At 72.9% G+C, this 56,148-nt stretch carries 52 protein-coding genes and 1 pseudogene (1 of these 53 only partly in view); 11 read left to right on the top strand and 42 right to left on the bottom strand.

Annotated features, from left to right (window positions below; all coding sequences use genetic code 11):
* Positions 1-570, bottom strand: the 5' portion of a protein-coding gene (locus ABT123_RS28005) for a DUF4097 family beta strand repeat-containing protein (RefSeq protein WP_351319618.1). It extends 99 nt beyond the left edge of the window; only the first 570 of its 669 coding nucleotides appear in the window; the start codon lies at positions 568-570; its stop codon lies off the left edge, out of view.
* A gap of 225 nt (positions 571-795) precedes the next feature.
* Here ABT123_RS28005 and ABT123_RS36785 point away from each other — a divergent pair, with 225 nt between their 5' ends.
* Complete coding sequence (locus ABT123_RS36785) at positions 796-1,494, top strand: helix-turn-helix domain-containing protein (RefSeq protein WP_502971075.1); 699 nt, start codon at positions 796-798, stop codon at positions 1,492-1,494.
* A 1-nt stretch (position 1,495) separates the two neighbouring features.
* Here the strand turns inward: ABT123_RS36785 and ABT123_RS27990 are convergent, their stop codons facing one another.
* Positions 1,496-1,630 carry a hypothetical protein gene (locus ABT123_RS27990; RefSeq protein WP_351319616.1) on the bottom strand — a complete coding sequence of 45 codons (135 nt, stop codon included), beginning with the start codon at positions 1,628-1,630 and terminating at the stop codon, positions 1,496-1,498.
* 164 nt (positions 1,631-1,794) lie between these two features.
* Here ABT123_RS27990 and ABT123_RS27985 point away from each other — a divergent pair, with 164 nt between their 5' ends.
* Positions 1,795-3,078 (top strand): helix-turn-helix domain-containing protein, encoded by a 1,284-nt coding sequence (locus ABT123_RS27985; protein ID WP_351319614.1) that lies wholly within the window; start codon positions 1,795-1,797, stop codon positions 3,076-3,078.
* A gap of 11 nt (positions 3,079-3,089) precedes the next feature.
* On the opposite strand, the gene ABT123_RS27980 is transcribed toward ABT123_RS27985, so the two are convergent.
* The 5 genes from ABT123_RS27980 to ABT123_RS27960 all read right to left on the bottom strand — a co-directional run bounded on the left by ABT123_RS27980 (position 3,090) and on the right by ABT123_RS27960 (position 9,867).
* Complete coding sequence (locus ABT123_RS27980) at positions 3,090-3,491, bottom strand: DUF6009 family protein (RefSeq protein WP_351319612.1); 402 nt, start codon at positions 3,489-3,491, stop codon at positions 3,090-3,092.
* On the bottom strand, positions 3,488-4,999 hold the full coding sequence (locus ABT123_RS27975; RefSeq protein ID WP_351319610.1) for a DNA primase family protein: 1,512 nt from the start codon (positions 4,997-4,999) through the stop codon (positions 3,488-3,490). Before ABT123_RS27975 ends, ABT123_RS27980 begins: the two co-directional genes overlap by 4 nt.
* Complete coding sequence (locus tag ABT123_RS27970) at positions 4,996-6,075, bottom strand: bifunctional DNA primase/polymerase (protein WP_351319608.1); 1,080 nt, start codon at positions 6,073-6,075, stop codon at positions 4,996-4,998. Before ABT123_RS27970 ends, ABT123_RS27975 begins: the two co-directional genes overlap by 4 nt.
* Before the next feature lie 577 nt (positions 6,076-6,652).
* Positions 6,653-8,800 carry a condensation domain-containing protein gene (locus tag ABT123_RS27965; RefSeq protein ID WP_351319706.1) on the bottom strand — a complete coding sequence of 716 codons (2,148 nt, stop codon included), beginning with the start codon at positions 8,798-8,800 and terminating at the stop codon, positions 6,653-6,655.
* A gap of 110 nt (positions 8,801-8,910) precedes the next feature.
* Positions 8,911-9,867 carry an aromatase/cyclase gene (locus tag ABT123_RS27960; RefSeq protein WP_351319606.1) on the bottom strand — a complete coding sequence of 319 codons (957 nt, stop codon included), beginning with the start codon at positions 9,865-9,867 and terminating at the stop codon, positions 8,911-8,913.
* 362 nt (positions 9,868-10,229) lie between these two features.
* Here ABT123_RS27960 and ABT123_RS27955 point away from each other — a divergent pair, with 362 nt between their 5' ends.
* Complete coding sequence (locus tag ABT123_RS27955) at positions 10,230-11,165, top strand: AfsR/SARP family transcriptional regulator (protein ID WP_351319604.1); 936 nt, start codon at positions 10,230-10,232, stop codon at positions 11,163-11,165.
* A gap of 19 nt (positions 11,166-11,184) precedes the next feature.
* Here the strand turns inward: ABT123_RS27955 and ABT123_RS27950 are convergent, their stop codons facing one another.
* The 6 genes from ABT123_RS27950 to ABT123_RS27925 all read right to left on the bottom strand — a co-directional run bounded on the left by ABT123_RS27950 (position 11,185) and on the right by ABT123_RS27925 (position 16,394).
* Positions 11,185-11,781, bottom strand: a complete 597-nt coding sequence (locus ABT123_RS27950) for a dihydrofolate reductase family protein (RefSeq protein WP_351319602.1) — start codon at positions 11,779-11,781, stop codon at positions 11,185-11,187.
* Between the two features lie 123 nt (positions 11,782-11,904).
* Positions 11,905-12,486 carry an acyl carrier protein gene (locus ABT123_RS27945; protein WP_351319600.1) on the bottom strand — a complete coding sequence of 194 codons (582 nt, stop codon included), beginning with the start codon at positions 12,484-12,486 and terminating at the stop codon, positions 11,905-11,907.
* A 56-nt stretch (positions 12,487-12,542) separates the two neighbouring features.
* Complete coding sequence (locus ABT123_RS27940; RefSeq protein ID WP_351319598.1) at positions 12,543-13,190, bottom strand: ScbR family autoregulator-binding transcription factor; 648 nt, start codon at positions 13,188-13,190, stop codon at positions 12,543-12,545.
* Between the two features lie 52 nt (positions 13,191-13,242).
* Positions 13,243-14,070, bottom strand: a complete 828-nt coding sequence (locus ABT123_RS27935; RefSeq protein WP_351319596.1) for an AfsR/SARP family transcriptional regulator — start codon at positions 14,068-14,070, stop codon at positions 13,243-13,245.
* 251 nt (positions 14,071-14,321) lie between these two features.
* On the bottom strand, positions 14,322-14,984 hold the full coding sequence (locus ABT123_RS27930; protein ID WP_351319594.1) for a ScbR family autoregulator-binding transcription factor: 663 nt from the start codon (positions 14,982-14,984) through the stop codon (positions 14,322-14,324).
* A 165-nt stretch (positions 14,985-15,149) separates the two neighbouring features.
* Entirely contained in the window at positions 15,150-16,394 is a 1,245-nt protein-coding gene (locus ABT123_RS27925; protein WP_351319592.1) for a cytochrome P450 family protein, read from the bottom strand.
* Between the two features lie 455 nt (positions 16,395-16,849).
* Between ABT123_RS27925 and ABT123_RS27920 the strand changes: the two genes are divergently transcribed.
* The 4 genes from ABT123_RS27920 to ABT123_RS27905 all read left to right on the top strand — a co-directional run bounded on the left by ABT123_RS27920 (position 16,850) and on the right by ABT123_RS27905 (position 19,459).
* Entirely contained in the window at positions 16,850-17,833 is a 984-nt protein-coding gene (locus tag ABT123_RS27920) for a ScbA/BarX family gamma-butyrolactone biosynthesis protein (protein ID WP_351319590.1), read from the top strand.
* Positions 17,834-17,895: 62 nt separating this feature from the next.
* Positions 17,896-18,651: an SDR family NAD(P)-dependent oxidoreductase gene (locus tag ABT123_RS27915; RefSeq protein ID WP_351319704.1), complete on the top strand. Its 756-nt coding sequence runs from the start codon at positions 17,896-17,898 to the stop codon at positions 18,649-18,651.
* Between the two features lie 76 nt (positions 18,652-18,727).
* The gene (locus ABT123_RS27910; RefSeq protein ID WP_502971074.1) at positions 18,728-18,886 is read left to right on the top strand and encodes a hypothetical protein; all 159 of its coding nucleotides are present in this window, start codon (positions 18,728-18,730) and stop codon (positions 18,884-18,886) included.
* Between the two features lie 114 nt (positions 18,887-19,000).
* Positions 19,001-19,459 carry a carboxymuconolactone decarboxylase family protein gene (locus tag ABT123_RS27905; protein ID WP_351319588.1) on the top strand — a complete coding sequence of 153 codons (459 nt, stop codon included), beginning with the start codon at positions 19,001-19,003 and terminating at the stop codon, positions 19,457-19,459.
* Between the two features lie 54 nt (positions 19,460-19,513).
* Here the strand turns inward: ABT123_RS27905 and ABT123_RS27900 are convergent, their stop codons facing one another.
* The 15 genes from ABT123_RS27900 to ABT123_RS27830 form a co-directional block, all read right to left on the bottom strand.
* Positions 19,514-20,941, bottom strand: a complete 1,428-nt coding sequence (locus ABT123_RS27900; protein WP_351319586.1) for a nitrosuccinate lyase — start codon at positions 20,939-20,941, stop codon at positions 19,514-19,516.
* Positions 20,938-22,896 carry an FAD/NAD(P)-binding protein gene (locus ABT123_RS27895; RefSeq protein ID WP_351319584.1) on the bottom strand — a complete coding sequence of 653 codons (1,959 nt, stop codon included), beginning with the start codon at positions 22,894-22,896 and terminating at the stop codon, positions 20,938-20,940. Before ABT123_RS27895 ends, ABT123_RS27900 begins: the two co-directional genes overlap by 4 nt.
* 202 nt (positions 22,897-23,098) lie before the next feature.
* Positions 23,099-24,985: an FAD-dependent monooxygenase gene (locus ABT123_RS27890; protein WP_351319582.1), complete on the bottom strand. Its 1,887-nt coding sequence runs from the start codon at positions 24,983-24,985 to the stop codon at positions 23,099-23,101.
* 121 nt (positions 24,986-25,106) lie between these two features.
* On the bottom strand, positions 25,107-25,745 hold the full coding sequence (locus ABT123_RS27885) for a hemerythrin domain-containing protein (protein WP_351319580.1): 639 nt from the start codon (positions 25,743-25,745) through the stop codon (positions 25,107-25,109).
* A 196-nt stretch (positions 25,746-25,941) separates the two neighbouring features.
* The gene (locus tag ABT123_RS27880; RefSeq protein ID WP_351319578.1) at positions 25,942-27,471 is read right to left on the bottom strand and encodes an FAD-dependent monooxygenase; all 1,530 of its coding nucleotides are present in this window, start codon (positions 27,469-27,471) and stop codon (positions 25,942-25,944) included.
* A gap of 36 nt (positions 27,472-27,507) precedes the next feature.
* Entirely contained in the window at positions 27,508-28,425 is a 918-nt protein-coding gene (locus ABT123_RS27875; RefSeq protein ID WP_351319576.1) for an alpha/beta fold hydrolase, read from the bottom strand.
* A 30-nt stretch (positions 28,426-28,455) separates the two neighbouring features.
* On the bottom strand, positions 28,456-29,292 hold the full coding sequence (locus ABT123_RS27870; RefSeq protein ID WP_351319574.1) for an NmrA family NAD(P)-binding protein: 837 nt from the start codon (positions 29,290-29,292) through the stop codon (positions 28,456-28,458).
* Between the two features lie 721 nt (positions 29,293-30,013).
* Positions 30,014-31,492, bottom strand: a complete 1,479-nt coding sequence (locus ABT123_RS27865) for an FAD-dependent monooxygenase (RefSeq protein ID WP_351319572.1) — start codon at positions 31,490-31,492, stop codon at positions 30,014-30,016.
* Positions 31,493-31,541: 49 nt separating this feature from the next.
* Entirely contained in the window at positions 31,542-33,002 is a 1,461-nt protein-coding gene (locus ABT123_RS27860; protein ID WP_351319570.1) for an alkaline phosphatase family protein, read from the bottom strand.
* Complete coding sequence (gene eboE / locus ABT123_RS27855) at positions 32,999-34,198, bottom strand: metabolite traffic protein EboE (protein ID WP_351319568.1); 1,200 nt, start codon at positions 34,196-34,198, stop codon at positions 32,999-33,001. The genes ABT123_RS27860 and eboE overlap by 4 nt, the downstream gene beginning before the upstream one ends.
* 4 nt (positions 34,199-34,202) lie before the next feature.
* A complete protein-coding gene (locus tag ABT123_RS27850; protein ID WP_351319566.1) occupies positions 34,203-35,060 on the bottom strand; it encodes a TatD family hydrolase in 858 nt (285 codons plus the stop codon).
* On the bottom strand, positions 35,060-35,614 hold the full coding sequence (locus tag ABT123_RS27845) for an EboA domain-containing protein (RefSeq protein WP_502971077.1): 555 nt from the start codon (positions 35,612-35,614) through the stop codon (positions 35,060-35,062). The genes ABT123_RS27850 and ABT123_RS27845 overlap by 1 nt, the downstream gene beginning before the upstream one ends.
* A gap of 11 nt (positions 35,615-35,625) precedes the next feature.
* On the bottom strand, positions 35,626-36,468 hold the full coding sequence (locus ABT123_RS27840; protein ID WP_351319562.1) for a sugar phosphate isomerase/epimerase family protein: 843 nt from the start codon (positions 36,466-36,468) through the stop codon (positions 35,626-35,628).
* Positions 36,465-37,952 carry an SCO3242 family prenyltransferase gene (locus ABT123_RS27835; protein WP_351319560.1) on the bottom strand — a complete coding sequence of 496 codons (1,488 nt, stop codon included), beginning with the start codon at positions 37,950-37,952 and terminating at the stop codon, positions 36,465-36,467. Before ABT123_RS27835 ends, ABT123_RS27840 begins: the two co-directional genes overlap by 4 nt.
* On the bottom strand, positions 37,949-39,085 hold the full coding sequence (locus ABT123_RS27830) for an inositol-3-phosphate synthase (RefSeq protein ID WP_351319558.1): 1,137 nt from the start codon (positions 39,083-39,085) through the stop codon (positions 37,949-37,951). The genes ABT123_RS27835 and ABT123_RS27830 overlap by 4 nt, the downstream gene beginning before the upstream one ends.
* 239 nt (positions 39,086-39,324) lie before the next feature.
* Between ABT123_RS27830 and ABT123_RS27825 the strand changes: the two genes are divergently transcribed.
* From ABT123_RS27825 to ABT123_RS27815, 3 genes are all read left to right on the top strand, one after another.
* Positions 39,325-40,410: a methyltransferase gene (locus tag ABT123_RS27825; protein WP_351319556.1), complete on the top strand. Its 1,086-nt coding sequence runs from the start codon at positions 39,325-39,327 to the stop codon at positions 40,408-40,410.
* A gap of 319 nt (positions 40,411-40,729) precedes the next feature.
* Complete coding sequence (locus ABT123_RS27820; protein WP_351319554.1) at positions 40,730-41,332, top strand: RNA polymerase sigma factor; 603 nt, start codon at positions 40,730-40,732, stop codon at positions 41,330-41,332.
* Entirely contained in the window at positions 41,304-41,663 is a 360-nt protein-coding gene (locus tag ABT123_RS27815) for a hypothetical protein (protein ID WP_351319552.1), read from the top strand. The genes ABT123_RS27820 and ABT123_RS27815 overlap by 29 nt, the downstream gene beginning before the upstream one ends.
* Here ABT123_RS27815 and ABT123_RS27810 read toward each other — a convergent pair.
* The 12 genes from ABT123_RS27810 to ABT123_RS27755 form a co-directional block, all read right to left on the bottom strand.
* A complete protein-coding gene (locus ABT123_RS27810; RefSeq protein ID WP_351319702.1) occupies positions 41,584-42,912 on the bottom strand; it encodes an MFS transporter in 1,329 nt (442 codons plus the stop codon). The two genes, ABT123_RS27815 and ABT123_RS27810, sit on opposite strands and share 80 nt — an antisense overlap.
* 28 nt (positions 42,913-42,940) lie before the next feature.
* A complete protein-coding gene (locus ABT123_RS27805; protein ID WP_351319550.1) occupies positions 42,941-43,990 on the bottom strand; it encodes an alpha/beta hydrolase in 1,050 nt (349 codons plus the stop codon).
* A gap of 58 nt (positions 43,991-44,048) precedes the next feature.
* Positions 44,049-45,554, bottom strand: coding sequence for an FAD-dependent monooxygenase (locus tag ABT123_RS27800; protein ID WP_351319548.1), 1,506 nt, complete (start codon positions 45,552-45,554; stop codon positions 44,049-44,051).
* A gap of 90 nt (positions 45,555-45,644) precedes the next feature.
* Positions 45,645-47,162 (bottom strand): FAD-dependent oxidoreductase, encoded by a 1,518-nt coding sequence (locus tag ABT123_RS27795; protein WP_351319546.1) that lies wholly within the window; start codon positions 47,160-47,162, stop codon positions 45,645-45,647.
* A 7-nt stretch (positions 47,163-47,169) separates the two neighbouring features.
* Complete coding sequence (locus ABT123_RS27790) at positions 47,170-48,111, bottom strand: aromatase/cyclase (protein ID WP_351319544.1); 942 nt, start codon at positions 48,109-48,111, stop codon at positions 47,170-47,172.
* A 55-nt stretch (positions 48,112-48,166) separates the two neighbouring features.
* Positions 48,167-48,955 carry a 3-oxoacyl-ACP reductase FabG gene (gene fabG, locus ABT123_RS27785; protein WP_351319542.1) on the bottom strand — a complete coding sequence of 263 codons (789 nt, stop codon included), beginning with the start codon at positions 48,953-48,955 and terminating at the stop codon, positions 48,167-48,169.
* 16 nt (positions 48,956-48,971) lie between these two features.
* Positions 48,972-49,247: a phosphopantetheine-binding protein gene (locus ABT123_RS27780; RefSeq protein ID WP_351319540.1), complete on the bottom strand. Its 276-nt coding sequence runs from the start codon at positions 49,245-49,247 to the stop codon at positions 48,972-48,974.
* Between the two features lie 93 nt (positions 49,248-49,340).
* On the bottom strand, positions 49,341-50,552 hold the full coding sequence (locus ABT123_RS27775; protein WP_351319538.1) for a ketosynthase chain-length factor: 1,212 nt from the start codon (positions 50,550-50,552) through the stop codon (positions 49,341-49,343).
* On the bottom strand, positions 50,549-51,820 hold the full coding sequence (locus ABT123_RS27770; protein ID WP_351319536.1) for a beta-ketoacyl-[acyl-carrier-protein] synthase family protein: 1,272 nt from the start codon (positions 51,818-51,820) through the stop codon (positions 50,549-50,551). Before ABT123_RS27770 ends, ABT123_RS27775 begins: the two co-directional genes overlap by 4 nt.
* On the bottom strand, positions 51,817-52,146 hold the full coding sequence (locus ABT123_RS27765) for a TcmI family type II polyketide cyclase (protein ID WP_351319534.1): 330 nt from the start codon (positions 52,144-52,146) through the stop codon (positions 51,817-51,819). Before ABT123_RS27765 ends, ABT123_RS27770 begins: the two co-directional genes overlap by 4 nt.
* A gap of 120 nt (positions 52,147-52,266) precedes the next feature.
* Positions 52,267-52,965: an antibiotic biosynthesis monooxygenase family protein gene (locus ABT123_RS27760; RefSeq protein ID WP_351319532.1), complete on the bottom strand. Its 699-nt coding sequence runs from the start codon at positions 52,963-52,965 to the stop codon at positions 52,267-52,269.
* 53 nt (positions 52,966-53,018) lie between these two features.
* Positions 53,019-54,491, bottom strand: a complete 1,473-nt coding sequence (locus ABT123_RS27755; protein WP_351319530.1) for an FAD-dependent monooxygenase — start codon at positions 54,489-54,491, stop codon at positions 53,019-53,021.
* 144 nt (positions 54,492-54,635) lie between these two features.
* Here ABT123_RS27755 and ABT123_RS27750 point away from each other — a divergent pair, with 144 nt between their 5' ends.
* Entirely contained in the window at positions 54,636-55,085 is a 450-nt protein-coding gene (locus ABT123_RS27750) for a nuclear transport factor 2 family protein (protein ID WP_351319528.1), read from the top strand.
* A gap of 90 nt (positions 55,086-55,175) precedes the next feature.
* Here ABT123_RS27750 and ABT123_RS27745 read toward each other — a convergent pair whose 3' ends face one another.
* On the bottom strand, positions 55,176-55,595 hold the full coding sequence (locus tag ABT123_RS27745) for a pyridoxamine 5'-phosphate oxidase family protein (protein WP_351319526.1): 420 nt from the start codon (positions 55,593-55,595) through the stop codon (positions 55,176-55,178).
* A 66-nt stretch (positions 55,596-55,661) separates the two neighbouring features.
* Positions 55,662-56,148 (bottom strand): annotated as a pseudogene (locus ABT123_RS27740) (MFS transporter); the annotation flags it as partial.

Raw genomic sequence — 56,148 nt, 5'->3', positions numbered from 1 at the left:
GTAGCCGGTGCCGGCGTCCAGGGAGGCGGAGACTCCGCGGGCGGCGCCGACCGACACGTCGCCGGAGTCGGTGCGCAGCACGACCGTGCCGCGCACGGCCTCGGCGATCTTGATGTCGCCCTTCTGGGTGCTGATCTCCGCGGGGCCGCCCAGGCGGCCGACCACGACGTCACCGGCGAGGGCGGTGAGGCGGAGGCTCGCGGCCTCGTCGAGCTTGATCTCGCCGTTCGCGCCGTCGAAGGCGACGTCGCCGAGCCGCCCGACGCCGCGGAACTCGGCGCTGGCCGCCTTCGCCTCGACGCGGGAGCCGGCGGGCAGCTGGATGGTCACCTCGATGGATCCGGAGTGGCCGAGGACCCGGTTCTTCGCCGGCGCGGTCTCGATGCGCAGGACCCCGTCGCCGTATTCGACCGTGGTCTGCTCCGCCGCCGTCACGTCGCGGCCCTTCGAGGCGTCCGCGGGCCGGACCTCGACCGTGGTGTCGGCCCGGTCGGCGGCGATGAGCTGGATGCGCCCGGCGGGGATGTCGAGGATGGCGGCGATCGGGGTGGCGGTGTTGAACTTCTGCATGGCGCTCTCCTTGAGCTCGTCGTTTCCGATGAACGAAAAGCTACGTTGCCTTTCCAGTCCTGGCAACAGATTCGTTGCACACAAACAGCATCGTTGCAGGTAAAGGCCCATATTTCGTTGCAACGGCCTGCGCAGCAACGCAACGACAACCCTCCCTTCGTTGCATTGGACTGAGAGTGAACGCTATGCTGGAGGCATCAGGGAAGACAGGAAAGGGAGATCGCGATGCCGGGAGGCAGACTCACCCAGCAGGACCGCCAGCAGATCGCGCTGGGGCTGACCGACGGCCTCCCCTACGCGGAGATCGCCAGGCGTCTCGACCGCCCCACCTCGACGATCACGCGTGAGGTGATGCGCAACGGCGGCCCCACTGCCTACCGCGCCGACCTGGCCCACCGCGCCACCGAACACCGCGCCCACCGGCGCAGGCAGACCGCACCCCGAGGGCGGGAGACACCCCCGCAGGCCCACGGCCGCGACGCCGAGGCGGTACGCGAGTACGAGGAGGTGTTCACCACCCTCCTCATGCAACAAGGCCTGCCCAAGATGATGGCCCGGGTGCTGACCTGCCTCTTCACCACCGACACGGGCAGCCGCACCGCGTCCGAACTCGCCGAGCACCTCCAGGTCAGCCCGGCGTCCATCTCCAAGGCGATCGCGTTCCTCGAAAGCCAGGGCCTGATCCGCCGGGAACGCGACGAACGCCGCCGCGAGCGCTACCTCGTCGACGGCGAGCTCTGGTACCAGTCGATGATCGCCAGCGCCCGGGCCCACGCCCAGCTCGCCGAGACCGCGCGGCAGGGCGTCGGCGTCCTCGGCCCCGACACCCCGGCCGCCGACCGCCTCGAGAACATCGCCCGCTTCGTCGACTTCGTCGGCGAGAGCATCACCCGCGCCGCGGAGCAGGCCCGCGACATCCTCTAGGTCAGCGGGCGGCGATGGTGCTCGCGCAGGTCAGGTGGTGGACGACATACCCGATGCCGCCCGTCAGGAGCAGCGTCACCAGGAGCGGCGTCACCAGGAGCAGGAGCGGCAGTACGGCCAGGGCGATCGAGGACATGGGGCCTTCCTTTCGTCGGGGCACGCCAGCACCGGCATGCGATGAGGTGGCCGGTGTCGGCCCCTGCGATCGACCTTCGCGCCTAGGCTCGGTGTCCCCTCCTGGGAGCAGGTGGTTTCCCGGTGGGGAAGATTTCCGTGTGCCTCGGGGGAGCAGGAGCAGCCGTGTCGGAAAGCGATGGCCAGGGCCGGGACGGTGCCGGCTTGGAGGGTGTGGGGGAGCCGGGTTCCGTGGCGGCGGCGCGGGCGCTGGGAGTGCAGTTGCGGCTTCTGCGGGAGAACGCGAAGTTGTCCCAGCGGGATCTGGTCGCCCTGCTCGGGGGGAGCATCACCTCGGTGTCGCGGTACGAGAACGGGGAGCGGCTGCCCCGCAGTGCCTATGTGGAGGCACTGTTGGAGGAGGCGGACCTGCGTGGGCCGGCGCCGCTCACCGCCGATGTGCGCGAGTTGGTGACGGCCTTGTACGAGCGGGCGCTGGGCCCGGTGGGCGGGCGCAACAGCGAGCGGGCCGCGCTCTACGAGCAGGAGCGGGCACTGCGGGAGGTCCGTGACCGGGAGGCCGAGGCCACCCGGCTTCTGGGTGATCTGGCCGCCCAGCGGCAGGACCCGCGGACCGACACCGGATCGCGGGAGTCCCTGGACGCGCAGGCGGCAGAGGTGGAGCGGCTCAGCGCCCACCTGGCCGTGCAACGCCGGCAGATCCTGCGCAGGATCGACCGCCTCCTGGCCGGCCTCCCGGCCGAGAACGCCGTTGAGCTCGAACCCGGCCCCGGGGAACCGCCGCCCCCCGAGGGTGTTCCCGGGCTCGGCCGCAGTGCTGTTCCCCCCTGGGGACACCGCTCCCTGGCGGGCCTGGCAGCCGCGCTGATCGCGGTGGCGGCGATCGTCTGGGGGGTCGTGCTGCTCCAGCGGGACAACTCGGCCCCGTCCCCCTCACCGAGCCCCACGCCCTCGCCGTCCTCGTCCCCCACGCCGTCCGAGTCGCCCTCGCAGGACCCCGCGTCCTCCCCGCCGCCGAGCCCCACCCCGCCCCCGGTGACCAAGCCCCCCGCCCCGACGGTGCCCGCAGCCGTAGCTGTGCAGTGGCGCGGGACACTGACCCTGGACGACGGCAGCACCACCGGGATCCCCACCACCGGCTGGGCCCTCGACCCCGTCCCACCCCAACGGACAGCCCTGGGAGACATCGCGCTCGCCTGCCAACTCGTCTGCGAACCCGGGCGTTACGTCGGCAACACGATCATTACCGTCGACGGCTCCGGGGCACCCGCCCGCCAGACCTGCGTCGACCTCCTCAACACCAACGTCGGACAGCGCACCGCGGACGTCCCCGCAGGCCGCACCGCCTGCTTCGGAACCCGGGCCGGCCGCGTCGGACACTTCACACCGCGCCCGGGAAACAACGGCCAGGTCAAACTCGAAGTGACCGTGTGGGAACTACCCACCTGACAACGAACGCCTCAGTGCTCCGGCAGCGTTATGCCGAGTTCGCGCATCGCGGGGGAGGGCGGGCCCGCCGAGCGTTGGGTTTTGTGGCCCGTGACGCCCGGGGCCAGGGTGCGCGGGTCGATGGCCTCCGAGGGGGAGCTGGAGGCGTAGCTGCCGAGCGGCTGCTGATCTCGGTCGTGGGGGAGGAGCCAGAAGACCCGGCGCAGGAAGGTGCCGGAGACCCGGGAGGCCTTGGCGGTGCCGGAGAGGGTGGCATAGCCGACCATCCGGCCGTCCCGGTGGTAGGGCGGCCGGCCGCGGCGGCTCTGGAGGCGGTCGAGGGACTGGCGTACGTAGTCCAGTTCGTCGATCGGCTCCAGCCAGACGATGTCCGATTCGTGAGCGATCTGCTGGGGCTCGATGAGGGCGCTCACCGGACATCCTCCTCACCCGGGTCGGCGAGGAGGCCGATCCCGGGGTAGTACTTGCGCTGATTCGAGGTCAGCATCTGCTTCGGGCTGCTCATGCCGACGGTTTCCCGGACGCGGGCGGCAAAGGCACGCGAGGTCACCGGGTTGGCTCCCTCGTCGATGCACCACTGCCGGTACGCCTGGTACATCCGGCTCTGCTCCGCGCGCAGCTCCGGCCCGAGGGTGCAGGCCTCGCCGATGAAGCGGCCCATGTGGTCCTCGGTCTCCGCGTACGCGGTGGTCGCGATGCGGACCCGGCCGGGGCCGGTGAGGTCCTTCTCGCCCGACAGGTAGCGGCGGGCTCCGTCGATCAGCCAGGCGAGGATGCCCGGCCCTTCCTCCTGCACCAGGGCATCGGCCAGATTGTCGACCTTCCGGTGGTCGGGGACCACGCGTTCGAACGGAATCAGCCGCATGCGGCGCCAGAAGGCGAAGCCGCCGGTGCCCACCTCGGGCCGGTGGTTGCCGAGCAGCCACAGCTTGTGCGTCGGGTCGAAGGAGAAGAAGTCCTGGCGCATCCGGCGGGCCTTGATGCGGTCACCGCCGGTGAGCAGCTTGACCCGGGCCTCGTCGAAGCGGTCGCCCGGCTTCAGTTCGGAGCAGACGATGACCCGGCGGCCGTGGAGTTCGGCGAGGTCGGTGGGGTGTCCCTCGAAGGGCTTGGCCATCAGGAAGCCCGGCGGGGCCGCGTCCGCGTAGTCGCCGAGCAGCTTGACCATCACATCGAGCAGGACGGACTTGCCGTTCTTGCCGAGCCCGTAGAGGAAGGGCATGATCTGCGCGCCGACGTCTCCGGTGATGGAGTAGCCGAGCAGCAGGTGCAGGAAGCTGATCATCTCCTCACCTTCGGCGTCCTCGCCGAAGGTGTCCCGCAGGAACGACTCCCACCGCTTGATCGGGATCGGTTCGGGCCCGACCGAAGTCGCCCGCGAGTGATAGTGCTTGCTCGGATCCGGTGCGCTGATGAGTCCGGTGCGGAGGTCCACGACGCCCTTGGGGGTGCACAGGGCGTACGGGTCGGCGTCCAGCTGGGTGGCGTTGAGGACCATCCCCGGCGCCGACTTGGCCTGCAGCAGCATGGCCTTCATACCGGCCGTGGACAGGGCGCGGCGCCGGTGCTGGCGGAGGCCGGTGGTGGTGTGTTCGCCGCTCGGGTCGTGCACCGCGAGCTGTTCGGCCATCTCTCCGGCCGCCCAGACGACGGTGTCGTCCTCGTCGAGTTCCCAGCGGTGCCCGGCCCACTTGTACCAGCCCAGGCCCGGGACGTGCCGGTAGTCCCGCCCGTACAGGCGGACGAACAGCTTGGCGTTCCCGCGGTCGGTGAGGCTGTCCGGAAGCAGTCCCTCGGCGGTCGCCTGGAAGAGGACCGGCTGGTTCTGTGCGGGCAGCGGGGCGGGTCCGGCGTCGAGGATCTGCCGGGCGACGGCCACCGGGTCGAAGTCGGCGCCCGCGTCCAGGGGAGGCTGGGTCACCGTCGGCCCCCCGCGTACAGGGGCCGGCTCTGGCCGGCGGTCATGCCGCCCGCGATGATCTGCCGGGCCCGGGCCTGCTGGCCGGGGCGCACATGGTCGGCGACGTCCTGCAGGGCGCGCTCCCCGTCGGCTGCGGCCAGGTGTCCGGCCGCGACCAGGCCGCCCACCGTGTACGCGGCCCGGTTGAGCTTCTCCGAGAACCCGGCGCCCTGGGACTGCCGCCCGCACTCGGCGACTTCGGCGAGGACGGTGGTGAGTACGGCGGCGGCCTTGTCGCGGCCTCCGCCGGCCGTCAGGACCGCCTGCCGGGCCCGGGCGGGCACCTCGGCCCTGGCCGGCGGGGGAGTGACCCGGGAAGGCTCGGGGGGCATCAGGTGGCCCGTACGGAGGAGTTCGGCGGCCAGCCACTCCGGGAGTTCGGCGGGCGTGCGGCAGGGGCCCACGGCCTCGTACCGGCCCGCCTCGGTCACGGTCCCGGGCGCGACGATGTAGCCGCCCTCGCCCCGTACGTCGACCTGCCAGGCCAGGGCCCGGCCCCGGCTGGACCCGGTGGAGCACAGCCAGCTCCGCCCGCGGCCGGCCCGGTACCACAGGTGCAGCCCGCCGGAGGGGGTCCGCACCCGGAGGGTGTTCTCGTCCCCGGCGGGGTCGGGGGCGCCGTGGAGTGCGGCCAGCACGGCCAGGGTGTGGAAGCCGTTGGACAGTCCGGCCAGATCCACGCTGTCGGCGATGGCGATGCCCGGCAGGATCCGGTCCCGGGGCGGGACCTCGCCGCCGTGCGCGTCCACGTCGATGACCACGAGTCCGGCGGGGCCGGTGGCGACGCCGACGCCGAACCCTGGGTTGGCCCCCCACCAGCCGTCGATGCGGGCCGGATCGGTGGTGGCCGCGTGGAAGCCGTGGCACCAGCGGCCCACCGGAAGACACGGGCAGCCCGCGGCGCGGTGGTCGGCGGCCCGGCACAGGACGCAGTTCTTCGGCGGGGTCTTGAGCAGGGGGGCGAGCGGGTGTACGGGCCAGCCCTGCTCGGCACACCACCGGGCGACCGCGCGGGACTCGGGCGCGGCGGGCGTCATATGGCCACCTGCCGGTCGGCGACGGAGACGGCCCGTGAGTCGCTGCATGAAACCTGCAGCTCAGAGGGCATGTCCAACTCCAACAGCGACCGAAGCGACTCAAACTCAACTATGGGGCCGTCACACCCTAGCGGACGGCTGCTCAAAGCGGACGGACCGGACCGGCGTGGCGAACGGGTGACGGGCGGGCCCGGACTCGGCGATCCGGAATGGCTTCCTCCGGGGTGCACGGCACCCTGCGGGCGGGGATCAGCGACCGGCAGCGACCAGGCAGCGACGGAACGGCCTGCGGAAAGCGACTGAGCCGTTTCGGTCGCTGCTTCGGTCGCTGAGAAAAAATCGCAGGTCAAAGGGGGTCTCCACACCAAAACAGCGACTGAAGCGACTGAAGGTCTCTATCTATAACGCGTATACGCGCGCGCGAATGTCTTCATATACCGGAACTTGAGTCGCTTCGGTCGCTACTTGATCTTCATGCACCATCTGACCTGCGGAAACATCGAGCGACTGAAGCAGCGACCGAAGCCTTTCAGTCGCTGTTCCTTCAGTCGCTGAGCCCCTCGACCCCTCCGGAGGGTCAGCGACCGAAGCGACCGAAGCGACTGGAGCGACCGAACCTGCCGAGGGCCCGCGCCAGCTCCCGGGCGGAGCCCCGGCTGCCGTCCGCGGTACCCGCCACCGCCACCAGCGGGGGCGGCCACCCGTGCGCGGCGATCCGTTCCGCGACCTCCGTCGCCAGGGCCGCCGCCCCCGAGAAGCAGCCCAGCACCAGCGGCCGGCCCGTCGCCAGGACAGGGCGGAGGGCCGCCAGGCAGGCCGCCGCGTCCACCGGGGTCCCGGCGGCCAGGGTGGCGAGCTCCTGCGGCCCCGCGTACGCCCGGACCAGAGCCTCGTACCCGTCGGGCGGCGCCCCCGGCTGCGGGATCAGACAGACCGTCCCGGTCCGGGGCACGTCGGCCGGCCGCAGGGTGTGCAGGGCCGCGGCCGGCCGGGGCGCCACCCGGGGCACCGGGGCGTCGGCGAGCCCCGCCAGGACCTCGCCGACAGTGGTGGACTCCCCGGCGACCACGGGGAGTTCGCGCAGCAGCCGGACGGTCTGCGCAAGGATCTCGGCCGCGTCGGCGTCCGCGATCCGGCTCCGGTCGTGGACGGCGGTCAGCACCAGGCCGCCCGCCGGGTCGTGGTGGGCGCAGAGGCTGTACGGGACCCCGGTGTGCGGGCCGACGGCCTCCGGCGGGTCCACCCGCACCCCCTCGGCGGCGAGCGCCGCCCGCAGGAACTCCCGGGACAGCCGGGCGGTGTGCGGGTTTGCACTGTCGGCCGGGGCCTCGAAGGCCAGGACCGATTCGGTCAGTTCGTCCCCGTACGGGGCCCGGCCGGCCCAGGCGTGGATCTGCCCGGCAGAGATCCACTCGTAGGCGGCGGCGTCCAGGGCATGCCCGGTGAGGCCGGACAGCAGCTCCGTGACGGGCGCACCGGGGTCGACCACGGCATGCCGGGGGTGGTGGCCCTGCAGGGGGCCGGGGAGGCGTTCCACACCGTCCAGCAGAATGCCGCGGCCGGAGGCCGCCACCGAGAACGCCACATGGGGCTCGGAGCCCGCCCGGTGCAGCAGGAGCGCCCAGGCGGCCTGCAGGGCGGTGCTCTCCGCCGCCCCCCGGCGGGCCGCCCAGCCCCGCAGGCGCGCGGCCTCGGCCGGGGTGAGCCGCTGCCGGGACCGGCCGTGCCCGTGCCGGCCGGTGGGCCGCCCGCCGGGGAGCGCGGGCAGGGTGGCCGCGCCCCGCGGGGGAGCGGCGGCGGCCCAGTAGGCCCGGGCCGCCGCCGGGTCCTGGGAGGACCACCACAGCAGGTGGTCGCGCAGGTCGGGGCGGCGCTCCCCGCCGAGCGGGCGGCCCCCGGCCAGGTAGGCGCGGTAGAAGGAGTCCAGGAGGAGGCGCATGCTGCGGCTGTCCAGGAACGCGTGGTGGTACGTCACGAGGACCCGGATGGCGGCGGGTCCGTCGACGACGGCGATGCGCAGCGGGCCGGGCCGGTGCAGGTCGAACTCGCGGCGCCGCTCGCTCGCCAGGAGGGTGTGCCAGTCGGTGGTCCCGGGCGGGTACCGGACGATCTCGGGGGCAGCGTCGGCGTGGACGACGACGCCGGGTCCGGCCCAGGCCCAGGCTTCGGCGTTCAGGCTCGCTGCCGGGCCCTGGGCGAGTGCCGCGCGCAGGGCTGCCTCGCCGCCGGACACGGCCTGCCAGGCCGCCCTGAACCGCTCGGTGTCCAGGGGGCCGTGCCACCGCCAGTGCACCTGCTCGACGTGCAGCCCGCTCCCGGGATGGGCGAGCCCGTCGAGCAGGACCTCGCGCTGTACGGAGGTGACCGCCCCGGCCCCCGCAAAGCCCAGCCCCGGACCCGAACCCGAACCGACCCCGGCCCCCGTCCCGGAGCCCCCGCCGGCACCGTCACCGCCGGCCCCCGCCCCGGACTCCGCCGCGGCGCCGCCCGCCGCCCGCCTGGCCGGCTCCTCGTCCTCTCCGCGGAGCGAGGTGAGCAGGTCGGCCAGCGGCCCCGCCGGGAACGGCGGCGCGGGCAGCAGCAGGGTGTGGTGCACGGCCGTGTGCCGGCGCAGGGTCGGGGTGCACGGCGCCAGCAGCGACAGCGCCGCCTCCAACGCCCTCGATGTCAGCGGCCCGTACAGGTCCAGGGCGGGCGGCGGACCCGGGTCGATGACCACGGTCATGTGCGCCACGGTCGTCGGCTCCTCCCTGGCTGGCGGACAGGCGTACAAAGGGGACCGAGTATGCGAGACCCCGCCACAACACGCTGACGCGCCGCTGACACGGCTCCGGCTCACAGGCTCCGGACGGCGGATTCGGCGTGCCTCCGGGCCAGTTCCAGCATGCCGATACCGGCCTTGCCGAGGGCCTCCCGTACGTGCCTGCGGGCGTCGGAGAGCCGGGCCCCCGGGCCGAGCTCCGCCTCGACGGCCTCCTCCCGCAGCAGCACCCGGTGCTGGGCGATGGCGGTGACCCCCGTCTCGTCGGGTACCAGGGACCATTCGCCGGCATGGGCCGCCAGCAGGGCGGGGGGCCTCGTCTGCTTGTGGACGATCCGTCCGGCGTACGGGAAGCAGATCCGGACGGACTCTGTGCTCTGCACCCGGCCGTCCCCGGTGTGCAGGTCCATGCTGACCACCTGGACGCCGGGGGTGTGCTCGGCCACCTCCGCCCGGGCGACGTGCGGGACCTGGCCGGGCCAGTCGGCCACGCCGTAGAGGAAGTCGTAGACGAGCTGGGCCGGGCCCTTGACCCGTACCGCGTCCTCGAAGGTCAGCAGCAGGGCGTCCAGCCGGTCCCAGCGTTCGGCGGTCTCCTTCAGCTGGGCCAGTTCCGCCCGGCTGTTGGTGTCGGTGGCCCGCCGGACCCACTCGGCGTCCCCCGGCCGGTCCGCGGCCACCTCGAACTCGTGGCGCAGGACCAGCCGGCAGCGGCTCCGTCCCAGCTCCTCGACGGTCCAGCTGCCGCCCATGGCGAGGAGCGGCGGCGCGGGCAGTTCCTGGCGGAACTCGATGCGCCGGGCGTACGCGTCCAGGGTGCGGCGGGAGAGCCAGGACGAGACCCCGCCGTTTGCGGTGGCCCACATCCGGAACCGGTCGTGCACCCCGTCGAAGTCCAGCCGCTCCACATGGATGCTCGGCGGGACGAACAGGGGCCACTGGGTCGTGTCGGCGATCAAGGCGTAGACCACCCCGGCGGGAGCGTCCACGTCCACCGCGTACGACAGGCGATGCACTCGCGGACCTGACATCGGATCACACCTCTCTCCCCCCGCACCCCCCAGACTGACAGCGCCCGCCGGAGCATCGCTCGAACCTTTCTCGAGGCTTGCCGGAGCCTGGCCGAATTCCTCGGTCCGCACCCTGGGATTCATCCCTGGAATCTCCGGCCCCTTGAGCGAGCATCAAGCAGTTCATGCAGGTCAGGCGTGTGCGAGGGGCACAGAACCTGCTAGATTTCCGGGCGGGGGATGACCGCCGGACCTTGTTTCCGATGCCTTTTCGAATGCTGCTGTCATGTCTTTCCGCGAATCCCACCGGAACGCCGGAAGGAGCACCGATGGAATTCGCCGCATCATGTGAAGAGCCGTGCGACTTCCGCATTCTGGGTCCCGTGGAGGTCCACGACAGCGGTACCGGTTCGTGGATCGCACCGGCCGGCGCCAAGCAGCGGACCCTGCTCGCCGCCCTGGTGGTCCGGGCCGGCGAGGTGCTCACCGCCGACCGGCTCATCGACGAACTCTGGGGCGAGGTACCGCCCATGAGCGCGGCCAACGCCCTCCAGGCCCATGTGGCCCGGCTGCGCCGCCTGTTGCAGACCCCGGGGGAGGGCGGCCGGGACCGGATCGCCACCCATCCGCTGGGCTATCTGCTGCGCCCGGGCCGCACGGCCACCGATGCCCAGCAGTTCCACCGGCTCTCCGCCGAGGGCCGCGGGGCCCTGGCCGCCGATCCGGCACGCGCCGCGACGGTCCTGCGCCGGGCCCTGGACCTGTGGCGGGGGCCCGCCCTGGAGGACTGCGGGCGCGGTGCGATCTGTGCGCGGGAGGCGGACCGGCTGGAGGAGCTGCGCCTGACCACCCAGGAGGCCCTGTACGAGGCGAGCCTGCGGATGCCCGGGGCGCGGGCCGGGGAGCTCACCGCCGAGCTGGAGCGGCTGACCGTCGATCATCCGACCCACGAGCGGTTCTACGACCTGCTGATGACCGCGCTCCACCGCTCCGGTCGGCGGACCGAGGCCCTTGGCGTGTACGAGCGGGCCCGGCGGCGGCTGGTGGCCGAACTCGGGGTCGAGCCCGGCCCGGCCCTGCGGGGCCGGATGGAGGCGATCCTCCGGCAGGCGCCGGAAGGCCCGCCCGCTGCCCCGCCTGCCCTGCCTGCCGCGGCTGCCCCGGCTGTCCCGCCGGCCTTCGCGCCGGATGCGGCTGCCCTGCTGGACCTGGGTACCGAGATCGCCCGCCTGCGCCGCCATGTCGAGAGCCTGTCGCGGGCGCACGAGGAACTGGCCCGCCGGATCGACGCCCACCTCGGCAGCCGGTCACCCGGCTGACCGCCCGGGCAGGACAGGCCTATGCCTCGGCAGCCTTCCGGTAGGTACACACCTGGACGCCGGTGGGGCTGGTGACCGCGGAGACCAGTTTGAGGGCCTGGAGCCCGCCGTCCGCCGGGAAGATGGACTTTCCGCCGCCGAGCAGCACCGGCATGATCATCAGCCGGAGCTCGTCGACCAGGCCCTCGCTCAGCAGGGTCCGTACGAGGCTGGGGCTGCCCATGACCAGCAGGTCGCCGCCGTCACTCGCGCGCAGCTGCCGGATCCGGGCCACGGCCTCGTCGCCCGGAATGAGCGTGGTGTTCTCCCACGTCAGCTGGTCATCGCCGAGGGTCCGGGACACGACGTACTTGGGGAGGGCGTTCATCCGGTCGGCGAAGGGGTCGCCGGCCCGCTCCGGCCAGGCCCCGGCCATCGTCTGCCACGTACGGCGGCCGAACAGCAGCGCCTTGGCTCCGGACAGGGCGTCGTCGAAGGCGCCGCCCACCACCTCCGGGTCGAAGAACGGGTGCGACCAGCCCCCGTGCGCGAAGCCGCCGTCGGTGTCCTCGTCGGGGCCGCCGGGTGCCTGCACGACGCCGTCCAGGCTGATGAACTCGCTGATCACGATGCGCATGGGAACTGCTCCTCTTCCGGGCCGGTTCGGTTACAGACATGTAGACCGTCCCGCCGCCCGGAAGTCATCGCACCCGGCCGCTCCATTTCCTGTGATCCAGGTCACGCCACCCGTTCAGGAGGGTCAGGAGCGGACTGCGTCCAGTACGGCGTCCAGGTCGCGGGGCCGGTCCGAGGTCCGCTCGGCGACGGCGGCGGCCAGTGCGGCCAGGGTGGGGTGGTCGCGCAGGGAGTCGGCCGACAGGCGCACCCCGAAGGTGCGGTTGACGACCGCGAGGAACTCCGCCGCGTGCAGGGAGTCCAGGCCGAGCTCGGCGAGGGCGGTGCGCGGATCGAGGGAGCCCGCATTCCGGCAGAGGACGGCGGCGAGCTGTTTCCGCAGCTCCGCGGCGATCCGGTCGGCGGCGGTCCCGGCCGGCTGCGGGGCCGGTGCGGCCTCGGCGAGTTCCAGCAGGACCTGCCGCGCGAACAGCGCCGGGGTCGGGTGGTCGTACAGGTCGGTGGCCCGGGCCCGGATCCCGTACCGCGCGTTGACCATGGCGATGAACTCCAGGGTCAGCAGGGAGTCCAGCCCCAGCGCGGGGAACGGCTCGTCGGGGTCGATCTTCTCCCGCTGGACCCGCAGCACATCGCCGAGCACTCCGACGAGGTCGGCCAGCACGTCCGCGGGCGGCACGGCCGACGCCGCATGCTGCTCACTCGTCATCGGTGGCTCCTTCACAGAATCGGTGAATCGGTGAATCGGTGGAACGCAAGACACGGTCACGGGCACGAGGCGGTCAGTTCCGCCGCGGTGTCCGGGGCCGAGGTGCGGTACCCGCTCTCCCGGCCCGCGGGCACCAGGCTGGGCAGCAGCAGGGTCCACAGCGCGGCCACCCTGCGCCGGAGTTCCCCGTACGGCATGCCCGTGCCGGCCATCACCTCAATCCCGCAGGCGGCTGCGGCGACCAGCGATTCGGCGCTCTCCCAGCGGTTCTTGCCGTGCAGCTCGCCGGCGTCGCGGGCCTGGCGCAGCAGGCCGCAGACGGCGGCGATCCAGGCCCGGTGGAAGTCGGTCACGGGCGGCCGGAGCCCGCTGCACTCCTTGGTGATCCGGAAGCTGGCGGGAATGGCCGGCTCCTCGTGCAGGGTGCGGGCCAGCCAGTGGGTGATGTCGACCAGGGCCTGGAGCGGGGGCACGCCGCGCTCGCGCAGGGAACGCACCGAGTCGTTGAGCATGGTGATACCGCGCTGTTGGACGGCCTCGGCCAGTTCGTCCTTGGAAGCGAAGTGGAAGTACAGGGCGCCCTTGGTCACCCCGGCTGCGCCGGCGATGTCGCCGAGCGTCGCATTGGCGTATCCGTTCCGGTTGAACAGCTCCGCACCGGCATGGACGAGTTTCCGGCGTGTCCGCTCCGACCTCTCCTGCACCGCACCGCCTCCCCGGCCCATGGCGGGACCCGTGGTCTTGCCCGATGCCATCTCAGCCCACGCGTGCGAGTCGGTCGGCTCCTGTGTCGGCCGGCTCGACGGGGTGCTCGGGGCTCGACATGAGGATGGACCGCTGCAACCGGCGCAGCGCGGCGGAGGGTTCCAGTCCGAGTTCGCGGACGAGAGTGCCGCGCAGGCGCTGGTAGACGTCGAGTGCTTCGCCGCGGCGGCCGGAGCGGTGGAGGGCGAGCATGAACTGGCCGTGCAGGTTCTCGTGCGTGCGGTAGCGGCTGGCGAGGACGGTGAGTTCAGCGAGGAGTTCGCGGTGTCGTCCGAGCCGCATATCGGCCTCGATGCGCTGGTCGAGCGCGCACAGCCGGGTCTCTTCGAGCCGGCGGGCTTCCATTTCGAGCTGGGCGCCGCCGTGGACGTCGGCGAAGGCGGCCCCCGACCACAGGGAGAGGGCCTCGCGCAGCAGGCGGGCGGCGCCGGGGAAGTCCCCGGCGTCCATGGCCCGGTAGCCCATCCCGGCGAGCCGGTCGAACTCCCGCACATCGCTGGTGCCGCCATTTCCGGCCAGGAGATATCCGCCGGGGAGGGTGACCAGAACGTCCTTCGCGGTCCGCGTCTCGCCCTCACCGCCGGCTTCCAGCGCCGTGGTGATCATCGCCCGCAGCTGCAGCACGTACGTCTGCAGCGTGGTCCGGGCGCTGCGCGGGGGCTCGCCCGCCCAGAGTTCCTCTATCAGCGCGGCCACCGGCACGACCTGATCGGCATGCAGGGCCAGCAACGCGAGCACCTGCCGCGGCTTCGGAGCAGTCGGCGTGATCGAAACACCGTTCTCACGCACCGCCAGTGCACCCAGTACATCGATGTCCACGCCGTACTCCCCGTGTCCGTGGGTGGATGGCCGTCGCCGAGCTCAGTAGAAAACAGCACCGACGGTTTGTCAATACCAAACCGATTGCGCTGTTTCTGGAGCTCGGGATTCCTGACCTGTCCTCAGGAACATATGCTGAGCAGGGAGTTTGCCGCTAGGACATGGATCCGACGGTCGACCGGCAGGCTCGGGGCGAGGCCGCGAGGGCCTCAGAATCGCACCTGTTGGTCTGTTTTCAATGGCCGAGCTCCTCAGACCCCCGCGGTCTCGGGTTCCTGTTCCGCCTCGATCTCGGCGGCCACCTCGGCACCCCGCTCCGCGGTGATGGTGAGCCGGGCCAGGACCGCGGGAGTCGCGATGCTGGGGTAGATGTGCTGGTAGACCCCTGCGACCCGCTGCTCGATGTCATCGCGGTCGTTCAGCGTCTGGGAGTAGATCTGGGCCCCCGTCCAGCACGCGGAGATGATCCAGGCCGTCTCCGCCGGGTCCACGTGGGGGAGCAGTTCACCCTGCCCCTTGGCCTCGGCGAGCAGCCGCTCGGTGAAATCGATCCAGCCGGGAACGGAACCGCCGCCGAAGATCTCGCGCATGTCCGGCCCGAGCGACAGCCGCGCACCGGCGCTGAGCATCGGGTCCCGCTTCATCCGGTGCGCCAGCAGCAGCGCCACGTCCACGAGTTCCTGCAGCTTGCTGTCCCGGCTGGGCACCCCGCCCTCGGACAGCTGCTCGTCCAGCACGCCCTGGGCCAGCTCCTGCTTGGAGGAGAAGTGGAAGTACAGCGCCCCCTTGGTGACGCCGGCCCGGGCGAGGATGTCTGCGATGGTCGCAGCCTCGTATCCGCGCTCGTCGAATACCGCCGCAGCCGCTTCCAAGATCGCGCGACGCGTACGAACCGCACGCTCCTGCCGTGCCACGGTGCCTCCGAAAGGTCGTCAGTTGCCGGCGGGCCTCCCTGACAGGATTCCCACCTCGTCCTCAAAACCAACCAGAAGGTCCGTATTTTATCAAGCCACAGTTGACAAACGCTCCAACGACCATTGACTCGCCGAGCTCCTCGGCACCCCCCGGCGGCCCGGCAACTAGGCGCTCTTCGACGGCCCCAGCCGCACCGGAAGCTCCCGCAGGCCGTTGGAAATGAAGGATTCCGTGCGGGGCAGTCGGCCCGGTCCGCCCGCCGCCGAGATCTCCGGGAACCGCTCGAACAGGGCCGCCAGGCTCACCGCCGCCTCCAGCCGGGCGAGGGTGGCCCCCAGGCAGTAGTGGACTCCGTACCCGAAGGCCATGTGGTCGCCGCGGGTCGGCCGGGTGATGTCGAAGGCGTCCGCGTCCGCGCCGTGCAGGGCGGGATCGCGTCCGACCGAGGCGAAGGAGACGATGAACGCCTCCCCCTTGGGGATCACCGATCCGCCGATCTCGATGTCCTCGACGGCGAAGCGCAGGAACCCGTTGGCGGCCGGCGGCTCCAGCCGCAGGGTCTCCTCGACCACGTCCTCCCAGGTCGCCAGTCCGGCCGCCACCAGCTCCCGCTGGGCGGGGTGGCGCAGCATCAGGTCGACGGCGCTGGAGATCAGGTTCACCGAGGTCTCGTAGCCCGCGGTGAAGAGCAGGATCAGATTGTCGGTGAGCTCCTTCTCGCTCAGCCGCGGGCCGTTCTCGTCGTCGCGGGCCGCAATCATGGCGCTGGTCAGGTCGTCCGCCGGATGCGCCCGCTTGTACGCGACGAGGTCGGTCATGGTCGCGTAGAGGTCGACCGAGTTCTGCCGGGCCTGCACCACCGAGATGCCGGTGTCGAAGAAGCCGTTGATGATCTTGTGGAGCATGCCCCAGGAGTGCTCGGGGATGCCGAACAACTCGAACATCACTCGAGTCGGCACCTCGTGCGCGTACCCCGCCCGCAGGTCCACCGCCTCCTCCCCGGACATCCCGGCGAGCTTGTCGAGCATCTCGCCGGCCACCGCCTCGATGCGCGGGCGCAGGGCGGCGACCCGGCGGGCGGTGAAGGCTGTCATCACGGGTCTGCGCAGCCGGGTGTGTTCCGACCCGTACGCGGTGATCATGTTCTGCACCGAGACCCAGATGGACAGCGGCCAGGCGTGCGTCACCTCGCCGTCGATCCAGGCGCGCCAGTGGCGGTAGGCGTCCTTGGAGACGCGTTTGGGGTCGGCGAGGAGGTCGGCGAGGGCTTCGTGGCCGGCGACCGCCCAGCCCGGAACCCCGCCGGGGAGGGTCACCTTGACGATCGGGCCGAGCTCTCTGAGCTGGGCTGCCTCGCCGTGGATGTTCCGCCCCGAGGGGTCGATGACTATCGGGCACTGACGGAGCATCAGGGATCTCCAGCGGTCGGCGGCGACAGATGTCGAACGACTCGACACCCTACGAACAAACCGCCTGGCCGGTTCTTCCAAAACCGACGGCGGACCCAATTCTGGCAGTTCGAGAAGGCCCGTGCCACCGGACCCGCCCCAGGTGGCAGACCGTGCCACCCAGCGGCGCAGCCCGGCCAACGGCCGGATTTCGACCCCCCGTCCGACCGGGCCCGCAAGACCGGAAGTCGGCCTCCCACTTGGGCTGCAACGCTCTCACCCGGCCTGCCGTACCCCCTTCTCGGCCTGCCGCGGAGGAGGATCGCCGAGGCGCGAGAACATCCGTGGCTCACAAGTGCTTCGCGTGGCAGGTGAGAAAAGGGCGCGCCATACGGACCTTGCAAATAAAACCGGAGAGTACGTATCTTGCGTGTCTGAAGCCCCTCATCCGTCGATCCGGCTCTGTGGAGAGGTCCATGACCCTGCTTACGTTCGAGAAGAACGCCCCTTCCGTCCCGCTCCACGGAACCGCGCCCTGGACGCGCTGCAACGAACACCCGAGCCTGACCACCACGGTTCCCCGCGAGTACGTCCACCGCAGCTCCCTCGCCGAGGTGTTCCTGACGGGCTACGAGCGGATCGGGGACGACGTCTTCTCCCTCAAGGGGCAGTGGCCCCGGGCCCACACCTTCTTCGTGAGCCCCGACGGCACCGGCCACGACCCGGTCCAGGCCGGGGAGACCATCCGCCAGGTCGGCCTCTTCCTCTGCCACGCGGAGTACGGCGTACCGCTCGGCCACAACGTGCTGCTGTGGAGCCTCGGCTTCAGCACCGACCCGGCGGAGCTGCGCATCGGCACCGACCCCTCCGAGCTCGAACTCATCGCGACCTGCACCGACTTCGTCTGGAAGGGCAGCAAGTTCTCCGGGTTGCTGGAGGTGACCATCTACCGCAACGGCCGGGTCGCCGCCACCGGCACCGCCACCTTCAGCTGTGTCCCCCCGGCGGTGTACCGCAGACTTCGCGGCAGTCACGGTCCGGGTTCGGTGCTCCAGCCCCTGGAGCGGCTCACCCCCATACCGGCCGCCGACGCCGGACGACTGCTCCCCTTCGACGTGGTGCTCGCCCCCTCCGATCGGCCGGACCGCTGGCTCCTGAGCCCCGACCTCGGGCACCCGATCCTCTTCGAGCACGCCAACGACCACCACCCCGGCATGGTGCTGGTCGAGGCCGCCCGGCAGGCCGCCTGCGTGCAGCTGCAGCAGCCCGGGCGCGGGTACGTCCCCTCGGGCCTCACCGCCGCCTTCCACAACTACGCGGAACTCGACCAGGAGTGCTGGATCGACGCCCGGCTGCTGCCCGGCGGGCCGGCGGACACCCGGACCGTCGAGGTCACCGGCCACCAGAACGGCCGGCTGATCTTCGAGGCCACCGTCACCGGCACCCCGGCCGCCGTCTGACCCGCCCCGGACCACATCTACAGTCGGACGTCGTGAACGTCGTGAACGCCGGGGGGAACGGAATGCTGCTCGAGGGAAAGTCGACCCTGATCACAGGTGCCAGCACCGGCATCGGGGCGGCTGCCGCCCGGGTGTTCTGCCGTGAGGGCGCCGCCGTCACCCTGGTCGCCCGGCGGGAGAAGGAACTCGCCGCGCTCACCGAGGAACTCACCTCGGCCGGCCACCGCGCCCAGTACGTCCTCGCGGACGTCCGCCAGCGCGCCGAGGTGGCCCGCGCGGTGGCCGCGGCGACCGAGGCCTTCGGTGGCCTGGACGCGGCCTTCAACAACGCGGGACTCGCCGCGATGCCCGGCCCCATGCACCTGATGGACGACGAGGTCTACGACAGCGTCATGGACACCAATGTGCGCGGCGTGTGGAACTGCATGCAGTACGAGATCGCGGCCATGCTCGAACGCGGCGGCGGAGCCATCGTCAACAACAGCAGTACGGCCGGACTGGTCGCCACCGTCGCGGGCGCCCCGTACATCGCGGCCAAGCACGCGGTGATCGGGCTGACCAAAGCGGCTGCCAACGAGTACGGGACCCGCGGCATCCGGGTCAACGCCCTCGCCACCGGAGCCACCCGGACCGAGATGCTCGCCGGGTACCTGGACGAGGACCCCGAGCGGGAGCCCGCGATGGCGCGCAAGGCGATGCTGGCCCGCCTCGCGGAAACCCACGAGATCGCCGAGGCGGCTGCCTGGCTGTGCAGCGACCGGTCCTCCTACCTCGCGGGCGCGACCGTACCGGTGGACGGCGGTCGCACCGCCCGCTGAGCCGCCCGCTTCAGCCAAGCCGCGGCGGCGTCCAGTCGGCGTGGCGCAGGACGGCCCGGAGGGTCGCCCGGGAGCGGTGCGCGAGGTGCTGGCCGCCCAGGGCGTGGCGGATCCGGCGGGCCGCACCCTCACCCTGCTGGCCTGCGTGGACGGACTGGTATTCGACCGGCTGCTGGCCGGCGGGAGCGTCTCCGGGGAGGAGATCCGGGCGCTGGTGGCGACCGCCCTGCGGTAGCGCCGCGCCACAGGAAAAATTCTTCGCGGCAGCGGTCACATCCTCGGTTCCGGTTCCGTCATTGCTGTGACGGACCGAAACGGGCACCCGCCCACCAAATCGAAGGAATGTGTCATGACCGCACGTATGGGAAATCCCGCCCTCCTCGTCCCCGGTGCGATGCCGGCCCTGCTCTCCATCGCCAAGGCGGTCGCGAAGACCGGAATCAGCGAGCGCACCCTGGAACTCGCCCACATCCGCGCGAGCCAGATCAACTCCTGCGGGGTCTGCCTCGACATGCACCCCAAGATCGCCAAGAAGCTCGGTGAGACGGACGAGCGGATCCACGCGGTGGCCGGCTGGCGCGACACCCCCTACTTCACCGACGCCGAGCGGGCCGCCCTGGCGCTGGCCGAGGCAGTCACCCGGGTGGCCGACACCAGCGACCCGGTGCCGGACGCCGTGTACGAGGAGGCCGCCCGGCACTACGACGAGCCGCAGCTGGCCGCGCTGATCCTCTCGATCGCCACGGTCAACGTCTGGAACCGCATCAACGTGGCCACCCGCCAGATGGCCGGCACCGCCTGGAGCTGACGTTCCGGCAGGTCAGCGCGTCAGCACCTCGGCACATCAGCACGTCACAGCACGTCAGCGCTTCAGCAGCGCGTCCGTGAGCGGCCCCGCCGCACCCGTGTACCCGGCCGGGTCCAGCAGCCCGGCCAGTGCCTCCGCCCCGAAGTGCCGTCCCAGCACCGGGGAGGCCCCGAGGATCTCCGCCAGCGGGCGGCCGGACGCGGCCGCCTCCGCCGAGGCCTCGCTCATCAGCTCCTTGGCCACCGCCTTGCCCAGCACCGGCGCCAGCACGGCCGCCAGCCGCTCGCTGACCACCAGGCCGCCGGTGAGGTCCAGGTTCGCCCGCATCCGCTCCGGGTACACCCGCAGCCCTGCGGCCAGTTCCCGGGCCGCGTGCGCCGCCCCGCCGGCCAGTCGCAGGCACTCGCGCAGCGGCTGCCACTCGGCGTGCCAGGCCCCGGCGGACCGCTCGTCCTCCGAGAGCATCGCCTGCGCCAGCACCCCGGCGTAGGCCGGTACCTGGAGCGCGGCCGACCGGATCAGGGTGGCCAGCACCGGATTCCGCTTGTGTGGCATCGCGGAGGAGACTCCACGGCCCGCCACCGCCGGTTCGGCCACCTCGCCGACCTCGGTGCGGGCCATCGACTGCACGTCCACCGCGATCTTCCCCAGGGCACCGGTGGCCAGGGCCAGCTCGGCCGCCAGCGCGGCGACCGGGGTACGGGCCGCGTGCCAGGGCAGCTCCGGGGCCGTCAGCCCGCACTCGACGGCGTAGCGGGCCGTCAGCTCCCGTGCGTAGCCCGCCGGATCCGGCAGCGCGTGCGGACCGGTACGGGCGTACTCGACATAGCCGGCCAGCGTGCCGGCCGCGCCGCCCAGCTGGACCGGGAGCCCGCCCGCCCGCAGCCGGCGCAGCCGGTCGGCCGCCGCCTCGATGGGGGCCAGCCAGCCGGCGGCCTTCAGCCCGAAGGTGGTCGGCACGGCGTGCAGGGCCACCGTCCGGCCGACGAGCAGGGTGTCGCGGTGCTCGGCGGCCAGCTCGCGCAGGGCCGCCGCCACCGCGTCGAGATCCGCCAGCAACAGGTCCAGCACCCGGGCGGCCACCAGCATCGTGCCGGTGTCGAAGATGTCCTGGCTGGTGGACCCGCGGTGCACGTACTCGGCGGCCTCGGGGGAGTGCCGGGCCACCACGGCGGTGAACGAGCGCACCAGCGCCACCACCGGGTTGGCGGTCTCCCGGCTGCTGCGGGCGATCTCCGCCAGGTCCAGGTGCTCGCGCCGGGCCAGCCCGGTGATGGTGCGCGCGGCCTCCGGCGGCACCGTGCCCAGCGCCGCCTGGGCCCGCACCAGGGCGGCTTCGGCGTCGAGCATCGCCTGCAGCCAGGCCTCGTCCGCGGTGGCCGCCTCCGCCGGGGTTCCGGCCCGTACGGGGCTCAGCAGCCCGGAGTCGGTACCCGGCACGGCGGCCGGAGAAGCGAGAGAAAAGGGGACTGCGGAGGTCAACGGACCAGCTCCTTCACCGGGAGGCGGTTCTCCGCGCTGCCCGGGGCCAGGGCCAGGACGGCGCCGGCGATGGCGTCCGAGTCCTGGAGGGTGACGGAGTCCACGCCCGGGCGGATGCCCGCCGCGGTGACCCAGTGGACGGCTTCGGTGGGCACGCCGTACGCGAACCGGCGCGGGTGCGCACGGCCGGCGGCATCCACCAGCCGGAACGGCGCCTGCGTCACATCTACCCCGCCCGTCTCGTAGGTCTCCACGCCGGGCCCGGAGATCTCGTACGGCCGGCACTGCCCGGTGTCCAGCAGATGCCGGAGCAGCGGATCGGCGGTGGAGCGCAGGTCGATCTCCGGCAGCCGGGCCTCGATCAGGGTGGTCGCCGCCACCCGGGAACCGGGCACCAGCGCCGACTCGACGGTGAAGGCGGCCTCGTCCTCGGAGAGCGGCAGCAGCCGGGTCTCGGGGCCGAGCACCCGCAGGAGGCCCGCCTCGATCAGCGCGATCGCCTCCTCGATCCGGCTGGCCGGCGGGCCGATCGAGAGGAAGGCGTTCAGCGGGGTGTACCAGTCGTCGAGGTCCTGCCGGTACGAACGGCCCGTCAGACCCCCGTGGTCGATGATCAGCCGGATTTCGTTGCGCAGGTCCCGCAGCGCGTCGAGGGCGGCCTTCAGCGGCCCGTCCACATTGCCCGCGCGGGCCGCCGTCACGTCCTCGCGGAGGTGGTCCAGCAGCCAGGTCTCGAACTCCTCCGGCGAGCCGAAGTCCAGCCCCTGGTACGGCTTGGCGATGCGCGCCCAGTCCCAGCGCAGCTCCTCGGGGATGCCGGCCTCGGCCAGGACCTCGTGCTCCCGGAAGCTGCCCGGCGGGGCCGCCAGATAGGCGGTGCGCAGGGCCTCGGCCTCGGTGTGCCGGCCCTCGGCGGCCAGCAGCCCGGTGTAGTAGATCGCCTCGGCCTCCTTGGCGATCATCGGCCACAGGTCGCGGCGGAAGTCCAGGCCGCCCTCCTGCCGGGCCCGGTCCCGCAGCACCTCCACCATCTGGGGGTTCAGGACGGCGGGTATGTGGCGGCCGTGGGCCCCCTTCTGGTTCTCGCCGCGCGAGTGGAAGGGCATCCCGCGCCGGGAGCCGGCCACCAGCTGCGGCTCCCGCCCGGAGGCGACGTACACCAGGCGCCCCTCGTGCCGCTCGAAGCGGCCACCGCGGCCCAGCGTGAACAGGGCCATGTGGTCGAAGAAGTTGAGGCCGAGGCCGAGCAGGGCCACCGTTTCGCCGGGGCGGACGCCGGAGAGGTCCACGTCGGCCGGGTTCACCGGGGTGACGTAGTTCAGGCCGTGCCGGGCGGCGAACGCGATGCGTTCGCGCTGCCGGCCGGAGTTGCGGACCGGCAGGTGCCCCTGGGCGAGGACGACCGCCTCCAGTCCGTCCAGGCGGGTGCCGTCGGAGAGCCGTACGGTCTGGGTGCCGGTGTGTGCATCGTCGTCGAGGGCCACCGCGCGGGCCCGGTGCACCACGGTCCGGATCCGGTCCGGGGCGGTCCGCACCACCCGCCGGAAGACCCACTCCAGGTAGTGCCCGTAGAAGGCCCGGGTCGGATACGAATCGGGGCCCAGGGCACGGGCTTCGGCCAGCACCCCCTCGCTGTGGTCCCAGTCGTCGATGGGGCCCATCAGGGTCAGGAAGCGGGCCCACTCGTAGAGGCTGGGGCCGGGGGACAGGGGGCCCTTCATGCTCACGCTCTCGTCCGTGAACATGGACACCTGGCTGGCCACGGTGTTCATCAGGAGGTGCTCGGACTGGTCCGTGCGCCATACCTGTCCGGGGCCCGGCGGGCAGTCGTCGACCACATGGACGGTGAGGGGCCCCAAGTCGCCTGCGGCGGCGTGGGCGCAGATCCGTTCGAGAACGGAGAGCCCTCGCGGTCCGGCGCCGATGAGGCAGACGTCGAGCTGCCGGCTGGTCATGGTCACTCTCCACTGGTCCGTATCGGGTGTGCCATCCACGCGTCGGCCGGAGCGTCGGGGCGCCTTCCGTGCACGGCCCGGTCAGGGCCGTTCTCCGTCCGACATCAAGGCTGGTCGAGCCGACTAGAGCGACTCAAGAGCGGCTCCTGAGCGGCTCAGGAGCCGCTCAGGAGGGGCCCGGTACCCGTGTGGTGACCAGGGTTCAGTTTCCGGCCAGGCCCAGCTCCCGCAGCGTCTGCCGGTAGCGGGCGATGAGCTGGGGCCGTGCCGCGCGGGCCGCCGGCGGGAAGTTCTCCACCATCAGGTCGTAGCCGCGGGCGATCACCGGGTCCTCGAGCAGGCCGAACACCAGGTGGGCGCCGGTGCGCGGGCCGCCCTCCGTGATGGCCTTGCGCAGCCGGTCGATCTCGCTGCCGCTGACCCCCGGGAACAGGCCCTCGACCACCGGCTCCTCGGTGTCGAGGTGGCTGCCCAGCACCTTCTGCACCCGGCGGGCGGCCTGGGCGCCGGCCCGGGCGGCCTCCGCGGCCTCTACAGCCGCGGCCGGGCCGGCCGACGCCGTGAGCTGCCGCAGCGCCCGCTCCAGCCCGTCCAGTTCCTCGTTCAGCTCGTCGTGCTCCTGCGCCAGGGTGTCGAACTCCGCCGCCGCCTGCGGGTACAGCTCGCGCAGCACCGGCCAGAACATCTCGTCCTCGCTGATGTGGTGGTGGTGGGTGAACTCGATGAGCCACTCCGCGGTCTCCGCCAGGGCCGGGACCCCGACCGGACGCCCGTCCGCCAGCTGCTCGAACGCCTCCGCGACCATCTCCGTACCGCGGCGCAGGATGGCGTGTACGGCGAGGAACTCCTCGTACATCCGGGCGCCGGGGTTGGCGACCTCGGTCGGCAGCAGCTCGGCGAGGACCTCGTCCACGTCGTGGCGCTGCACCCAGGACACGTCCTCGACCAGCGAGTCCATCGAGTTCATCGGGCCCTGCGGGCCTCCGGCGAGTGTGGCACCGGACCGGTCCGTCAGCCGCTGCGAGCCCCCGGCCAAGGCGCCTTCGCGGACCCGGGCGGTGTGCGGGCGGCGCAGCTCCTCGTACCGGAGCAGGGCGGCAGCCACCCGGTCCGGGCCGGCCGGCTGCCGGGACAGGCAGGCCGCCAGCGCCACCGCGTCCTCGATGGCCTGGCTGGCGCCCTGCCCGTGGTGCGGCAGCATCGGGTGGGCGGCGTCCCCGAGCAGGGTGGTGCGGGCGGTGCTCCAGCGCGGCAGCGGCTCCCGGTCGTACAGGGTCCAGTGCCCGGCCTCCTCGACCGCGGCGACCAGGTCGAGCACGGAGGGCTCCCAGGTGCTGAGGTACTGCGCCAGCCCGTCCCGGTCGCCGGCCCTGGTCCAGGAGTCGCCGCGGTCGGCCGGGTCCGGTACGACGGCCACGAAGGACAGTTCGCGGCCGGACCGGACCGGGGCGGCGAGCAGCCGCTCGGCCGCGCCGGTCCAGAGGAACATGCTGTCCGCGGGCAGCCCGGGCACCCGGTCCATCGGGACCACTCCGCGGATCGCGGCGGTGCCCGACCAGACGGGCTGCTCCGGCCCGGCCACGGCGCGGCGCACCACCGAGTGCACGCCGTCGGCGGCGACCAGCAGGTCGGCCCGCCGGCTGGTGCCGTCCTCGAAGTCGATGCGGACCCCGTCCACGTCCTCGGTGAACCCGGTGCAGCGGTGGCCGGTGTGGACGGTCTCCGCGGGCACCTGGTCGGCGAGGATGCGGTGCAGGTCGGCGCGGTGGACCGTGTAGTGCGGGCTGCCGAACGCGGCCTCCCAGGTGTCGCCCATGGGCTGGCGGTTCACCACCCGGCCGCTGTCCCACAGGCGGATCTCCAGGGCTTCGGGGCGCACCGCGACCTCGCGCAGGCGGTCGCCGAGGCCGAGCCGGTGCAGCAGCCGGCTGCCGTTGGGCGCCAGATGGAGTCCGGCCCCGACCTCCGAGAGGACCGGGGCCTGTTCGTACACGTCCACGTGCAGTCCGGCCCGGCGCAGCATCATCGCCGCGGCCAGGCCGCCGATGCCCGCACCGATCACGGCGACGTTCAGGGTCGGGTTGCTCATCCGCTGGTCCTCACTTCCTCGTTCGGGATACGTGCGTGCTCACGGCCGGGCAGGAAAAAGGGCGGCCCGGCCACCGCGGATCGCCGCAGTGGCCGGGCCGCCCTCCCGGGTCTGCCGACGGTCAGCCGACGCCCCAGCGGTCGCTCGCGGCGTACGCCGGAACCCACGCGTTCCGGTACGCCTCGCGGGCCGGCTCGGGCAGCACCCGGAGCACGCTCTCGCTGGCGGCCTCGGACGCGCCGTCGAGCAGCCACGGCAGGTAGCGGGGGCTGTCCGGGCCGATGCGCTTGGTGTGCGCCTGCCCGAAGGCCATCAGCAGCTGCGGGGTGGCCACGTCGTCGAACAGCGGAAGACCGGCGTCCTCCTCGTGCTTGAGGTGCGCGTTCAGGCCGGTGACGAGCGCGTCGACGAGGTCGCCGAGGCGCTCGGCGCCGCCGTTGTCGTCGGCCAGTGCGGCGTCCACCGCGTCCAGCAGCGGGTCGATGGTCGCGTGCTCGGCCTCCATGGCGTCGACCACGGCCAGGTCGTCCGGCCGTCCGGCCAGCGCCGCGCGGACGGCCGGCCACAGGGCCTCGTCCTCCGCGCCGTGGTGGACGTGCAGGTAGCTCTTGAACATCTCCCAGCCCGCCGCCGTACGCAGCAGGGTGCGCGGGTCGTCCGTGGTGCGGGCGGCGATCCTGGCCACCTGGTCGAGTTCGCGCCGCAGGGCGTCGTGGATGACGAACATCATGGTCATGTCGTGCTTGTAGGTGCCACTCATGGCTCTCCCATTCCCGTGGGTCCCCGTGCCCGCCGTCGTGCGGCGGGCACTCCCGCCTCGCTGGGTGCGGAACGCCGCGAGAGTGCCCTGCACGGTGCGGCGGGCGGCTGCCGGTTCAGGGGCAGCCGCCCGTCACGCCGTGCCTCTCGCGCTGTTTCCGGCCGTCCTCAGCCACCCAGCGGGGCGCCGGTCCCGTTCACACTACGGCGGCCTCCTCGACAGCGGCGGCGCCCTCAAGTGCCTCTCGAGCGGGGCCGAACCAGGCCTCCAGCGCCTCTCGGAGCACGCCTCCGTCCGGTGCCGCCCAGGCGACGTGGCCGTCCGGGCGGAGCAGCACCGCTTCCGGCAGGCGCAGCCCCGCGGGCGCACCCGCCGGATCCCAGCGCGCCTCGACCAGATCGATGCGGTCGGACCAGCCGGCGGCGAGGTCCCGCGCCTGCTGCGCCTCCTGTCCGTCGGCGCCGCTGGTGAGGACGAGAACACCGCGGGCCGCGTGCAGCAGTTCCGCGACCCGGGTGCGGCTGCCGTCGGCGCGCTCCAGGGCGAGGTCGGGCATCCGCAGCCCGAGCAGCGGGTGCCCGGAGCCGGAACCGCCCATCGCGTAGCGGACGTCGATGCCGCTGACCAGGCCGGCCAGGTGGCGGGCCACCTCGGGGAGCTCCACCAGCTCGCGCATGACGGCGCGCAGCGGCTCCATCTCCTCGCCGGTCAGGTAGAGGCGGGTCTGCGCGCGGGTGTTGCGCATCAGGCCCTCGCCGACCGGGTGCCGCTCGGACTGGAAGGTGTCCAGCAGGCCCTCGGGGGCGTGGCCGCGGACCGCGGCGGCCAGCTTCCAGCCGAGGTTCGCGGCGTCCTGGACGCCCACGCTCATGCCCTGGGCGCCGGCCGGCATGTGGATGTGGGTGGCGTCGCCGACCAGGAACACCCGGCCGCGCCGGTACTCGGCGGCCTGCCGGGTGGTGTCGGTGAAGGCGCTCACCCAGCGGACCTCGGCCCCGTGCACGGACTCGCCGGTCATCCGCTGCCAGGCGTCCGCGATCTCGTCGAAGGTCAGCTTGCTCTTGTCCTGCGGGCGCAGGTCCTCGTCGTGGATGACGATGCGGTCGACGCCGTCCTCCAGGTTGAAGGCCATCACCATGCCGCCCGGGACCCGCTCGCCGATCGGCCGCTGCCGGATGTTCGCCCCGACCAGGTCGGCCATGTACATCCCGCGGGTGGCGTCCCAGCCGGGGAAGTCGATGCCGGCCAGCTTGCGGACGATGCTGCGCGCGCCGTCGCAGCCGACGAGGTACGCGGCACTGTCCCGGCCCGGCCCGTCCGGCCCCTCGTACGTGACGGTGACACCGTCGGCGGTCTCCTCGAAGCCGGTGACCTCGTGGTTGCGCCGGACGGTGACCCCGAGCTCCCTGACCCAGGCCTCCAGGATCTCCTCGGTCCGGAACTGCGGGATGCCGCGCACGCTGTAGTGGTTGTCCTCCAGCTTGCTGAAGTCGATGCGCACACCGCCGAAGTGGCCCTGCGCGTACTCGACCTCACCGAACCGGGCGAGCAGCCCGCGCTGGTCGAAGACCTCGGCCGCGCGCTTGGTGAAGCCCACCCCGCGCGACTCCCCGCTGGGCGCGGGCAGCTTCTCGTACACCACGACGTCCGCGCCACCGAGGCGGATCTCTCCGGCGAGCATCAGCCCGACCGGTCCCGCCCCGACGACTATTACGTCCTTGCCCATGGGCTCGCTCTCCTCGTACACATAGGTGAAGGTTGATCAACCGAAGAATTCCGTCAGTGCCCGGGCGACCAGTTCCGGCTGCTCCTCGGGGATCCAGTGCAGGGCCCGGTCCACCTTCACCACCCGCACGTCGGGTGCCAGGGTCGGCAGCAGCCGCTGGAACTGGTCGTGGCTGACGGGCGAGGCGATGCCCAGCAGCGGCACGCCGAACTTGCCGTAGGACTGGATGTCCTCGATGTCCTGGTGGAAGGCCTGGTACCAGCGGTTGGTGGCGCGGATCGCCTCGGGCGAGTCGTAGGCGCGGGCGTAGACGGCGCGGTCGGCGGGGCCGATCGAGGCGGGGTCGACGAGGGAGTTGTCGAAGAGCCAGTCGATCACGTGCTCCATGCGGCCGGCGATCAGCTTCTCGGGCAGCTCGGGCACCTGGTTGAAGGCCCACCACCACATGTTGAATCCCCGGTCGGGGCGCGGCAGCAGCGGCATGTCGTAGCGGCTCTCGTCCGGGTGCACCACGTCGAGCAGCGCGAGCCGGTTGATGGCCTCCGGGTGGTTCGCCGTGAAGCTGTAGGCCACCATCGCGCCGATGTCGTGCCCGACGAGGTTCACCCGGTCGTAGCCGAGCTGCCGCGCCAGGGCGAGGATGTCCCCGGCCATCGTCTTCTTGTCGTAGCCGCTGTCCGGACGGCCGGAGCCGCCCATGCCACGCAGGTCGACCGCGATCACCCGGTACCGCTCGGCGAGCGCGGGCATGATCTTGCGGAACTCCCACCAGGTCTGCGGCCAGCCGGGCAGCAGGAACAGCGGCGCGCCCGAGCCGCCTTCCACGTAGTGCAGCCGTACGCCGTCCAGCTCGGCGTGGCGGCTGTGGAACTCGCCGGGCAGCGAACGCGCCAGCTCTTCGTCGGTCAGGCCGCGCGGCCCGGCCGACCCGTCTAACTCCAGGTCCACCGACATCTAGAAACAATCCCCTTCGCTGTCGTCGGTTCAGCCGCGGAAGGCGTCCGCGTTCTCCTCCGCCCACTGGGCGAAGGTGCGGCCCGGGTGCCCGGTCAGCTCCTCGATGTCGCCGGTGAGCTTGAGCGGTTCGGTGTCCTGCGCCCACAGGACGAGCAGCTGGTCCGCGATGTCCGCGGGGATGTAGCCGGCCCGGGCCGCCTTCCACTGCTCGGGGGTGACCGCCCGCACCGGCACGTTGCGGCCGGCGGCGGCCTCGACGATGCGGACCTGCTCGGCGAAGGTGAGGGCCTCGGGGCCGGTCAGGTGGTAGGAGCGGCCCTGGAAATGGGGCTTGGTGAGGGCGGCGAAGGCCGCCTCCGCGATGTCCTTCTCGTTGACCGGGTCGGCGTAGCTGTCGGGGAACGGCAGGTTGACCGCGCCGGCCCCGCGCAGCGCCCAGGCCCAGGGCAGCGCGTTGCCCGCGAGGGCGCCGCAGCGCAGCGGGGTGGTGGTGATGGAGGTGCCCTCGAAGGCCTGCTCGACGGCCAGGTGCGGGGCGGCAATGCAGTTGTCGGCGGCGCCGGGCAGCAGCACCGCGTCCGAGGACATGATCACGACATGGCGGACGCCGGCGGACACGGCCTCCTTGACGAACGCGCCGACGTGCGAGGGCTCGCAGTAGAGGAAGACCGACTCGACCCCGTCGAGCGCGGCGGGGAAACCGGCCGGGTCGTCGAGGGAGAGGGGCACGGAGTCGACGCCGGCGGGCAGCGTCAGCTTCGCCGGATCGGCGGAACCGGCCCGGACCGCTATGCCCTGGGCGTGCAGCAGGCCGATGAGGTGGGAGCCGACCTTGCCGCGGCTTCCGGTGACGAGGATGGTCATGGCGGTGTCCCTCCGGGGACGTCATGGCCCGAACCGGCGGGGGCCGGCCAGGGGGCGGAACGGGGCGATCTCTTGCAGGTGCGGGGCGGGTGCGGGCGGTGCGGGTCGGGGTGCGGGCCGGGCGGGTGCGGTCTCTTGCGGGTGCGGGGCGGGTGCGGGCGGTGCGGGTGGGTCGGGTGCGGGCCGGGCGGGTACCGCCGGGCCCGTACCGGGCGGCTGGTCGGGTGCGGGCGGTACGAGTGCGGGGCGGTACGGGTCGGCTGCGGGCGGTGCAGGTTGGGCCGGTCGGGCCGGTCGGGCCGGTCGGGCCGGTCGGGTACGGGCGGCGGCCCGGCCAAGGCCGGACTGGCCCGGGGGTCGGGCGGAGCCCGGGGTCGGACCGGGCCGGGGTCGGGCGGAGCCCAGGGTCGGACTGGCCCGGGGTCGGACCGGGCCGGTCGGACTGGCCTGGGATCGGACCGGGCCGGGGTTCGGGCGGAGCCGGTCCGGACCCGGACCGGGTGGACCGGACCGGCCGGACCCGCCCGACCGGATGGCCCGGACCCGGTGGGCCGGACCGGCCGGACCCGGTGGGCCGGGTGGCCCGGACCGAGATCGGACCGGCTAACCCGGGCCCGGGCCGGCGTGGACCGGGGTTGGACCGGATGGTCCCGGCCGGGGCGTCCGGGCCGGGCAGGGCCGGGGGTGGGGGCCCGGGGTGGGCCACCACCCCCCGGCCGGGTCAGGCCGGGCCGAACCAGGACTTGAGGGCGTCGGACAGGTCGCCGCCGGACGGGGTCGCCCAGACGGCGTATCCGTCCGGTCGCACCAGCACCGCCTCCGGGACCGGAAGCCCGCCGGCGCTCTCCGTACGGGTCCAGCTGCCGGTGACCGTGTCGATCCGGTCCGACCAGCCCGCGGCGAGCTCCCGCTCCGCGGTGTGGCCCGGCGCGGTGATGAGCACGCCCCGGCCCGCGTGCAGCAGTTCGGCGACCGTGGTCCGGCCGCCGCCGCCCTCGGCAAGCTCCAGCTCCAGCGAGGGCTGCAGGCGCAGCCCCAGCTGCGGGTGGCCGGTCGCGCCGACCTCGTAGCGGATGTCGAGCCCGCTCACCTCGCCGGCCAGGTGCCGCGCCGCCTCCGGGATCTGCACCAGCTCGCGCATCACGGCCCGCATCGGCTCCATCTCCTCCCCGCTGAGGTACAGCAGGGACTGCGCGAGCGTGTTGCGCAGCAGCTTCTGCCCCACCGGGTGGCGCTCGGACTGGTAGGTGTCGAGGAGGCCCTCGGGAGCCCAGCCGCGGATCGTCGCGGCCATCTTCCAGCCCAGGTTGACCGCGTCCTGGAGACCCACGCTCACACCCTGCGCACCCATCGGCGCGTGGTCGTGCGCGGCGTCGCCGGCCAGGAAGACCCGGCCGCGCCGGTACTCCTCGGCCTGGCCCTGCGCGTTGGTGAGCGCGCACATCCAGCTGGCCGCGGCCTCGTGGATGACCTCCCCGGTCATCCGCTGCCACGCGTCGGCGACCTCGGTGAAGGTCAGCTCGCCCTCGCCGTGGTGCGGGCGGACGCCCGGCTCGTGGACCACGATCCGGTCGGTGCCCGGCTTGGTGGAGACCGACAGCACCATGCCGCCGCCGGGGATCTTCTCGCCGATCGGGCGGGGCCGGATGTTCGCGCCGACCACGTCGGCGAGGTACATGCCGCGGGTCGCCTCCTCGCCGGGGAAGGCGATCTGGGCCAGGGTGCGGACCGTGCTCTTCCCGCCGTCACAGCCCACCAGGTACTGCGCGCGCTCCTCGACCCGGCCGTCCGGGCCCTCGAGCTCGACGGTGATCCCGTCCCCGGTCTCCGTGAAGCCGACCAGCTCGTGGCCGCGGATCACCGGTACCCCGAGCTCCTCCAGCCAGGCGCCGAGCATGTCCTCCGTACGGGACTGGGCCAGGCCCATCACCCCGTAGTGGCTCTCCTCCAGGGCGTCGAAGTTGATCCGCACCCCGCCGAAGTGACCGTGCTGCCCCCACCGGAACTCACCGATCCGGGAGAGCAGCCCGCGCTGGTCGAACACCTCGGCGGTACGGCCGGTGAAGCCGAGGCCGCGGGACTCACCGCTGGGTGCGGGCAGCTTGTCGTACAGGGCGACGTCCACGCCACCGAGCCGGAGTTCGCCGGCAAGCATCAGCCCGACCGGACCCGCGCCGACGACTATCGCTTCCCTTGCCATGTTCGGACTCCTTGTGCAGATCGGTGTCGTGGGTCATCCAGAAGCCTGGTCAGTTCTGGTGGAGCCCGGCCGGATTCCCGCCTGCGGATTGCTCATCCGGGCCGCATGCGGGCAAGCCGGCCAGGTTCAGCAGCAGCGGTTTCACGCCGGTCGCCGGCACCGGACCGGTCACGGCGCCGGGAACCGAGCAGATGAGCAGCGGGCCGTCGGCCGGGTCCGCGGGCAGCCGGCCGTGACTGCCGCGCACCGGGGACGGGTCCAGCGGGACCACCGCCATCCGGTAGCGCATCCCGAGCTTCTTGCGGGCCAGCGCCCGGGCCGCGGTGACCTTCACATACGGGTCGAGCGGGTCCATGAACAGCTCGGCCGGGTCGTAGCCGGGCTTGCGGTGGATGTCGACGAGCCGGGCGAAGTCCGGGGCCCGGTCCTCGTCCAGCCAGTAGTAGTAGGTGAACCAGGCGTCGGGGTCCGCGACGGCCACCAGCTCGCCGGACCGCGGGTGGTCCAGCCCGTGCTCCTTCTTTCCGGCGTCGTCGAGGAGTTCGGCGACCCCCGGCAGGTCCCGCAGCGCCTCCCGGGCGGCCTCCAGGTCCTCCGGGCGGCGTACGTAGACATGGGCGATCTGGTGGTCGGCGACGGCGAAGGCCCGCGAGACCGTCGGGTCCAGGTACTCCATGCCGTCCTGGACGTGCACCTCCAACAGGCCGGCCCGGCGCAGCGCCCGGTTGATGTCCACGGGCCGGCCGACCCGGGTGATGCCGTACTCGGACAGGGCGAGGACCGTCCGGCCGGACCGGCGGGCGTCGGCGAGCAGCGGGGCCAGGATCCGGTCCAGATCGGCGGCGGCCCGGTGGGCGCGCGGGTCCTCGGGGCCGAACCGCTGGAGGTCGTAGTCCAGGTGCGGCAGGTAGCACAGGGTCAGGTCGGGGCTGCGGGTCGCCATGATGTGCCGGGTGGCGTCGATGATCCACTGCGAGGAGGGCAGGCCGGCCGTCGGCCCCCAGTAGTGGAACAGCGGGAAGGTGCCGAACCTCCCGGTGAGCTCCTCGTGCAGCTCGGCCGGGCGGGTGTAGCAGTCGGGTTCCTTGCGGCCGTCGGCGTAGTACACCGGGCGCGGTGTGACGGTGATGTCGGTGTCGGCGCCCATCGCGTACCACCAGCAGATGTTGGCGACCGTGTACCCGGGATGGCTGCGGCGGGCCGCGTCCCAGATCTTGTCGCCGCCGACCAGGGCGTTGTGCTGCCGCCACAGCAGCACTTCGCCGAGGTCGCGGAAGTACCAGCCGTTGCCCACGATGCCGTGCTCGCTGGGCAGCGCCCCGGTCAGGAAGGTGGCCTGCGCCGAGCAGGTGACCGCGGGCAGTACGGTGCCCAGCGGGGCACTGGATCCGGACCCGGCGAGCTCCCGCAGGTGCGGCATGTGCGCCAGCAGCCGGGGCGTCAGCCCGACCACGTCCAGGACCAGCAGCGGGGTGGGGTCGCTCGTCGGGGCGCTCGTGGCGTCGCTCATGGCAGCTCCTTCAGTCCCAGGTCGGTGAGCAGGTCGCGGGCGAGGGCCAGTTCGGCGGCGATGCCGTCGGCGAGTGAGGCCGGGCCGGTGGGGCGCAGCGCGGGCGGCAGTGCCTGCCAGGTATACGTCTCCACCTCCAGGTGGTGGGTGACGGCACAGTCCCCGCCGACCAGCCCGGCCAGGGCCTCGCGGAGCACCGGCAGGGTGGTGGTGAGCGGCGGCTCGGGGGCCGCGTGCAGCGGCATGTGGAAGTGCGCCCGCCAGGGCGCGGAGTCCGGCAGTGCGCCGCCGGCGGCCAGAGCCTCGCCGAGGTCGTCGGTGCCGTGCAGCACGCCGTCCGCGGTGCGGGTGCGGGTCTGATGCAGGAAGCGCGGCTCGGCGTACTCGGCCAGTGCCGCCCGCACCTCGGGCCGGTCCGGGTGCTCGGCGTGCAGGGCGGCCGAGAGCTGGCACTTGTACACCGGCACGCCCGCCCCGGCGAGGGCCGCGAGGGCGGTGTCCGGCTCCTCGAAGGAGGTGGCCAGATGACAGGTGTCCAGACACAGCCCGATCCGGCCGCCGCCGGACCCGGTGCTCCCCGCGATCCCGGCGAGCGGCGCGATGGCGTCGGCGGTGGTCTCCACAGTGCAGCCGGGCTCCGGCTCCAGGCCCACCCGGACCGACCGGCCGGTGGCCTCCTCCAGCGCGTCCAGCCGCGCGGAGAGCCGTACCAGCGCGCCGCGGGCGGCCCCGGCCGCCGCCGGATCCGCGTCGAAGCGGGTGCGCCAGGCCAGCGGCAGGGTGGAGATGGTGCCGTACGCGGCGTCCTCGGGGAGCAGCGCGGCCAGCAGCCCGGCCAGGTCCTCGGTGTAGGCGAGGCGGGCGGGCTCGGTCCAGTCCGGCCGGTACACCCGGTACTTGACCTGCCCGGCGCCGAAGCCTTCGTACGGGAAGCCGTTGAGGGTGACGACCTCCAGGCCGCGCCGGTCCAGTTCCGCCCGCAGCCGGCGCAGCGCGGCCGGGTCCGCGGTCAGCGCGCGGGCCGCGTCCCGGGCCAGCCACAGGCCGATGCCGAGCCGGTCCCGGCCGAGCCGGCGGCGGACCGGCTCGCAGTGGTCGCGCAGCTGGGCCAGCACCCCGTCGAGGTTCTCCGCGGGGTGCACGTTCGTGCAGTAGGCCAGGTGCACGGTGGAGCCGTCGGGGTGTCGGAAACGCATCGGGTCATTCCCCGCCGCGGAGGATGGAATTGCCCTCGTGCAGGGCGGAGATGTCCTCGGACCGGGCGGGTTCCAGGACCAGCCGGCCGCTCAGCCCGTAGAACGCCACCGGGTTGCGCCAGAGCACCAGGTCGACGGTGTCCTCGTCGAACCCGGCGGCCAGCATCGCCAGGCCCACCGCGCGGGTCTTCAGCGGATCGCTCTTCCCCCAGTCGGCGGCCGAGTTGACCAGCACCTTCTCCGGGCCGTACGTACGGAGCAGGGCCACCATCCGGTCCTCGTCCATCTTGGTGTCCGGGTAGACGGAGAAGCCCAGCCAGCAGCCGGCCTCCTTGGCCTCGCGCACCGTGGTCTCGTTGAGGTGGTCCAGCACCACCCACCCGGGATCCAGATCGGACTCCCGCACCACGTCGACGGTGCGGCGCAGTCCGGCGAGCTTGTCCCGGTGCGGGGTGTGCACCAGGGCCGGCAGTTCGTGGTCGGCGGCCAGTTGCAGCTGCGCGGCCAGCGCCGTGTCCTCGGCGGGGGTCATCGCGTCATAGCCGATCTCGCCGACCGCGACCACCCCGTCCTTGACCAGGTAGCGGGGGAGTTCGGCGAGGACCGGAGTGCAGCGCGGGTCGTTCGCCTCCTTCGGGTTCAGCGCGATGGTGCAGTGGTGCGCAATGCCGTACTGGGCGGCCCGGTACGGCTCCCAGCCCAGCAGCGCGTCGAAGTAGTCGTAGAAGGACTCGGGCGAGGTGCGCGGCTGGCCGAGCCAGAACGCTGGCTCGACCACGGCCCGGACGCCGGCGGCGTGCATGGCCTCGTAGTCGTCGGTGGTGCGGGAGGTCATGTGGATGTGCGGGTCGAAGATGCGCATCAGGCTTGCGCTGCCTCTCGGGTCAGGGCGCGTACGTGGTGGAGGTCCTCGGGGACGGGGCGGCCGGCCGCGGTGCGTTCGGCGGCCTGGCCGTCGAGCATCCGCGCCAGTTCCGCGTCTCCGGCGGCGCGCCGGGCCAGGCCCGCGACCGCGGTCACCGGGACCTGGGTGAACAGGCACTTCAGGACGGCGTGCCGCCAGGCGTGCGGGTCGAGGTGCTCGGCGGCGTACGGTCCCACCGCAGCCGCGATCAGGGTGGTGTCGTTGGTCCGCAGTGCGTCCTCGACCAGCGGCAGCCCGTCGGCAGCCGCGAGGCCGAGGTCGGGCAGGGCCAGCAGCACGGCGCGGCGTTCGGCCGCGGTGCCCTGCCGGTAGAGGCGGGCGGTGGTGGCGGCGTCGGGGCGGGCCGCGGTCAGCAGCCGGACCCGGGCGGTATCGACGGCCGCCGTGGCGGGCCCGCAGCGGCGGCCGGCCTCGGCGAACCGCAGCTCCCAGGCGGGCACCCCACGACGGGCCACGTCCAGAGCCCCATCCAGCCAGACCGCCGGAGTCATCTGGGTACGGGTCACCGACGACCTCCCTCACGCAGGAACTGCAAGGACCGGGCGGCCAGTTCGGGCCCGGCGTGCGAGTGCCGGGGCAGCTCGACCACGGTCAGCCCCCGGTAGCCGGTCCCGGCCAGGGCTTTGAGCACCGGCGGGAAGTCGATCTCCCCGTCCCCGAACGGCAGGTGCTCGTGGACCCCGCGCCGCATGTCCTCGATCTGTACGTGGCGCAGCCAGGGCGCGGCGGCCCGCACACAGTCCGCGGGGGACAGCGGCTCCAGGCACTGGCAGTGCCCGATGTCCAGGGTCAGGCCGAGGACCGCCGGGCTGCCGAGCTCCGTGCGCAGCCGGTGGAAATCGGCGAGGGTGGCCAGCAGATGGCCCGGTTCGGGCTCGACGGCGAGCGGAACTCCGGCGCTCTCGGCTGCGTCGAGGACCGGCCCGAGTGCGTGCGCGAGCAGCTTCCAGGCGGTGTCCTCGGGCATGCCCGGGGGCCTGATCCCGCTGAAGCAGTGCACGGCGTGCGCGCCGAGGTCGGCGGCGACCCGGACGGCCCGGACGAGCAGCCCGGTCCGGACCGCCCGCTGCTCCGGGTCGGGGTCGAGCAGGGACGGCCCGTGCTTGCGGCGCGGGTCGAGGACGTAGCGCGCGCCGGTCTCCACCGCCACCTCGAGCCCGAGCCGGTCGAGCCGGCGGGCCACCAGCCGGGTACGGGCGGCCAGGCCGGGGGTCATCGGGTCCAGGTGCATGTGGTCGAGGGTCAGCCCGACCCCGTCGTACCCGAGGTCGGCGAGCAGGGTGAGGGCGTCGTCGAGCCGGAGATCGGTCAGCCCGTTGGTGCCGTAGCCGAGGCGCAGGCTCATGTCGGGTTCACCTTCCGTGCGAGGCGGCGGGCCACGGGCACCAGCCCGACCAGCGCGAGCGCGGTCCCGGGCGCCCCGGCCCGGGCGGCGAGCGCCGCCTGCAGCGGGATCATGGCCCGAATGCCGCCGCCGACGGCCCGCTGGGTGAGCGGCGGCGACGGATTGAGCACGGCATGCACCAACGGCCGCCCGGCAGTCCCGACATACAACCCAGCCAACCCAACCCCAGCAACCACCCGCACCACCCGGTCCCGGTCGCCCCCTGCCAACAGTCCGGCCGCCCCGAGCCGCCCGACGGCGGACGCCGCCCCGAGCCCGGCCAGCGCAAGGCCGGCCACGTCACGCAGCCTGGTTCCCGCCCCGGCGGCCTGAGCCCCGCCGGTCCCGTCCCCGTGCCGCGGGGCCCGGCCCCGTTCGTCGGTCCGGCGCAGCCGCGCCGCACCGGCAGCCTGTGCCGCGGCCATCCCGGCGGGTGAGCCCGGCCGAGCCCCAGCCACGTCGCAGACCGCGGCGGCGTACCGGGGCGTATTCAACCCGGCGTCGGCCAAGCCCAAGACGTCCCCGGGTCCCGGCCGCGCAGCGGCCGGCCCGGTGAGCCCCCACAGCCCGGCCAGCGCGGCCTCACCCAGCACCCGCGCCCGGCCCCCGGCCGGGGCGCCGGGCCGGTCCGCCGCGGCGTCGGCCGGTCCGGCACTCGGCGGACCTGCGTCCGCCAGGGCGCTCAGGCCGGCGCCTGCAAGGCCCGCCAGCATGGCGCGGGCAGCACCCGCGGAACCCGTCGGCCCGGCAGACAGCTCCGCGGCAAAGGCCTCCGGGCCGGAGCTCGGCTCGGTTCGGCGACGGGCCGTCAGGCCCGTTAGGCCCGCCAGGGCGAGCGTGCCGCCCAGGGCGGCCAGGGACGTCAGGGGGGCGCCGCCCTGGGTTTCGCGGCGGGAGACGGCCGTCACCGCGTACGTGTGCCCGCCCAGCGCCAGCGCCGACGGCAGCGCCGGGCGGATCCCCGTCGGCGAGGACGCCACCGCGCCCAGCAGCAGGTCCAGCGAGCGGGCCGCGGCCATCGCCGCCGGTCCCGCCTTCGTGTGCTTCAGGCCCAGGTCGTACGCCCACACCGTGCTCGCCAGGCCGCCCGCCACCGCCGCCGCCCGGCGGCCCGCGCACGCCGCGAGGACCAGCCCCGCCACCGTCAGCCCGCCCGCGGCGGCCAGCGCCGCCCCGGGCCGGATCCGGCCCGACGGTATCGGCCGCTCCGGCCGCTCGGCCGCGTCCTCCTCCCGGTCCGCCCAGTCGTTGAGCGCCATGCCCGCCTCGTACAGGCAGAGCGACGCCCCCACAGCCAGCCCGGTGCGGCGGCCGGGCCGCACCCCGGCCGCCGCCGCACCCGCCAGCGCGTCCCCCGGTACGGTGAACAGCGCCGACACCCGCAGCAGTTCGGCCCAGGCCCGGCCCCGGCCCCGCCCCGCGACGGCAAGCGGCCCGCCGCTCATCGCGTCTCCCGCAGCAGCTCGGCGAAGCCGAGCAGCGCCTCGTACTGGCCGGCCAGCGACGCGTCCGCGCCGTCCGTACCGTCCGGGTCCTTGAAGTAGAAGCCCAGCTCCGGCCGCGGCCCGGCCAGCCCCGCCTCGTGGGCCCGGCCCAGCAGCCGGGCCAGGTCCAGCACCAGCGGCGCCGCCAGCGCCGAGTCACAGCCCTGCCAGGTGGTCTGGAGGACCATCCTGGTGCCCAGGAAGCCCTCGAACGCGACGTGGTCCCAGGCCGTCTTCCAGTCGCCGAGCGCCGGTACGTCGTCGATGTGCGTGGTGCCCTCCGGAAGCCCGCCCAGCACGTCCTCCAGCACCCGGTTCTTCCCCGCGTTCTTCGCCGCCGCCGCAGCCGGCTCACCGAGCGCCGCCCCGTCGCCGCCGCCCAGCAGGTTCGTGCCCGACCAGGCCCGCACCCGCAGCTCCCGCTGCGCGAACATCGGCGCCAGCACCGACCGCAGCAGGGTCTGCCCGGTCTTCCCGTCCCGGCCCGTGTACGGCAGGCCCGACGCCGCGGCAGCCTCCGCCAGCGCGGGATGCCGCAGCCCCGCCGACGGGGTGAAGTTGACGTACGCGCAGCCGGCCCGCAGTGCCGCCGCCGCGTACAGCGAACTCGCCGGCAGCCGAACGGCTCCCCCTTCGTCCACCGGTTCGGTGGACGCCACGTTCACCACCACCGCCCGGGCCAGCCCCCGCCGCCGTACGAACTCCCCGATGTCCGCGGCAAACGCCGCGATCAGCTCCTCGTCCCCGCGGGTGTCCCCCGGCTGCGGCCCGCCCGGGCGTATCTCCGCATCCGCCTCGGCCAGTTCCCGGTGCACCGCCGCGGGCAGCCCGTGCGGCAGCACCCCGCCCTCGGCCAGTTCCTCGGCCCGCTTCGGCAGCGGCCCGGCCGCCGTGTCGTGGCCGCCGAAGACCAGCCCGTCCAGCGGAGCCAGCCCGCAGTCCGCGAACGCCCCGGTCTCCGTGACCATCCCGGCGGCCGGCCACAGCCCGGCGGCCAGCGCGGCACAGCCGGCGACCACCGTGGTCGCCACGGAGCCGCGCGCCCCGATCAGCCACACTCCCGTCCTGGGTCCATCGGTACGACGACGCTGCATGGCCGGCCTCCAGAGCACATCGGCGCTTCGCGGGGGAGCGGACGTACGACTGACGTACGACTGGCTCGAACTCGATGTCGAACCCGGTCCGCGGGACGAAACGGTAACTCCGGCGTGCCGCCGCACGGCCGTGCCGCGTTCCGTTCTCAAGGCCGCATCGAGCCCGGCCCGAGAGGTTTCCATGCGGCCGGATCCACGCTGTCAGCAGGATTGTCGGCCGGCCTCCCCGAGGAGAACTCATGCCCGCATTGCCACCCCCGCGCGTCGTCCGCACCGTAGAAGGGGTGCGGTCGGGCCTGCAGAACCTGACCCGCAAACTCGCGCCCGCCCCGTTCGCCCTGCTCGAACTCGCCCAGGGCTCGATGGTCACCCAGGCGATCTACGCCGCCGCCGAACTCAACGTCGCCGACGCCCTCGCCGACGGCCCGCTGACCGTCGACGAGCTGGCCGCCCGGGTCGACGCCCACCCCGAGTCCCTGTACCGGCTGCTGCGGCTGCTCGCCAGCCACTCGATATTCACCGAGCAGAAGGACGGCCGCTTCGCCCTCACCCCGATGGGCAGCGCGCTGCGCTCGGACGTCCCGATGTCCATGCGCGACACCGCGATCCTGATGGGCCACCCCACCCACTGGGAGGACTGGGCCTACCTGGTGGACGCGGTCCGCAGCGGCGAGCCCAGCCTGCCCAAGCGGCGCGGCATGGGCGCCTTCGAGTTCCTGGAGCTGGACCCCGAGTACGGCGAGGTCTTCACCCGCGGCATGGGCGGCATGTCGGTGACCGAGACCCTGCCCCTGGTCTCCGCCTACGACTTCTCCCGCTACGCCACCATCGTCGACTTCTGCGGCGGCCAGGGCGGCCTGCTGGCCGGCATCCTGGAGAAGGCCCCGAACAGCCGCGGCATCCTCGTCGACCCGCGCATCGACACCAATGGCGCCCAGGCCTTCCTCACCGAGGCCGGGGTCGCCAACCGCTGTTCCGTGGAGAACCGCGGCCTGTTCGACGTCCCGCCCTCGGGCGGGGACGCGTACCTGCTCAAGCACATCGTCCACGACTGGCCGGAGGACCAGGCGCTGGAGATCCTGCGCAACGTCCGCGAGGCCATCGGCTCCGGCGGCGGCAAGCTGCTGCTCATGGAGATGGTGCCCACCCCGGGCAACAGCCCGCACTCCGCCAAGCTGATCGACCTGTGGCTGATGCTGCTGGTCGGCGGCAAGGAACGGACCCCGGAACAGTACGCGGACCTCCTCTCCCGGGCCGGCTTCGCCCTGGAGAAGATCCACCAGACCGCCGCGGCCATCTCGATCATCGAGGCCCGCCCGGTCTGACCACCCCCGAACCAACCCCCAACCAACCCCGCCCCCCCGAACCAGCCCCCGCCCGCCCGCTCCGGGCCCCCGTCCCGGGCGGCCCCCCGTCCCGCCGCCCGGCCGGTCACCCCGCCCGGACGCGGTCCGGTGGGCCGCCCGGAACTTTTTCGGGCCGGGGCCGAATCCTTTCGGCGGGCCCGCGCCTCCTATACACGTGCCGACAAACGTCGGGACCTGAAATAGGAGGCCTTCGTGCTCACAGGTATCGCCATCGCCGTCGGAGCCGTGCTGCTCTGCACGTGCACCTACTTCGCCCTGCGCAAGCGCAAGCAGACCCGTGTCTGACTCGGCTGCCTCGTCCGGCTCGTCCTGGCCCGGTGAGCAGCTGATCGTCGCCGCCCAGCGCGGCGAGGTCGATTCGATCACCGCGCTGGTGTCGGGTTCGCACCCGAACGTGCAGCGGTTCGCCCGCTCGCTCTGCGCCACTCCCGAGGATGCCGAGGACGCCGCACAGGAAGCCCTGATCATCCTCTATCGCAAGATCGGGATGCTCCGGGCCTCCGGCGCGCTGGCGTCATGGATGTTCCGCATCGTCCGCAACGAGTGCCTGCGCCGCGCGCGGACGATGCGGGCCCCCGCACCCCTGCCGGACACCGCCGTGCGCTCGGCCGAGGAAGTGGTCCTGCAGCGCATCGAGGCGGGCAGGGTGGCGGACGCCATCGCCGCCCTGCCGGCCGAGCAGCGCCACGTACTGATCATGCGGGACATCCAGGGCTACAGCGGACGCATGGCCGCCGAAGCGCTCGGCCTCAGTACCGCCGCGATGAAATCGCGCCTGCACCGCGCCCGCACCGCGGTCCAGCAGTCCCTCCGCGCCACACCCGAACCCGCACCTGGAGACACCCATGCCCATGCCGACCACCAAAGCCGCCGGCCCTGACTTCGCGAGTACGTCCCTGCCCCGCCACCTGGTCCGGGGCGCGATCGGCTTCGGCGGCCTGATCGGCTCGGTCGCGCTGATCCCGGCCGTCGGCCCGCTCAGCCTGCTGCTCCTGCCGGTCGGCGTACTGGCCCTGCGCGGCTGCCCGATGTGCTGGGCCATCGGCCTGATGCAGACCGTCTCGCGGGGCCGCCTGCAACGCACCTGCGAGGACGGCCAGTGCAAGCTCACCGTCGCGGACGTTCCCCGGATCAGCCCGGAGCTATCGGGTCCCGCCGCGCCTCCAGATCCGACGCGTCCGCCGGTACCTGTACCCCGGCTCCGGGCATAGCTGCCGCCGCCCGGCCCCGCCGGTCCTTGGCCCGCCGCTCCGCGCCCGCCGCGGCCAGCGCCGCCGCCACCGACACCAGCCCGCCCAGGTACAGCACCGAGCGGGCCCCCAGGTGTTCGGCGAACCAGCCCGCCAGCAGGCTGCCCAGCGGGGTGCTGCCCTGCAGGATCAGCGTGTACAAAGCCATTACTCGGCCCCGATAGGCGGGATCGCTGCCCAGCTGGATCCGGTGGTTCGCGGCCTGCGCGAAGTACAGGGCCGCGAAACCGGTGAGGAACAGCAGCACCACCGCCGCGGCGAAGGTCGGGGCCCACCCGGCGGCGGTCTCCACCAAGCCGAAGGCGAGCGCCGACGCCACCACCGTACGAGCCGCCGGCCGGCCGCGGCGGGCCGTGGTGGCCAGCGCCGCCAGCAGCGAGCCCGCCGCGAACGCCGTCGTCAGCAGTCCGAACGACGCCGCGTCGGCGTGGAACACGGTCATCGCCAGCAGCGGCAGCATCAGCTGGAAGTTCAGCCCGAACATACCGATCACGCCGACCAGCAGCACCGGCATCACCAGATCGCGGCGCTCCCGCACATAGCGGAGCCCGTCCGAGACGCGCGCCGCCTTGCCCGTCGGGGGACTTCGCAGCAGCTCGCCCGGCCGCATCAGCCGCAGCCCCGCCACCGTCGCCAGATAGCTGGCCGCGTTCAGCACCATCACCCAGCCGGTGCCGACCGCGGTGATCAGCGCACCCGCGAGGGCCGGCCCGGCCACCCGGGCGATGTTGAAGTACGCGCCGCTGAGCGCGGACGCGTTGGGCAGCAGATCGGGCCCGACCAGCTCGCTGACGAACGACATCCGGGTCGGCACCTCGACCGCATTGACCAGGCCCAGCCCGAAGGCGCACACCCAGATGTGCCACAACCGCACCTCCCCCGTCAGGGCCGGCACGGCCAGGGCCAGCGCCAGCACACCGGAGGCCAGATTGGCGACGGTCAGCAGCATCCGCTTGTCGTAGCGGTCGGCGAGCCGGCCCCCGTACAGGGTCAGCAGCAGCGGCGTGAACTGCAGCGCGGTCACCACGCCGAGGGCGGTGCCGGAACCGCCGGTGAGGCCCAGGACCAGCCAGTCCTGGGCCACCACCATCATCCAGGTGCCCGCGGCGGACACCACCTGCCCGGCCACGAACAGCCGGAAGTTGCGCACGGACAGCGAGCGGAAGGTGCGCGACGCAAGGCGGCGGTCCAGGCGGTCCAGGCGCTTCATGCGGTTCAGGCGGTTCACGGGCCGGCGGTCACGCCGCACGCCCGGTCCGGGTCATGCAGTCCTCCAGGAAGGCCAGGGCCCGCAGATGGTACGAGCGGGCAGCCCAGCCCAGGCTGATGTTGTGCCCGGCGTCCGGCTGCCGGTCGATCTGCACCCGCGGCGCGGCCGTCAGCCGGCTCGCCAGATCGGCCAGGTCGTGGTCACCGTGGTGCCACCAGGCCTCGTGCTCGGCGAAGGTCAGCCGGATCGGGATCCGGATGCGCGGTGCGAGCGCCGCGAACAGCTCGGTCCAGTGACCGAGTTCCCCCGCCTCCAGCGCCGGCATCGGCGCCACCAGCGAGGTGCTGATCTTGAAGGTTCCCTGCGGGTAGAGGCGCAGCGGGCCCCAGTGCCGCTGGGTCTGCTTCAGCCCCTCCTGAGGGTCGCTGGGGGCGAACCGGTGGCCGCAGCCGGAGATGTCCAGGCCCAGCAGGCCGTCCTCGCCGGTGAGACCGGCACAGGTGGACAGGGCGAGCTTGCCGCCGTACGAGTGGGCGAGCAGGAACAGGCCCGCGCCGGAGGCGTACCGGGAGGTGAAGTCGGCGAGGGCCGCGCGCAGCAGCACGGCCTGCTCGGCCAGGGCCAGGCCGTCGGGGAAGAGCGCCGCGGACTCCCCGTAGCCGGGGCGGTCCACGGCGAGGACCGTGTAGCCGAGGCTCGCGCCGAGCGTCAGCAGGGAGGTCTCCGGGTGCGCCTGCCCGTCGAAGTAGCCGGCGGTCATCCCGCCGCCGTGCACGGCGACCACGGTGGCGCGCGGGGCCGTGTGCTCGGGTGTGCTCAGCAGGGCCGAAAGGGTGACGCCGGCCGCGTCCAGGGTGATCCGGCGTACGCCGGGGGACAGGCCGGGGTCCTGCGGTACGGCGACGAGCCCGGCCACCGCCGTGGCGGCCCCCGCCGTTGCCACCGGGCCGGCCGCCGGGGCGGTGGTGGTGCTCCTCGCGGCCCCGGCCGGCGCTGCCGCCGCGGCCGTTGCCGCCGTCGTGGCCAGCGTGAGCGAGGCGAGCGACGCGACCGACGCGGCGGTCATGGTGCTGTCCATCGGGTACCCCCGTACGGCCGGCCGCCGCGGCCCGCTGACGGTCCGCGGCGGCTTGCAGTCATCGCGCGTCGCCGAACCAGCGGCGCAGCGCGTCGGTCAGTTCTTCGATACTGTCGCCCGCCCACGCCACGTGCCCGTCGGGACGGACCAGCAGAGCGGCGGTGCCGTGCAGCGGGTCCTCGCCCTCCAGCGGCTTCGCGGTGGCGGTGGTGACGGCCACCTTGCCCTGCCAGCGGGCCGCGACGGCCCGCAGCTCCGGGCTGTCGGCCAGGTCCAGGAACACGCCCCGGCCCCGGTGCAGCAGCCGGGTGGTGCTGGTCTCCTCGCCGTCCGCGGTGACCAGCGCCCGGGTCGCCAGCCGCCGGCCCCGGAGCGGGTGGCCGCCCTCGCCGAAGTCGTACGCGATGTCCAGGCCGCTGACGATCCCGGCCAGGTGCCGCTTGACCTCGTCGTGGACGATGAGCTCGGAGAACAGCGCGCGCAGCGGGTCGGCCTCGGCACCGCCGAGGAACACCGTGCCCTGGGCGCTGGTGTTCATCAGCAGCCGCTGCCCGACCGGGTGCCGCTCGCCGTGGTAGGTGTCGAGCAGCCCGTCCGGGGCGCCCCCGGCGACCACCGCGGCCAGCTTCCAGCCGAGGTTGACGGCGTCCTGGACGCCGGTGCTCAGCCCCTGCCCGCCGGCCGGGAGGTGGATGTGCGCGGCGTCGCCGACCAGCAGCACCCGGCCGCGCCGGTACTCGGTCGCCTGCCGGGCCGCATCGGTGAAGTAGCTGACCCACTCCGCGCCGCCGCCGCTGATGTCCTCGCCGGTGATGTGCTTCCAGGCCGCGGCGACCTCGGCGAAGGTGACCGGCTCGGCGTCCCGGCCGCGGGCCGGAGTGCCGTCCGGACAGACGATGATGCGGTCCACGCCCTCGGCGAGCGGGGCGGCCATCACCATGCCGTTGGGCTGCCGCTCGCCCAGGAACCGGGGGCGCAGCCCGCAGCCGGTCACATCGGCGAGGAACATCGCGCGGGTGGCCGAGGTGCCCGGGAAGTCGAAGCCGGCGGCCTTGCGGACGCTGCTCTGCCCGCCGTCGGCACCCACCAGGTAGGCGGCGCGCAGCTGCTGCATCCCGTCCGGGGTGCTGACGGTGATCTCGACGCCGTCGCCGTCCAGGTAGCCCTCGGACAGGTCCAGGAAGTCCCAGCCGCGCCGGATGTCCACGCCCAGCGCGCGGGCCCAGTCCTCCAGCACCGCCTCGGTGACGTTCTGCGGGATGCCGCGCGCTCCGAAGTGGGCGCCGGGCAGCACCGTGTAGTCGAACTGCACCCCGCCGAAGTGGCCGAGCGGGCTGGTCTCCAGGGTCTCGCCCTGGCCGAACCGGGGCAGCAGGCCCCGCTGGTCGAACACCTCCATGGCCCGTGCGGTGAAGCCGAGGCCGCGAGACTGGCCGGTGGGCTGCGTCAGTCGTTCGGTGACGATGACGCTGGCCCCGCCCAGGCGCAGTTCTCCGGCGAGCATCAGCCCGGTCGGGCCCGCGCCGACGATGATGACGTCCGCGTCAGCGGCTGTCCCTTCCATGGTCTTCCTCTTCTCCGGTGTGAGTCCGTATCCGTGCGATCCGGCACGGCGGGGTCCGGCCCGGCCGGGCCGAGGCTGGGCGCCGCTCGCTCAGCGCGCCGCGCCGAACCAGCGCTCCAGTGCCGTCCGCAGTCCGTCCTCCGCGGGCCCGGCCCAGACCACATGGCCGTCGGGCCGCACCAGGACGCAGCCGGCCGCGTCCAGCGGCCCCGGCCGCTCCGGCCGGCCCGCGACCACCGCGACCCGGTCCGCCCAGCCGCCGCGCACCGCCGCCGGCACCTCCGTGCCACCGCGCAGGTCCAACAGCAGGCCGCGGCCGGTGCGCAGCAGTTCGGTGCTGGTGAGCGCGGCCCCCGCCGATCCCTCGGCCGAGGTCAGCCGCAGCTCCGGCAGCCGCGCGCCGAGCAGCTCGTGCGCCGGGCCGGTGACGTCGTAGCGGACGTCGAGGCCGCTGATCATGCCCGCCAGGTGGGCCCGTACCGGCTCGTGGCCGATGAGCTCCGCCAGGACCTCGCGCAGCGGCTCCACCTCGCGCCCGCCGAGCAGCAGGTGTGCCTGCGCCTCGATGTTGGCCAGCACCCGCCGCCCCACGGCGTGCCGTTCCGTGTGGTAGCTGTCCAGCAGGCCTTCGGGGGCGGTGCCGGCCACCTCGGCGGCCAGCTTCCAGCCCAGGTTGAACGCGTCCTGGAGCCCCAGGTTCAGGGCCTGCCCGCCGATCGGCATCTGCCGGTGGGCGGCGTCCCCGGCGAACAGGATCCGGCCGTGCCGGTACTGCTCCAGCTGCCGGTTGGCGTCACCGAAGGCATTCACCCACAGCGGGGTGCCGCCGCCGATGTCCTCCCCGGTGACCCGCTTCCATACGTCGGCCACCTCGGCGAACTCGGCGTCGCCGGTCCGCGGCCGGGCCGTGCTGCCGAACTCGTGCACCATCACCCGGGTCACCCCGTCGGGGCGCCGGGCCGCGATGGCCAGGCCCTGCGGCAGCCGCTCGAAGCGGCGGTTGGGCACCTCGATGCCCTCGACATCGGCGCGGATCAGCTCCCGCCGGGCGTCGTGGCCGGGGAACGGCACGCCGGCCAGCCGGCGCACCGTACTCTCCTCGCCGTCACAGCCGACCAGATAGCGGGCCCGGACCCGCAGCACCGAGCCGTCCCGCCCGGCGGCCTCCGCCTCGACGAACCCGTCGGAGTCGGAGCCGCCGGACAGGGCGACCAGCTCGTGCCCGCACCGGACGTCCACGCCCAGGGCGAGCGCCCATTCCTCCAGCACCGCCTCGGTCTTGGCCTGCAGCACCTTCCACTGCCCCGGCCACGGGCCGGGCAGCGACAGGTCCAGCGGCAGCCCGCCGAAGTGGCCGCGCGGCTCGTTCGGCGGGGTGCCGAACTCGGCCATCAGGCCGCGGCTGTCGAGGATCTCCATGGTGCGGGCGTGCAGGGTGGAGGCCCTCGACGCGGTGCTCGGAGCATGCCGCTGCTCCAGTACGACCACCTCGGCGCCGCCGAGTCGCAGCTCCGCGGCGAGCATCAGCCCGACCGGGCCGGCCCCGACCACCACGACCTGGGTGTCCAGCAGGTCCGCCGTGTCGGCCACGGCCGCCGTGTCGGTCATGACCGGATCAGCTCTTCTGCTCGGCGTGGGCCTTGGCGTGGTTGAGCGTGGCCGTGCTGTTGGTGCTGAGCGCCGTGTGGACGTAGGCGCGGGCGTCGGCGACGGTGGCCTGTGGACCGAGGATCTTCTCGATGTTGTCCGTGTTCAGCGTGACGGTGTGCTGCGAGGACGCGGCGGTCACCCCGTCCGTCTCCACGAACGTCCACTCGCCGGTGTGCAGGACCATCAGCGCGGGCAGCGTGACCTGCTTGTAGGCGATCTTGTGGTCGGGGAAGACCACCCGGTACGACTTGGTGGTGTGCACCGAGCCGTCCTTGGCGCGGGTGTCCATCTCCAGGGTCTGCAGGCCCGGGGTGTCCTCGGTGAGCCGTACGGTGGCCACGTGCGGCAGGCGCTCGGCCCACCGGTCCGCCTCGTTGATGAAGTCGAAGGCGTCCTTGGCCGACCCGTTGATCTCCACCGTGTCGGTGAAGGAGAACGTCAGCTCCTCCGCCGCGTGGGCGAGTTCGACGTTCTTCTTCAGCGCGGCCAGCTCGGACAGACTGTTCTTGTCCACGGCCCGCTCGATCCACAGCAGGTCGTGCGGGTCGTCGCCGATCGCGCTGTAGTCGTGCAGCAGCCGGACCCGGGTCTCCTCCTCGCCGAGCGGCTCCAGGATCCAGGTGCCGCCCATGGCGGCCACCGGCGCGGCCGGCACCTCCTGCCGGAAGGTGATCTTCAGACCTTCCGGGTCGAGGGTGCGGCGCGAGGTCCAGTTCTTGGCGTCGCCGTTGGCGGTGGCCCAGATCCGGATCCGCTCCTCGGTGCCGGCGGCGTCGGCCTCCACCCGGTCGACGTGGATGGTCGGCGGGAAGATCCGCGGCCAGTTGGTCACCTCGGCCAGCAGCCGGTACACGGCACCGGCCGGGGCGCCGATGGTGATCTCGTGCTCAACCTCACGGGTCGTCATCTTCGGTGTCCTCAGTCCTCAATCGGTCGGGCGACCGGTCGATCGGTCGAGCGGGTCAGAAGTTGCCGAGGCCGCCGCAGACGTTCAGCGCCTGCGAGGTGATCGACGCGGCCGAGTCCGAGGCCAGGTAGCCGACCAGGCCGGCCACCTCCTGCGGGGTGGAGTAGCGGCCGAGCGGGATCTTCGACTGGAACTTCTCGAGGATGGCGTCCTCGGAGGTGTCGTAGGCCGCCGCGTAGCCCTGCCGGACCCGCTGCGCCATCGGCGTCTCCACGTACCCGGGGCAGACGGCGTTGACCGTGATGCCGGTGGGCGCGAGCTCGTTGCCGAGGGCCTTGGTGAAGCCGACCACGCCGTGCTTGGAGGCCGAGTACGGGGCGCCGAGCACCACGCCCTGCTTGCCGGCGGTGGAGGCGATGCTGATGATCCGGCCGCGGTCCTTGTGCCGCATCCCGCCGGTGTTCAGCACCTCGCGGGTCAGCCGGAACACGCTGGTGAGGTTGGTGTCGATCACGTCGTCCCACAGCTCGTCCGCGATGTCCGCGGTCACGCCGCCACCGGACCGGCCGGCGTTGTTGACGAGCACGTCGACCGTGCCGAAGCGGTCCACCGCGGCCTCGACGAACGCCTTGACGGACGCGCCGTCCCGGACGTCGAGGACGCCGCCGTCCACCTCCAGGCCCTCGTCCTGGAGCTCCTTGACGGTGGCGGCGACGTTCTCGGCATTGCGCGCGCCGATGAACACCCGGTGCCCCTGCTGGGCCAGCAGCCGGGCCGACTCCAGCCCGATCCCGCTCGTCGCGCCCGAAACCAGGGCGACCCGCCCGTTGTCGTTCTTCGTCATCGTCGCGTCAGCCCCTTCACGCGGCCACGGCGTCGACGGACGCCAGCTGGCGGTTGACGGCCGCGATGAGGGCGGCGGGGGTGATGGTGTCGTCCACCGCCTCGTCGTCGAGCGATATCTCGTACTCGCGCTCGATCAGGCTGCCGGCCTCGAGCAGTGCCAGGGACTCGTACTGCAGCTCGGCGAAGGTGGTCTCCAGGATGTCGGCGTCCAGGTCGACCCCCTCCGCCACGCCCGCGGCCCCGAGCAGGATCCGCTTGAGATCGTCGAGGGTGAAAGACTTGCTGGCCATGTCGTTCCCTTCATCGGTGCGGCATGCCGCGCGGCATGCCCGGGCTGTGGTGTGGGCGGGCTGTGGTGCGGGCGCCGTGGTACGGGCGACCGGTCAGACGGCGCGGACGACCAGCGCGGAGTTGAACCCCCCGTGGCCGCGGGCCAGCACCAGGGCGGTGCGGACGTTCGCCGTGCGCGGCTGGCCCAGCACCAGGTCGAGCTGGTACTCGGGGCAGGGGTCGACGTTCACGGTGGGCGGGATGACGCCCTCGCGCATCGAGAGGAAGGCCGCCGCCAGGTCGAGCGGGGCGGCACCGGAGTACAGCCGGCCCGTCATCGTCTTGGGGACGGTGACCGGCACCCCGCGCGGCCCGAACACGGCGCCCAGGGTCTCGGCCTCGGCCCGGTCGAGCTGCGGCTCGCCCGCCCCGTCCGCGAAGACCACGTCCACGTCGCCCGGTTCGGCACCCGCGTCGGCGAGGGCCGTCTCGATGGCCTTGCGCAGGCCCGGCTCGCGCCCGCTGCCCGGACGGGGGTCGATGGTCGCCCCGTACCCGGCGAGCTCTCCGTAGATCTCGGCGCCGCGCTCGCGGGCCGATGCGGCGGACTCCGCGATGACGATCGCGCCGCCCTCGCCCGGGACGAACCCGTGCGCGTCCCGGTCGAACGGCAGGTAGGCGCTGTTCGGCTCCTCGGAGGTGCTCAGCTTGCCGCTGGCCAGCTGGGCCACCCAGCCCCAGGGGCAGATCGAGGCGTCCACGGCACCGGAGACGATGACCCGGGTGCCCTTGCGGATCTGCCGGCGCGCCTGCGCCAGCGCGTCCAGGCCGCCGGCCTGGTCGCTGACGACCACCCCGCTCGGGCCCTTCATGCCGTTGCGGATGGAGATCTGGCCGCTGTTGACCGCGTAGAACCAGGCGAAGGACTGGTACGCCGAAACGTACTGGCTGCCCTTGCTCCACAGGGCCTGCAGCTCGCCCTGGCCGAACTCGAAGCCGCCCGCCGCGCTCGCCGTCACCACACCCATGTCGAACTCGGGCAAGTCGGCGGGGACGATGCCGGCGTCCTCCAGCGCCCAGTCGGTGGCGACCAGCGCCAGCCGGGTCACCCGGTCGGTCTGCGGCAGCAGCCGGCTCGGCAGCCCGTCCTCGGCGACGCTGCCCGGGATCTGCCCGGCCAGCTTGGCCGGGTAGTCCGAGGGGTCGAATCTGGTGATCCGGCCGATGCCGCTCTTGCCGCTGAGCAGGGCCGCCCAGTAGTCCTGCACGCCCAGCCCGTTGGGGGCTGCGACCCCGAGGCCGGTCACCACGACCGACGTGCTCATACCAGGCTCCTCTCGGGGTTGGCGAGCACCATGGCGCTCTGGAAGCCGCCGAAGCCGCTGCCCACGGTCAGCACCGCGTCGGTCAGCTGCTCGCGCGCGGTCAGGGGTACGTAGTCGAGGTCGCACTCCGGGTCCGGAGTGTGGAGGTTGGCGGTCGGCGGGACCACGTCGTACTCCATGGCCAGCGCCGAGGCGGCGATCTCGATGGAGCCGATCGCACCGAGGGAGTGGCCCACCATCGACTTGATGGAGCTCACCGGGGTGCGGTAGGCGTGGTCGCCCAGGCTCCGCTTGAACGCCGCCGTCTCGTGCCGGTCGTTCTGCTTGGTGCCGGAGCCGTGCGCGTTGATGTAGTCGATCTCGTCGCCGTTCATCTTGGCCTCGTCCAGCGCCAGCCGGATCGCCTCGGCCATCTCCACGCCGTCCGGCCGCAGACCGGTCATGTGGTAGGCGTTGCTGCGGGTCGAATAACCCGCGACCTCCGCGTAGATGTGCGCACCGCGGGCCCGGGCGCTCTCCAGCTCCTCCAGGACGAAGAAGGCAGCGCCCTCACCGAGCACGAACCCGTTGCGGGTGCCGTCGAACGGGCGCGAGGCCCGGCCCGGCTCGTCGTGCCGCGGGGTGGTCGCCTTGATGGCGTCGAAGCAGGCCATGGTGATCGGCGAGATCGGCGCGTCCGAGGAGCCGGCGATCATCACGTCGGCGGTGCCCTCGCGGAGCAGGTCCACGGCGTAGCCGACCGAGTCGATGCCGGAGGTGCAGCCGGTGGACACCACCGTGCTGGGGCCCTCCGCGCCGATGCCCCAGGCGACCTCCGCCGCGAAGGAGCTCGGCACCATCTGGTTGTACAGGTGCGGGGACGCGTACCGGTGGTCGACCAGCTCCAGCCGGCCGGCGTCGCTGACGACCCGGTACTCCTCGTCCAGGGCCATGGTGGCACCGACGGCCGAGCCGACGGTCACCCCGACCCGGTGCGGGTCCAGGCCGGCGATCTCCAGGCCGCTGTCGGCGACCGCACCGCGCGAGGCCACCACCGCGAACTGGGCGGCCCGGTCCATGCGCCGGACCTCCTGCGGGGTGAGCCCGTGCTCGTACGGGTCGAAGTCGACCTCGGCCGCCACCCGCGAGCGGAACGGCGCCGGGTCGAAGAAGGTGATGCCGCGCGTGGCCGTCCGGCCGTCGCTCAGCAGGTTCCAGAAGTTCTCGCGGCCGACCCCGCCGGGCGCGAGCACCTCCATGCCGGTGATGACGACTCGCCGCCCGGTCACGCCTTCGCCTCCCAGTTGTAGAAGCGGGTGGCCATGGCGTCGGCGGGGGAGCGCCAGGTCGCCGGGTCGTAGGCCTCGATGAACGGCTTCAGGTCGTCACTGATCTGCACGAAGCGCGGGTCGGACTTCGCGCCCTCGATCAGCTCGCCGCCGTTGTCGGTGTCGAAGTCCTGCAGGTGGAAGTACAGGCCCCGGTAGGAGAACAGCTGGCGCCGCCGTGTTCCCATCCGCTGGGGCATCTCCGTCGCATCGAATTCGGCGAACAGCCGGGCCACGTCCGCACTCGAGGCCAGGTCCATCCGGGCGACGATCAGCGTGCTGTGCATACGGTCTCGCTCCTCAGCGGTTTCGTGTGTTCGGTACGGGGGCGGTGCGCCCGGGAACGCCCGGCTCCCGGGGGAGCCGGGCGTTCGGTGTTCTGCCGGAACGGCGGAAGCGGGCGCCGGTTACTCCCCGGCGGAACGGGTGTGGACGACGCGGTAGGTGTTGATGTCCGGGATGCCGGTGACGACGGCGCGGATCCGGCCCTCGGCCTTCACACGGGCCTCCGGCTTCTGGTCCTGCGGGATGTCGCGGTGGGCCTCGAACGCCTCCTTGCTCTCCCACTGGGAGTAGGAGACGGCGAAGGAGCCCTCCAGGCCGCGGGCGGCCAGGCCGCGCAGCACCACGTGCGAACGGAAACCGGGCGACTGCAGGAAGTACTCCTGCGCCGGGCCGAGTGCGTCGATCAGCTCTTCCTGGTTCTCCTTGGCGACCGGGAAGACCGCGATGCAGGTGTAGTCGTCGCGCTTCGGGGAGATCTCGATGGTGCCGCCCAGCGACGGGTGCTCCTGGGTGAAGGCCACCTCGTTCTGGAGCAGCTTGATGGAGGTGGTGATCTCGCCGAAGACCGGGAGGGTGCGGTGGTTGAACTCGTCACCGGCGTAGCGCTTCTCGAGGTCCTCGCCGCTGCGCCACTGGATGAAGTTCGCCGTGCCCGGCTTGTCCACGCCGGCGTGCACGGTGCTGGACATCCAGCCCTCGTACGTCGCGGCGTTGACGATCTTCGTCATCTCCTCGATCAGCCTGTCCTGGTTCTCCGGGACGTCCGTCGTGAACAGGTTCAGCACGGTGAGGTGGTTGTCCTGCGTGGAGATCTTGGGCATTCTCTCTTCGCTTCCTTAGGGGTACCGATGGGGTGGACGGAACGGGCGTGGCGTCAGGCGGAGGCCGGGCCGAACCAGCGGCCCAGGGCCTCGGTGAGGCCGGCGGTGGGCTCGCCGAGCGGCGGCGCCCAGGCGACGTAGCCGTCGGGGCGGATCAGCAGACCGTCGAGCGGGGCGTCACAGTCGAAGTTGACGACGGTGACCACGTCGATACGGTCGGCCCAGCCCTCGGCGGCGGCGCGCAGCGCGGCATTGTCGTGGAGGTCCAGCAGCACGCCGCGGCCGGCGTGCAGCAGCTCGAGGCTGCTTCGCTTGTCGCCGCCGACCACGAGCTCGCGGTCCGGCAGCCGGCGGCCGAGCAGCGGGTGCTCGCCGGGGCCGACCTCGTGGCGGATGTCGAGACCGGTCACCATGCCGATCAGGTGGCGCTGCACCGACGGGAAGTCCGCCAGCTCGGCGAAGACCTCCAGCAGCGGGGTGATCTCCTCGCCGCCGAGGTAGAGGATCCGCTGGGCCAGGGTGTTGGCCAGGATCCGGGCACCGACCGGGTGGCGCTCGTCGTGGTACGTGTCCAGCAGGCCTTCCGGGGCCCGGCCCTTGATGTCGAGGGCCAGCTTCCAGCCGAGGTTGACCGCGTCCTGCACACCCGCGCTCATGCCCTGCGCACCGATCGGCAGGTGGATGTGGGCCGCGTCGCCGGCCAGGAACACCCGGCCGCGCCGGTACTCGGCGGCCTGCCGGCTGGTGTCCGTGGTCGAGCTGACCCACAGCGGCGTACCACCGCTGATGTCCTCGCCGGTCAGCCGCAGGAACGCGGCGGCGACCTCGTCGAAGGTAATCGGCTCGGTGCTCGTGCGCAGCGGCTCCGCGCGGTCGAAGTAGATGACCCGGCTACGGTCCGGGCCGATCGGCAGGACCATCACCATGCCGCCGGCAACCCGCTCACCGCTGAACCGGGGACGCAGCGGGACGCCCGCCACATCGGCGAAGCGCAGCTCGATGGCCGCGTCGGTGCCGGTGAACTCGATGCCGGCCAGCCGGCGTACGACACTGCGGCTGCCGTCACAGCCCACCACATAGCGGGCGCGCAGCGTGCCCGGGCCCTCGGGAGTGGTGACCTGAAGGGTCACCCCGTCCTCGTCGCTCTCCAGGCCGGTGACCTCGACACCGCGGCGCACCTCGGCGCCCTTTTCGGCGGCCCAGCCGGCCAGCATTCCCTCGGTGCGCGACTGCGGAATTCCTCGAGCTCCGTACGAGCCGCCCTCAAGGAGACGGTAATCGATGGGAACACCACCGAAGTGCCCGAAGGGAATGACATCCACCTCACCGAGGCGGGAAAGCAGTCCACGCTGGTCGAATTCTTCGATGGTCCGCGCCGAGAATCCGAGGGCACGCGACTGCTGCATGGGCTCGGTGAGCCGCTCGACGACGGTGGCCGAAACTCCATTCAGACCCAGCTCACCTGCGAGCATGAGTCCGGTGGGGCCGGCTCCCACGATGATTACGTCTGCATCAAAGGTGTCCATCTGCCCTCTTCCGACTGGTGTTTTACCAGTATTGCGAGGGGCTACCGGGACAGTAAATAGCCGCTAGTACAGGTTTTCTGCAGGAACGTCATATCCTGTGCAGGAGGGCTTGGCCACCAGCCTCATTCGAGCTCATCCTCAGGCATGACAACAAGCCAATCGACCGCCGAAGTCGCAGCCCTTCTGGATGCCTATCTCATCGGCCTAGACGATGACTTTATCGACGCCGGATGGGCCAAACGGATCTTCACCGAGGACGTGGTGATCGCATTTCCGCCGAATGCCCGGCAAGAAGGCATCGACGGTGTCCCGGAATTCCACCGGATCTCCCTCGAGAAGTTCGCCCGGCACCAGCACATGGGCTCGCCGGCCGTGGTCGAGGTCGACGGCGACCAGGCCGCGCTGCGCGCCAATGTGATCGCCACCCATGTCCTGCACCGGCCGGCCGACGCCCCCGAGGACGCCCCCGCCCCGGTCTTCCAGGCGGGCACCTTCGTCAAGGGCGAGGCCCGGCACACCCCCGAGGGCTGGCGGCTGTCCGCCCTCTCCTTCTCGGTGGTCTGGACGAACGGCACCCCGCCCGCCACCCGCTGACCGTACGGGCACCAAAGCCCGCGGTGGTGCCGGGAGACGAAACTCCCGGCACCACCGCGGGCTGTACCTGTGGGGCAGCGAGTGGTGCTTTTAGACGTTGAGGCTGGCCACCCGGTCGATCTCGATCTCGATGACCACCCGGCCGGGCGGGTTCGGCGGCGCCGACCAGTACCGCTTGGCGTAGCGCCGCGCCCCGTCGTGCACCCGGCCCGGCTCCTCGACCACGTGGGCCGTGCCCTCCAGCGTCACCCAGCTGAACCCGGTCACCTGGCAGAGCACGGCCCGGCTGCCCGGCGTCGCCAGCAGGTTGCGGGCCTTGCGCGACGTGGCCACCGTCATGATCCGGGCCAGGCCGGCCTCCCGGTCCCAGGTGAACCGTACGGGCGCCACGTGCGGCGAGCCGTCGGGCCGGAGGGTGGTGAGCGTGGCGATCTGCGGTTCCGTCAGAAAGGCATCGACCTGGGCCGACACCGCGAGCGCCGCGGCGCGGGCTGTGGACTGCTGCGACACGAGTTCTTCCTTCTCCGTACGCGGGAAGGCTGTGCCCCCTCCCGCGGGAGGGGGCACAGCCGCTTGTCAGACAGTGGTCACGGACTCCGTGGCCGGAGCCGGCGTGCCGGTCCCCTCCACGACCGGCGGACCGGCCTGGACGGGCTTGGCCTTCGGGAAGGCGAAGGCCGCGATGAGCAGCGCCACACCTGCGAAGCAGGCGGCGGCCAGGAACGCGTTGTGGTTGGCGTTCTCCTGGACGTTGACGATCTTGGCCGCGTCCCCGCCCGTGGCGATCAGCTTGTCGGCGAGACCGTTGTAGGCGATGGTCACGATGACGGCGAGGCCGAGGGCGCCACCGGCCTCCTGGCTGGTGTTGATGAGACCGGCGGCCACGCCGGCCTCCTGGTCGCTGATCCCGGCGAAGGCCGCGATCTGCAGGGTCACGAAGCACATGCCGCAGCCGAGGCCGAGCAGGATGAACCCGGGCAGCAGGTCCACCGCGTAGCTGCCGCCCGCCGGGGCGCGGTAGAGGAGCAGCAGACCGGCGATGGTGGTGGCCAGACCGACGATG

This window comes from Streptomyces sp. NPDC002054 (genome assembly GCF_040296685.1).
Taxonomy (GTDB): Bacteria; Actinomycetota; Actinomycetes; order Streptomycetales; family Streptomycetaceae; genus Streptomyces.
This window is presented reverse-complemented; position numbering and strand designations above follow the sequence as displayed.

Bases quoted from the DNA above. Each gene is read 5' to 3' on its own strand.
- ABT123_RS27905 (WP_351319588.1), top strand. From the start codon at position 19,001: ATGACCGCACGTATGGGAAATCCCGCCCTCCTCGTCCCCGGTGCGATG.
- ABT123_RS27805 (WP_351319550.1), bottom strand. From the start codon at position 43,990: ATGGACAGCACCATGACCGCCGCGTCGGTCGCGTCGCTCGCCTCGCTC.
- ABT123_RS27765 (WP_351319534.1), bottom strand. From the start codon at position 52,146: ATGCACAGCACGCTGATCGTCGCCCGGATGGACCTGGCCTCGAGTGCG.
- ABT123_RS27815 (WP_351319552.1), top strand. From the start codon at position 41,304: ATGCCGACCACCAAAGCCGCCGGCCCTGACTTCGCGAGTACGTCCCTG.
- ABT123_RS27750 (WP_351319528.1), top strand. From the start codon at position 54,636: ATGACAACAAGCCAATCGACCGCCGAAGTCGCAGCCCTTCTGGATGCC.
- ABT123_RS27835 (WP_351319560.1), bottom strand. From the start codon at position 37,952: ATGAGCGGCGGGCCGCTTGCCGTCGCGGGGCGGGGCCGGGGCCGGGCC.
- ABT123_RS27845 (WP_502971077.1), bottom strand. From the start codon at position 35,614: ATGACTCCGGCGGTCTGGCTGGATGGGGCTCTGGACGTGGCCCGTCGT.
- ABT123_RS27840 (WP_351319562.1), bottom strand. From the start codon at position 36,468: ATGAGCCTGCGCCTCGGCTACGGCACCAACGGGCTGACCGATCTCCGG.
- ABT123_RS27970 (WP_351319608.1), bottom strand. From the start codon at position 6,075: ATGACGCCCGCCGCGCCCGAGTCCCGCGCGGTCGCCCGGTGGTGTGCC.
- ABT123_RS27915 (WP_351319704.1), top strand. From the start codon at position 17,896: ATGCTGCTCGAGGGAAAGTCGACCCTGATCACAGGTGCCAGCACCGGC.
- ABT123_RS36785 (WP_502971075.1), top strand. From the start codon at position 796: ATGCCGGGAGGCAGACTCACCCAGCAGGACCGCCAGCAGATCGCGCTG.
- ABT123_RS27790 (WP_351319544.1), bottom strand. From the start codon at position 48,111: ATGACGACCCGTGAGGTTGAGCACGAGATCACCATCGGCGCCCCGGCC.
- ABT123_RS27885 (WP_351319580.1), bottom strand. From the start codon at position 25,745: ATGAGTGGCACCTACAAGCACGACATGACCATGATGTTCGTCATCCAC.
- ABT123_RS27810 (WP_351319702.1), bottom strand. From the start codon at position 42,912: ATGAAGCGCCTGGACCGCCTGGACCGCCGCCTTGCGTCGCGCACCTTC.
- ABT123_RS27945 (WP_351319600.1), bottom strand. From the start codon at position 12,486: ATGACGAGTGAGCAGCATGCGGCGTCGGCCGTGCCGCCCGCGGACGTG.
- ABT123_RS27760 (WP_351319532.1), bottom strand. From the start codon at position 52,965: ATGCCCAAGATCTCCACGCAGGACAACCACCTCACCGTGCTGAACCTG.
- eboE (WP_351319568.1), bottom strand. From the start codon at position 34,198: ATGCGTTTCCGACACCCCGACGGCTCCACCGTGCACCTGGCCTACTGC.
- ABT123_RS27865 (WP_351319572.1), bottom strand. From the start codon at position 31,492: ATGGCAAGGGAAGCGATAGTCGTCGGCGCGGGTCCGGTCGGGCTGATG.
- ABT123_RS27755 (WP_351319530.1), bottom strand. From the start codon at position 54,491: ATGGACACCTTTGATGCAGACGTAATCATCGTGGGAGCCGGCCCCACC.
- ABT123_RS27925 (WP_351319592.1), bottom strand. From the start codon at position 16,394: ATGCTCCGTCAGTGCCCGATAGTCATCGACCCCTCGGGGCGGAACATC.
- fabG (WP_351319542.1), bottom strand. From the start codon at position 48,955: ATGACGAAGAACGACAACGGGCGGGTCGCCCTGGTTTCGGGCGCGACG.
- ABT123_RS27895 (WP_351319584.1), bottom strand. From the start codon at position 22,896: ATGACCAGCCGGCAGCTCGACGTCTGCCTCATCGGCGCCGGACCGCGA.
- ABT123_RS27965 (WP_351319706.1), bottom strand. From the start codon at position 8,800: ATGACCGTGGTCATCGACCCGGGTCCGCCGCCCGCCCTGGACCTGTAC.
- ABT123_RS27860 (WP_351319570.1), bottom strand. From the start codon at position 33,002: ATGAGCGACGCCACGAGCGCCCCGACGAGCGACCCCACCCCGCTGCTG.
- ABT123_RS27830 (WP_351319558.1), bottom strand. From the start codon at position 39,085: ATGCAGCGTCGTCGTACCGATGGACCCAGGACGGGAGTGTGGCTGATC.
- ABT123_RS27990 (WP_351319616.1), bottom strand. From the start codon at position 1,630: ATGTCCTCGATCGCCCTGGCCGTACTGCCGCTCCTGCTCCTGGTGACG.
- ABT123_RS27850 (WP_351319566.1), bottom strand. From the start codon at position 35,060: ATGCGCATCTTCGACCCGCACATCCACATGACCTCCCGCACCACCGAC.
- ABT123_RS27775 (WP_351319538.1), bottom strand. From the start codon at position 50,552: ATGAGCACGTCGGTCGTGGTGACCGGCCTCGGGGTCGCAGCCCCCAAC.
- ABT123_RS27825 (WP_351319556.1), top strand. From the start codon at position 39,325: ATGCCCGCATTGCCACCCCCGCGCGTCGTCCGCACCGTAGAAGGGGTG.
- ABT123_RS27800 (WP_351319548.1), bottom strand. From the start codon at position 45,554: ATGGAAGGGACAGCCGCTGACGCGGACGTCATCATCGTCGGCGCGGGC.
- ABT123_RS27795 (WP_351319546.1), bottom strand. From the start codon at position 47,162: ATGACCGACACGGCGGCCGTGGCCGACACGGCGGACCTGCTGGACACC.
- ABT123_RS27780 (WP_351319540.1), bottom strand. From the start codon at position 49,247: ATGGCCAGCAAGTCTTTCACCCTCGACGATCTCAAGCGGATCCTGCTC.
- ABT123_RS27870 (WP_351319574.1), bottom strand. From the start codon at position 29,292: ATGACCATCCTCGTCACCGGAAGCCGCGGCAAGGTCGGCTCCCACCTC.
- ABT123_RS27880 (WP_351319578.1), bottom strand. From the start codon at position 27,471: ATGGGCAAGGACGTAATAGTCGTCGGGGCGGGACCGGTCGGGCTGATG.
- ABT123_RS27920 (WP_351319590.1), top strand. From the start codon at position 16,850: ATGACCCTGCTTACGTTCGAGAAGAACGCCCCTTCCGTCCCGCTCCAC.
- ABT123_RS27875 (WP_351319576.1), bottom strand. From the start codon at position 28,425: ATGTCGGTGGACCTGGAGTTAGACGGGTCGGCCGGGCCGCGCGGCCTG.
- ABT123_RS27960 (WP_351319606.1), bottom strand. From the start codon at position 9,867: ATGTCAGGTCCGCGAGTGCATCGCCTGTCGTACGCGGTGGACGTGGAC.
- ABT123_RS27950 (WP_351319602.1), bottom strand. From the start codon at position 11,781: ATGCGCATCGTGATCAGCGAGTTCATCAGCCTGGACGGCGTCGTGCAG.
- ABT123_RS27890 (WP_351319582.1), bottom strand. From the start codon at position 24,985: ATGAGCAACCCGACCCTGAACGTCGCCGTGATCGGTGCGGGCATCGGC.